Annotated in this window: 56 protein-coding genes and 1 pseudogene (1 of these 57 only partly in view); 36 read left to right on the plus strand and 21 right to left on the minus strand. The window is 63.5% G+C overall.

Annotated features, from left to right (window positions below; translation table 11 throughout):
- The 3 genes and pseudogenes from CP49_RS46965 to CP49_RS05890 all read left to right on the plus strand — a co-directional run.
- Positions 1–151, plus strand: a pseudogene (locus CP49_RS46965) (DNA repair protein RecO); the annotation flags it as partial.
- Positions 152–348: 197 nt separating this feature from the next.
- Positions 349–2604, plus strand: a complete 2256-nt coding sequence (gene parC, locus CP49_RS05885; RefSeq protein ID WP_057849362.1) for a DNA topoisomerase IV subunit A — start codon at positions 349–351, stop codon at positions 2602–2604.
- 276 nt (positions 2605–2880) lie between these two features.
- Positions 2881–3828, plus strand: coding sequence for a cation diffusion facilitator family transporter (locus CP49_RS05890; protein ID WP_057849363.1), 948 nt, complete (start codon positions 2881–2883; stop codon positions 3826–3828).
- Between the two features lie 45 nt (positions 3829–3873).
- On the opposite strand, the gene chrA is transcribed toward CP49_RS05890, so the two are convergent.
- Positions 3874–5265 carry a chromate efflux transporter gene (gene chrA / locus CP49_RS05895; RefSeq protein WP_057849487.1) on the minus strand — a complete coding sequence of 464 codons (1392 nt, stop codon included), beginning with the start codon at positions 5263–5265 and terminating at the stop codon, positions 3874–3876.
- Positions 5266–5276: 11 nt separating this feature from the next.
- On the minus strand, positions 5277–6095 hold the full coding sequence (locus CP49_RS05900) for a chromate resistance protein ChrB domain-containing protein (RefSeq protein ID WP_057849364.1): 819 nt from the start codon (positions 6093–6095) through the stop codon (positions 5277–5279).
- Positions 6096–6441: 346 nt separating this feature from the next.
- Between CP49_RS05900 and CP49_RS05905 the strand changes: the two genes are divergently transcribed.
- Entirely contained in the window at positions 6442–7671 is a 1230-nt protein-coding gene (locus CP49_RS05905) for an MFS transporter (protein WP_057849365.1), read from the plus strand.
- 55 nt (positions 7672–7726) lie between these two features.
- Here CP49_RS05905 and CP49_RS05910 read toward each other — a convergent pair whose 3' ends face one another.
- A complete protein-coding gene (locus CP49_RS05910; protein ID WP_057849366.1) occupies positions 7727–7981 on the minus strand; it encodes a hypothetical protein in 255 nt (84 codons plus the stop codon).
- 212 nt (positions 7982–8193) lie between these two features.
- Complete coding sequence (locus CP49_RS05915) at positions 8194–8925, minus strand: sulfite exporter TauE/SafE family protein (protein ID WP_057849367.1); 732 nt, start codon at positions 8923–8925, stop codon at positions 8194–8196.
- Between the two features lie 264 nt (positions 8926–9189).
- Here CP49_RS05915 and CP49_RS05920 point away from each other — a divergent pair, with 264 nt between their 5' ends.
- Positions 9190–10068 carry a DMT family transporter gene (locus CP49_RS05920; protein ID WP_057849368.1) on the plus strand — a complete coding sequence of 293 codons (879 nt, stop codon included), beginning with the start codon at positions 9190–9192 and terminating at the stop codon, positions 10066–10068.
- Between the two features lie 11 nt (positions 10069–10079).
- Here CP49_RS05920 and CP49_RS05925 read toward each other — a convergent pair whose 3' ends face one another.
- Genes CP49_RS05925 through CP49_RS05945 form a run of 5 tightly spaced genes read right to left on the minus strand, consistent with a single transcriptional unit; the run spans position 10080 to position 14600 of the window.
- Positions 10080–10484 carry a RidA family protein gene (locus CP49_RS05925; protein WP_057849369.1) on the minus strand — a complete coding sequence of 135 codons (405 nt, stop codon included), beginning with the start codon at positions 10482–10484 and terminating at the stop codon, positions 10080–10082.
- Positions 10477–11655, minus strand: a complete 1179-nt coding sequence (locus CP49_RS05930) for an MFS transporter (protein ID WP_057849370.1) — start codon at positions 11653–11655, stop codon at positions 10477–10479. Before CP49_RS05930 ends, CP49_RS05925 begins: the two co-directional genes overlap by 8 nt.
- Complete coding sequence (locus CP49_RS05935) at positions 11652–12815, minus strand: MFS transporter (protein ID WP_197423026.1); 1164 nt, start codon at positions 12813–12815, stop codon at positions 11652–11654. Before CP49_RS05935 ends, CP49_RS05930 begins: the two co-directional genes overlap by 4 nt.
- A gap of 38 nt (positions 12816–12853) precedes the next feature.
- Entirely contained in the window at positions 12854–14227 is a 1374-nt protein-coding gene (locus CP49_RS05940; protein WP_057849372.1) for an NAD(P)-binding domain-containing protein, read from the minus strand.
- Between the two features lie 55 nt (positions 14228–14282).
- Positions 14283–14600, minus strand: a complete 318-nt coding sequence (locus CP49_RS05945) for an ArsR/SmtB family transcription factor (protein ID WP_057849373.1) — start codon at positions 14598–14600, stop codon at positions 14283–14285.
- Positions 14601–14722: 122 nt separating this feature from the next.
- Between CP49_RS05945 and CP49_RS05950 the strand changes: the two genes are divergently transcribed.
- Genes CP49_RS05950 through CP49_RS05970 form a run of 5 tightly spaced genes read left to right on the plus strand, consistent with a single transcriptional unit; the run spans position 14723 to position 18013 of the window.
- A complete protein-coding gene (locus CP49_RS05950) occupies positions 14723–15085 on the plus strand; it encodes an ArsR/SmtB family transcription factor (RefSeq protein ID WP_057849374.1) in 363 nt (120 codons plus the stop codon).
- Positions 15078–15617, plus strand: a complete 540-nt coding sequence (locus CP49_RS05955) for an arsenate reductase ArsC (protein ID WP_057849375.1) — start codon at positions 15078–15080, stop codon at positions 15615–15617. The genes CP49_RS05950 and CP49_RS05955 overlap by 8 nt, the downstream gene beginning before the upstream one ends.
- Positions 15604–16302 carry an aquaporin gene (locus CP49_RS05960; RefSeq protein WP_156438090.1) on the plus strand — a complete coding sequence of 233 codons (699 nt, stop codon included), beginning with the start codon at positions 15604–15606 and terminating at the stop codon, positions 16300–16302. The genes CP49_RS05955 and CP49_RS05960 overlap by 14 nt, the downstream gene beginning before the upstream one ends.
- Positions 16299–16706 (plus strand): arsenate reductase (glutaredoxin), encoded by a 408-nt coding sequence (gene arsC, locus CP49_RS05965; RefSeq protein WP_057849377.1) that lies wholly within the window; start codon positions 16299–16301, stop codon positions 16704–16706. The genes CP49_RS05960 and arsC overlap by 4 nt, the downstream gene beginning before the upstream one ends.
- 47 nt (positions 16707–16753) lie before the next feature.
- On the plus strand, positions 16754–18013 hold the full coding sequence (locus CP49_RS05970) for an adenylate/guanylate cyclase domain-containing protein (RefSeq protein WP_057849378.1): 1260 nt from the start codon (positions 16754–16756) through the stop codon (positions 18011–18013).
- Between the two features lie 147 nt (positions 18014–18160).
- Here CP49_RS05970 and CP49_RS05975 read toward each other — a convergent pair whose 3' ends face one another.
- From CP49_RS05975 to CP49_RS06000, 6 genes are all read right to left on the minus strand, one after another.
- Positions 18161–18616, minus strand: coding sequence for a VOC family protein (locus tag CP49_RS05975; protein ID WP_057849488.1), 456 nt, complete (start codon positions 18614–18616; stop codon positions 18161–18163).
- A 373-nt stretch (positions 18617–18989) separates the two neighbouring features.
- Entirely contained in the window at positions 18990–20234 is a 1245-nt protein-coding gene (locus CP49_RS05980) for an MFS transporter (RefSeq protein WP_057849379.1), read from the minus strand.
- A 309-nt stretch (positions 20235–20543) separates the two neighbouring features.
- The gene (locus CP49_RS05985; protein ID WP_057849380.1) at positions 20544–22562 is read right to left on the minus strand and encodes a peroxidase family protein; all 2019 of its coding nucleotides are present in this window, start codon (positions 22560–22562) and stop codon (positions 20544–20546) included.
- Between the two features lie 398 nt (positions 22563–22960).
- Entirely contained in the window at positions 22961–24724 is a 1764-nt protein-coding gene (locus CP49_RS05990) for a flotillin family protein (protein ID WP_057849381.1), read from the minus strand.
- A gap of 3 nt (positions 24725–24727) precedes the next feature.
- A complete protein-coding gene (locus CP49_RS05995) occupies positions 24728–25387 on the minus strand; it encodes an OB-fold-containig protein (RefSeq protein ID WP_057849382.1) in 660 nt (219 codons plus the stop codon).
- Complete coding sequence (locus CP49_RS06000; protein WP_057849383.1) at positions 25384–26514, minus strand: PspA/IM30 family protein; 1131 nt, start codon at positions 26512–26514, stop codon at positions 25384–25386. The genes CP49_RS05995 and CP49_RS06000 overlap by 4 nt, the downstream gene beginning before the upstream one ends.
- A gap of 121 nt (positions 26515–26635) precedes the next feature.
- Between CP49_RS06000 and CP49_RS06005 the strand changes: the two genes are divergently transcribed.
- Entirely contained in the window at positions 26636–28030 is a 1395-nt protein-coding gene (locus CP49_RS06005; RefSeq protein ID WP_057849384.1) for an Nramp family divalent metal transporter, read from the plus strand.
- A gap of 9 nt (positions 28031–28039) precedes the next feature.
- Here the strand turns inward: CP49_RS06005 and CP49_RS06010 are convergent, their stop codons facing one another.
- The 3 genes from CP49_RS06010 to hemB all read right to left on the minus strand — a co-directional run bounded on the left by CP49_RS06010 (position 28040) and on the right by hemB (position 30875).
- Entirely contained in the window at positions 28040–28816 is a 777-nt protein-coding gene (locus CP49_RS06010; RefSeq protein WP_057849385.1) for an arginyltransferase, read from the minus strand.
- A 179-nt stretch (positions 28817–28995) separates the two neighbouring features.
- Entirely contained in the window at positions 28996–29565 is a 570-nt protein-coding gene (locus CP49_RS06015) for an RDD family protein (RefSeq protein ID WP_057849386.1), read from the minus strand.
- A gap of 248 nt (positions 29566–29813) precedes the next feature.
- Positions 29814–30875, minus strand: coding sequence for a porphobilinogen synthase (gene hemB / locus CP49_RS06020; RefSeq protein WP_057849387.1), 1062 nt, complete (start codon positions 30873–30875; stop codon positions 29814–29816).
- 184 nt (positions 30876–31059) lie between these two features.
- Here hemB and CP49_RS06025 point away from each other — a divergent pair, with 184 nt between their 5' ends.
- From CP49_RS06025 to CP49_RS06075, 11 genes are all read left to right on the plus strand, one after another.
- The gene (locus tag CP49_RS06025) at positions 31060–31542 is read left to right on the plus strand and encodes a DUF6163 family protein (RefSeq protein ID WP_057849388.1); all 483 of its coding nucleotides are present in this window, start codon (positions 31060–31062) and stop codon (positions 31540–31542) included.
- Positions 31543–32088: 546 nt separating this feature from the next.
- Positions 32089–32604 (plus strand): transcriptional regulator LdtR, encoded by a 516-nt coding sequence (gene ldtR, locus CP49_RS06030; protein WP_057849389.1) that lies wholly within the window; start codon positions 32089–32091, stop codon positions 32602–32604.
- Between the two features lie 312 nt (positions 32605–32916).
- Entirely contained in the window at positions 32917–33810 is an 894-nt protein-coding gene (locus tag CP49_RS06035; protein ID WP_245310526.1) for a carbohydrate ABC transporter permease, read from the plus strand.
- Between the two features lie 4 nt (positions 33811–33814).
- Positions 33815–34651: a carbohydrate ABC transporter permease gene (locus tag CP49_RS06040; RefSeq protein WP_057849391.1), complete on the plus strand. Its 837-nt coding sequence runs from the start codon at positions 33815–33817 to the stop codon at positions 34649–34651.
- A 50-nt stretch (positions 34652–34701) separates the two neighbouring features.
- Entirely contained in the window at positions 34702–35988 is a 1287-nt protein-coding gene (locus CP49_RS06045) for an extracellular solute-binding protein (protein ID WP_057849392.1), read from the plus strand.
- An 81-nt stretch (positions 35989–36069) separates the two neighbouring features.
- On the plus strand, positions 36070–37167 hold the full coding sequence (locus tag CP49_RS06050) for an ABC transporter ATP-binding protein (RefSeq protein ID WP_057849393.1): 1098 nt from the start codon (positions 36070–36072) through the stop codon (positions 37165–37167).
- 119 nt (positions 37168–37286) lie between these two features.
- On the plus strand, positions 37287–37511 hold the full coding sequence (locus CP49_RS06055) for a hypothetical protein (RefSeq protein WP_057849394.1): 225 nt from the start codon (positions 37287–37289) through the stop codon (positions 37509–37511).
- 36 nt (positions 37512–37547) lie between these two features.
- Positions 37548–37769, plus strand: a complete 222-nt coding sequence (locus CP49_RS06060) for a hypothetical protein (RefSeq protein ID WP_057849395.1) — start codon at positions 37548–37550, stop codon at positions 37767–37769.
- Positions 37770–37889: 120 nt separating this feature from the next.
- The gene (locus CP49_RS06065; protein ID WP_057849396.1) at positions 37890–38246 is read left to right on the plus strand and encodes a DUF6152 family protein; all 357 of its coding nucleotides are present in this window, start codon (positions 37890–37892) and stop codon (positions 38244–38246) included.
- Positions 38247–38253: 7 nt separating this feature from the next.
- The gene (locus tag CP49_RS06070; RefSeq protein WP_057849397.1) at positions 38254–38742 is read left to right on the plus strand and encodes a hypothetical protein; all 489 of its coding nucleotides are present in this window, start codon (positions 38254–38256) and stop codon (positions 38740–38742) included.
- A gap of 11 nt (positions 38743–38753) precedes the next feature.
- On the plus strand, positions 38754–39323 hold the full coding sequence (locus tag CP49_RS06075) for a histidine phosphatase family protein (RefSeq protein ID WP_057849489.1): 570 nt from the start codon (positions 38754–38756) through the stop codon (positions 39321–39323).
- Between the two features lie 20 nt (positions 39324–39343).
- Here the strand turns inward: CP49_RS06075 and CP49_RS06080 are convergent, their stop codons facing one another.
- A complete protein-coding gene (locus CP49_RS06080) occupies positions 39344–39595 on the minus strand; it encodes a hypothetical protein (protein ID WP_057849398.1) in 252 nt (83 codons plus the stop codon).
- Between the two features lie 1102 nt (positions 39596–40697).
- Here CP49_RS06080 and CP49_RS06085 point away from each other — a divergent pair.
- The 10 genes from CP49_RS06085 to CP49_RS06130 all read left to right on the plus strand — a co-directional run bounded on the left by CP49_RS06085 (position 40698) and on the right by CP49_RS06130 (position 50258).
- On the plus strand, positions 40698–41333 hold the full coding sequence (locus tag CP49_RS06085) for a glutathione S-transferase family protein (protein ID WP_057849399.1): 636 nt from the start codon (positions 40698–40700) through the stop codon (positions 41331–41333).
- Positions 41334–41656: 323 nt separating this feature from the next.
- Positions 41657–42967, plus strand: coding sequence for a serine hydroxymethyltransferase (gene glyA, locus CP49_RS06090; protein ID WP_057849400.1), 1311 nt, complete (start codon positions 41657–41659; stop codon positions 42965–42967).
- Positions 42968–42979: 12 nt separating this feature from the next.
- Positions 42980–43462, plus strand: coding sequence for a transcriptional regulator NrdR (gene nrdR, locus CP49_RS06095; RefSeq protein ID WP_057849401.1), 483 nt, complete (start codon positions 42980–42982; stop codon positions 43460–43462).
- Complete coding sequence (gene ribD, locus CP49_RS06100; protein ID WP_057849402.1) at positions 43459–44610, plus strand: bifunctional diaminohydroxyphosphoribosylaminopyrimidine deaminase/5-amino-6-(5-phosphoribosylamino)uracil reductase RibD; 1152 nt, start codon at positions 43459–43461, stop codon at positions 44608–44610. The genes nrdR and ribD overlap by 4 nt, the downstream gene beginning before the upstream one ends.
- Positions 44610–45218: a riboflavin synthase gene (locus CP49_RS06105; RefSeq protein ID WP_057849403.1), complete on the plus strand. Its 609-nt coding sequence runs from the start codon at positions 44610–44612 to the stop codon at positions 45216–45218. The genes ribD and CP49_RS06105 overlap by 1 nt, the downstream gene beginning before the upstream one ends.
- A 187-nt stretch (positions 45219–45405) precedes the next feature.
- Positions 45406–45897 carry a 6,7-dimethyl-8-ribityllumazine synthase gene (gene ribH / locus CP49_RS06110; RefSeq protein WP_057849404.1) on the plus strand — a complete coding sequence of 164 codons (492 nt, stop codon included), beginning with the start codon at positions 45406–45408 and terminating at the stop codon, positions 45895–45897.
- A gap of 3 nt (positions 45898–45900) precedes the next feature.
- Positions 45901–46395: a transcription antitermination factor NusB gene (gene nusB / locus CP49_RS06115; RefSeq protein ID WP_057849405.1), complete on the plus strand. Its 495-nt coding sequence runs from the start codon at positions 45901–45903 to the stop codon at positions 46393–46395.
- Entirely contained in the window at positions 46388–47383 is a 996-nt protein-coding gene (gene thiL / locus CP49_RS06120) for a thiamine-phosphate kinase (protein WP_057849406.1), read from the plus strand. Before nusB ends, thiL begins: the two co-directional genes overlap by 8 nt.
- A gap of 207 nt (positions 47384–47590) precedes the next feature.
- Positions 47591–47800, plus strand: coding sequence for a cold-shock protein (locus CP49_RS06125; protein WP_028345703.1), 210 nt, complete (start codon positions 47591–47593; stop codon positions 47798–47800).
- Positions 47801–48137: 337 nt separating this feature from the next.
- The gene (locus CP49_RS06130) at positions 48138–50258 is read left to right on the plus strand and encodes a sodium-translocating pyrophosphatase (protein WP_057849407.1); all 2121 of its coding nucleotides are present in this window, start codon (positions 48138–48140) and stop codon (positions 50256–50258) included.
- Between the two features lie 171 nt (positions 50259–50429).
- Here the strand turns inward: CP49_RS06130 and CP49_RS06135 are convergent, their stop codons facing one another.
- Together CP49_RS06135 and CP49_RS06140 are read right to left on the minus strand one after the other, a co-directional pair.
- Positions 50430–51434 carry a Bug family tripartite tricarboxylate transporter substrate binding protein gene (locus CP49_RS06135; protein ID WP_057849490.1) on the minus strand — a complete coding sequence of 335 codons (1005 nt, stop codon included), beginning with the start codon at positions 51432–51434 and terminating at the stop codon, positions 50430–50432.
- A 125-nt stretch (positions 51435–51559) separates the two neighbouring features.
- Positions 51560–51991 carry an outer membrane protein assembly factor BamE gene (locus CP49_RS06140; protein WP_245310533.1) on the minus strand — a complete coding sequence of 144 codons (432 nt, stop codon included), beginning with the start codon at positions 51989–51991 and terminating at the stop codon, positions 51560–51562.
- A gap of 161 nt (positions 51992–52152) precedes the next feature.
- Here CP49_RS06140 and CP49_RS06145 point away from each other — a divergent pair, with 161 nt between their 5' ends.
- From CP49_RS06145 to CP49_RS06160, 4 genes are all read left to right on the plus strand, one after another.
- Positions 52153–52701: a ubiquinol-cytochrome C chaperone family protein gene (locus tag CP49_RS06145; RefSeq protein ID WP_057849409.1), complete on the plus strand. Its 549-nt coding sequence runs from the start codon at positions 52153–52155 to the stop codon at positions 52699–52701.
- Positions 52698–53285, plus strand: coding sequence for a YceD family protein (locus tag CP49_RS06150; protein WP_057849410.1), 588 nt, complete (start codon positions 52698–52700; stop codon positions 53283–53285). Before CP49_RS06145 ends, CP49_RS06150 begins: the two co-directional genes overlap by 4 nt.
- Positions 53286–53586: 301 nt before the next feature.
- Entirely contained in the window at positions 53587–54639 is a 1053-nt protein-coding gene (gene plsX, locus CP49_RS06155; protein WP_057849411.1) for a phosphate acyltransferase PlsX, read from the plus strand.
- Positions 54636–55581 carry the 5' portion of a beta-ketoacyl-ACP synthase III gene (locus CP49_RS06160; RefSeq protein ID WP_057849412.1) on the plus strand. It continues 32 nt past the right edge of the window, so only the first 946 of its 978 coding nucleotides appear in the window; it begins with the start codon at positions 54636–54638; its stop codon lies off the right edge, out of view. Before plsX ends, CP49_RS06160 begins: the two co-directional genes overlap by 4 nt.

The following is a 55581-nucleotide window of genomic DNA, read 5'->3' on the forward strand; positions in this document are numbered from 1 at the left end:
GGACCAGGACCTGCAGGACGGCTTTCGCCTGACCGGGCTATTCCTGCTCCGCCACGTGCTGGAGCCGCGGGGGCAGGGCCATTCGGACGCCAGGGACGGCTTCATCAATGCGGTGACGAGGCACCGGGCGCGAATCAGTTCAGCGGTTTGAGCCCGCTCTCACCCGTCGTCCCTGCGGAAAGCAGGGACCCATACGCCGCGGCAGTCGTTTGGCACGGTGGCCCCAGCCATTTTTTGCCACAAACTCTTGTGGTTATGGGTTCCTGCGGTTCGCAGGGACGACGGTGGGTGCCATCGTCGCCCCATTCGGATCTTGCCCGATTCACCGCAAAAGTTTAACGCCTCCCCATGGGAAAACGACAGCTACCGCCGGAAGAACCGGCCGAAATCCACGAGGTGATGCTGCGCGATGCGCTGGAAGAGCGCTATCTCGCCTACGCGCTCTCGACCATCATGCACCGCGCTTTGCCGGACGCCCGCGACGGGCTGAAGCCGGTGCACCGGCGCATTCTCTACGGCATGCGCCTGCTCAGGCTCGATCCGGGCACGCCGTTCAAGAAATCGGCAAAAATCGTCGGCGACGTGATGGGCTCGTTCCATCCCCACGGCGACCAGGCGATTTACGACGCCATGGTGCGTCTGGCGCAGGATTTCGCCTCGCGCTACCCGCTGGTCGACGGCCAGGGCAATTTCGGCAATATCGACGGCGATAACCCGGCTGCCTACCGCTACACCGAAGCCCGCATGACCGAGGTCGCGCGGCTGCTGCTGGAAGGCATCGACGAGGACGGCGTCGAGTTCCGCCCGAACTACGACGGACAGAGCAAGGAGCCGGTGGTTCTGCCCGGCGGCTTCCCGAACCTGCTTGCCAATGGCGCGCAAGGCATCGCGGTCGGCATGGCCACCTCGATCCCGCCGCACAATGTTGCCGAGCTCTGCGACGCCGCGCTGCATTTGATCGACAAGCCCGAAGCCAAGTCGAAGTCGCTGTTGAAATGGGTCAAGGGCCCGGATTTCCCGACCGGCGGCATCATCGTCGATTCCAAGGAAAGCATCGCCGAAGCCTACATGACCGGGCGCGGCTCGTTCCGCACCCGCGCCAAGTGGGTTCAGGAAGAGGGCGCCCGCGGCACGTGGGTCGTCGTCATCACCGAGATTCCGTGGCTGGTGCAGAAGTCCCGGCTGGTCGAGAAGATCGCCGAGCTGCTCAACGAGAAGAAGCTGCCGCTGGTCGGCGACGTCAGGGACGAGTCGGCGGAAGACGTTCGTCTCGTGATCGAGCCGAAATCCCGCGCGGTCGATCCCGCGCTGATGATGGAATCGCTGTTCCGGCTCACCGAGCTCGAGAGCAAGATTTCGCTGAACCTCAACGTGCTGATCAAGGGCAAGATCCCCAAGGTGGTGGGGCTTGCGGAATGTTTGCGCGAATGGCTCGACCATTTGCGCGACGTGCTGGTGCGCCGCTCCAATTACCGCAAGACCCAGATCGAGAACCGGCTCGAAGTGCTCGGCGGTTACCTGATCGCCTATTTGAACATCGACAGGGTGATCAAGATCATCCGCACCGAGGACGAGCCGAAGCCGGCGCTGATCAAGGCGTTCAAGCTGACGGAGGTCCAGGCCGATGCCATCCTCAACATGCGCCTGCGCTCCTTGCGCAAGCTTGAGGAATTCGAAATCCGCACCGAGGACAAGAACCTTCGGGGCGAATTGAAGGGCATCAAGTCGCTGCTCGGCTCGGAAGCCGAGCAATGGTCCAAGGTCGGCGAGCAGGTCCGCAAGGTTCGCGACATTTTTGGGCCGAAGACGCCGCTCGGCAAGCGTCGCACGATGTTTGCCGACGCGCCCGAGCACGATCTCGCTGCGATCGAGGAAGCCTTTGTCGAGCGTGAGCCGTGCACGGTGGTGATCTCCGAGAAGGGTTGGGTGCGTACGCTGAAGGGCCATGTCGAGGATATCTCGGGGCTCGCCTTCAAGACCGACGACAAGCTCGACCACGCCTTCTTCGCCGAGACCACCTCAAAACTGCTGCTGTTCGCCACCAACGGAAAGTTCTACTCGCTCGACGTCGCAAAGCTGCCGGGCGGGCGCGGTCATGGCGAGCCGATCCGCATGTTCATCGACATGGAGCAGGACGCGGCGATCGTGTCGCTGTTCGTCAACAAGGGTGAGCGAAAGTTCCTGATCGCGAGCAGCGAAGGACAGGGCTTCGTGGTCAAGGAAGAGGATTGCGTCAGCAATACCCGCAAGGGCAAGCAGGTGCTCAACGTCACCATGCCGAACGAGGCCTGCGCAATCGCGACCGTACAAGGTGATACCGTTGCCGCGATCGGCACCAACCACAAGATGGTGCTGTTCCCACTCGACCAAGTGCCTGAGATGGCCCGTGGCCGCGGCGTGCGCTTGCAGAAATATTCCAGTGCCAAGCTATCTGACGTCTCCGTGTTCGAGTTCAAGGCGGGGCTGACCTGGAAGGATTCCGCCGGCCGCGAGCAAAGCATGAGCGCCAAGGAATTGTCCGACTGGCGCGGCAACCGCGCCGACGCCGGCCGCCTCGCGCACGGCCTGCCGAAGTCGAACAAGTTTTTGCGCGGGGTGGAGTAGGACGAGAATGTAGGGTGGGCAAAGGCGCCCATCGATTCTGCTAGACCTCATCCTGAGGAGCCGCGCAGCGGCGTCTCAAAGGATGAATGGCACCAGCGGGGCCTCGTGGTTCGAGACGGCGCGGAGCCTGTCATCGGGCCGCGCTGCGCGCGGACCCGTTGGCGCCTCCTCACCATGAGGGTTTAATAGTTGCTACGATTCCCGACTGTAATAGTATTCGAAATTTCCCGCGCTATATAAATCGCCGTCGAACCATCGAGACGACGGTTGCCAGGAATGGCGCACGATCACGCTCACCACGATCATTCCCACGCGCATGATCATTCCCATGGTCACGCCGGCCACAGCCACGCGCCCGATAATTTCGGCTGGGCGTTCGCCATAGGCGCGGCGCTCAACACGGCCTTCGTCATTGCCGAGTTGATCTTCGGCTACGCCGCCAATTCGCTCGCCCTGATTTCCGACGCTGTCCACAATCTCTCCGACGTGATCGCGCTGCTGTTGGCGTGGGGTGCGGCGTGGCTGGCGCAGAAGGGGCCGACGCAGCGGCATACTTACGGCTATCGCCGCGCCTCGATCCTAGCGGCGCTGTTCAATGCCGGCCTGCTGCTGGTGGCGGTCGGCGGCATTGTCGTCGAGGCGGTCGACCGCCTTTACAGCCCCGCGCCGGTTGCGGGCTGGACGGTCGTGATGGTTGCAGCGCTGGGCGTCGCCATCAACGGCTTCACCGCGCTGTTGTTCATGCGCGGCCGCCACGGCGACCTCAATATTCGCGGCGCCTATCTGCACATGGCGGCGGATGCAGGCGTTTCGCTCGGCGTGGTGGTTGCGGCGCTCATCATCATGCTGACGGGATGGCTGTGGCTCGATCCCGCGATCAGCCTCGTCATTGCGGCCGTGGTGTTCTGGAGCGGATGGGGGCTGGCGCGCGACAGTGTCAATCTCGCGCTCGACGGCGTGCCGCGCGGCATCGAGCTTGCGAAAGTGCGGGACTACCTTGCCGGGCTGGAAGGTGTCTCGGAGGTGCACGATTTGCACATCTGGGCCATGAGCACCAACGAGACCGCGCTGACCGCGCATCTGGTGCGGCCCGGCGGCACCGACGATGCCTTTCTGCACGGCGTCTGTGAGGAACTCTCGCGCCGTTTCAACATCCACCATTCCACGTTGCAGATTGAGGTCGATGCCGCCGTCTGCAAGCTTGCACCGGCCGAGCGGGTGTAGGGATGTAGGATGGGTATCGCTTCGCTCCACCCATCCTACAAGGACTCAAGCCCAACCCATAAACCGCAGCGCGACGCCCGCCGCGCACGATCCCGCCAGTACCCAGAGCATCCCGATGTTGAGGCGGAAGATCGCCGTTGCCGCGGCAGCCGCCAGCACGAATGCTGCGATATCGAGGCTTCCCCACACCGGCATGTCGAACGACAGCCCGAATGAGCGAACCGGAATGGTTTGCCGGAACAGCGTGTGCAATCCGAACCAGATCGAGAGGTTCAGGATCACGCCGACCACGGCTGCGGTGATCGCGGACAGCGCGCCAGCAAGCCCCTTGTTGCCGCGCAGCGTCTCGATGTAGGGCGCGCCGAGGAAGATCCAGAGGAAGCAGGGGATGAACGTGACCCAGGTCGCCAGCAATCCGCCAAGCGTCGCCGCGACCATTGGTGACAGCGCGCCGGGATCGCGATAGGCGGCCATGAAGCCGACGAACTGTAGCACCATGATCAGCGGGCCCGGCGTGGTCTCGGCCATGCCGAGGCCGTCGAGCATCTCGCGCGGCTCCAGCCAGTGATAATGCTCGACTGCCTGCTGCGCGACATAGGCCAGCACCGCATAGGCGCCGCCGAACGTCACCATCGCCATCTTGGAAAAGAACAGCGCGATCTGGCTGAACACATTGGCTTGCCCGAGCCCGATCAGGAGCGCCGCGACCGGCACCGCCCAGAGCAGCAACCACACCGAGCTGACGCGCAGTGCACGGCCAACGCTCGGGCGAACGTGATCGGGCAATTCCTCGCCTAGCTGGCTGTCGACGGCTGCCGTCTTCTTGCCGCCGCCGCCGTGCTCTACGGCGGCGAATTCCGGCCGTCCGCTGCGCGCACCGAAATAGCCGATCAGACCGGCCGCAATGATAATGATCGGGAAGGGGACGTTGAAAAAGAAGATGGCGACGAAGGCGATGGCGGCAAGCGCGATCATCACCCGGTTGCGCAGCGCGCGCTTGCCGACGCGGACCACGGCGTGGACCACGATCGCGAGCACCGCGGCCTTCAGCCCGAAGAACACCGCCTCGACGAAGCCGACATTGCCGTAGGCCGCGTAGATGTAGCTCAAGGCCATGATGGCGATGATGCCGGGCAGGATGAACAGGCCGCCCGCCATGATGCCGCCGGCGGTCCGGTGCAACAGCCACCCGATATAGGTCGCGAGCTGCTGCGCCTCCGGGCCCGGCAGCAGCATGCAATAGTTCAGCGCATGCAAAAACCGGCTTTCTGAGATCCAATTCTTTTCCTCGACCAGGATGCGGTGCATGACCGCGATCTGCCCGGCCGGGCCGCCGAAGCTGAGCACGGCGACCCGCAGCCAGACCCGGAAGGCTTCGCCGAAGCTGATGCCGTGACCGAGGTCACGGCTTGCGCCGGCCTCGGTCGTCTTGCCCATGGTGGCATCCATTACGGCTTCGCCTTGTTGGTGGGCCAATTATGCGTCTCGCCTGTTGCATCGCGACACCAGCGGTAGAACGCGTCGTACAGCGTCATGCCGGCCTCCAACTGCTCGAGATCATCGTCGAACATGCGCGACAGGCCGAGGGAAGCGGCGAGCAGTCCAGGCGCTTCCGGCGACAAATCAAGCCGTCCGGTGTCGGCGCCGCGCACCATCGCTGCCAGCCGCAGCAGGGCTGGCGTCGCCAGACCGAATTCCTCGATCATGACGTCGAAGGTGCAGAGTTCGCCGCGATGACTCCAGAACACGTTCTCGACATCGAAGGGCGCGGCGTTGAAGCGTTCGCCGACCGCGAGCACTTCCGCGGGCGTGACGAACAGGAACACCGCATTCGGATCGACAAAGCGGCGGATCAGCCAGGGGCAGGCGATGCGGTCGATCTTTGGCCGCGCCCGCGTCACCCACACCGTGCGGTCCTGCGCGTCGCGCGCCGGGACTTTCGACGCCGGCACTAGCGGCAGTTTTGCCGCCTTCCAGCCTTCAAAACCGCCCTCCAGCGCTTCGGCCGAGACGTGGAGATGCCGCAGCCAGGCGGCGGTGCCCTGTGCCAGTTTCTGGCCGCGCAGGCAGACGACGATGGCCGGGCGGCCGGAAAACTCGTCGCCCCAATCGGCGGCTTCCTCGTGGTTGCGCCTGATAGCACCGGGTATCAGCCGCGGGTCGGCGGCGAAATCCTCATCGGTGCGAACGTCAATCAGGGCAGGCGTATTCGCCGTGCCGATCAGTTTGGAAAGCTTGTCTGGAGATATCGTGGTGTAGGATGACATGGCGGCGCCCTCGTAAAAAACGGGACGCGATACTTGGGCATGTCGCCTCGTGGGGAGATCGCAAAATCCCCATGCGCCGAATTAACCGCGCCGCTGCCCGGCTGTCAATCGGTTCTCGGCGAGTCTGTAGGATGGGTGGAGCGAAGCGATACCCATCATTTCGTCCATAGGAACCCATCGATGGGTATCGCTGCGCTCCACCCATCCTACGCAAGAACGCTTGCGAAATAGCCAGTTCGGACCTAGCTTGTCCCCATCGGGGACGAAGCAGGCTCCCCGTCAGACGGTCCGCCGTCCAAGCTCTGCGCACCTCTCGACGTGTCGAGGATGGCGCATGGACGCTGGGATGACCGATATCGCGACAGAACCAAAACCCTCCACCGCAAACGCGCTGATCAGGTTGCTCTATGTCGCGCGGGGCCTGCGCGGCTTCGGCGACGGTTTTGCCGTCATCATCCTGCCGGCCTATATGACCGCGCTGGGTTACGACGCGGTCGCGGTCGGCATCGTCGCGACCGCGTCGCTGCTCGGCACGGCGCTGCTGACACTGATCACGGGCCGGATAGCGCCGCGCCATGACCTGCGCGCGCTGCTGATCGCAGGCGCAAGCCTGATGGCAGCCAGCGGCATCGCCTTTCCCGCCGTCGAGCATTTTGTGCTGATCGCGCTGGTCGCGTTCATCGGCACGATCAACGCTTCCGGCGGCGATCTCGGCGTGCTGGTGCCGCTCGAGCATACGGTGCTGGCGCACAGCGCTGCCGACGAGCGCCGCACGCAGGTGTTCGCGCGCTACAGCCTGATCGGCGCGCTCTGCACCGCGGCGGGTTCGCTCGCGGCCTCGCTGCCCGATCTCCTTGTTGCGGGCGGCAGCACGCAACTCGCGGCGTTCCGTCTGATGTTCTATGCCTATGCTGCGCTCGGCATCGCCTGTGCGGCGCTCTATCGCTATGTGCCGCACAGCCGCGGCGACGAGAAGGCGCCGCAGACGCCGCTCGGACCCTCGCGCGGCACCGTCTACAAGCTCGCCGCGCTGTTCAGCATCGATGCCTTCGCGGGCGGCTTCGTCGCGCAGTCCCTGCTGGTGCTCTGGCTGTTCGAACGCTTCGATCTCTCGCTGTCCGCAGCCGGGCTGTTTTTCTTCTGGTCGAACACGCTGAGCGCCTTCTCCTATCCGGTCGCAGCCTGGATCGCGAAGCGCATCGGCCTCGTGAACACCATGGTGTTCACGCATATTCCCTCCAGCATCTTTCTGATCCTGGCGGCGTTCTCGCCGAACCTGTATCTGGCGCTGGGGCTGTTGTTGCTGCGTTCGGCGCTGTCGCAGATGGACGTGCCGACCCGCACCTCCTACGTCATGGCGGTGGTGACGCCGGCCGAACGGCCCGCGGCCGCGAGCGTCACCGCCGTGCCGCGCAGTCTTGCATCCGCCATCAGCCCGGCGATCTCGGGCGCGCTATTGATGACATCGTTTACGGGGCTGCCGCTGGTGGTCTGCGGCACGCTCAAGATCGCCTACGACCTCGCGCTCTTGTTCTCATTCCGCCATATCAAGCCGCCGGAGGAGCAGGGGCGCTAGAGCGCTCTAAGCGAAGGGGAATAGGTTCGCGTTAACACCAAGGCGGCTCGCGCGGTTACCAAGGCGATCGCCGTCCGTCGGGGAGGGGGTCCATTACCCGTCGCTCATCGCGAACATGCGACCATTGCGCCAGCTTGATCTCCGGAGTGTCGGGCGCGCTGGACCCTTCCGAGTGAAAGGCGAGTTTCTGGTTTGCCTGCACCTGGTATTTGGCGGCCTGCGCCAGCCAGTACCATTTCTTGTCCGGTTCGCTCAGCGCGCGCTGACGGCACTCGGCTTCCAATTCACGTAAGCGGATCGCTTCATTCATAGCCAATTCCAGAGCCTTGAGGCTCCAACCTGCCGGAGCCTCGAAACCGCCGAAACCCGGGGTTCCCACTCCTCATGGCAAAAACTTCTTGACGGCACGCTATGCCGGTTCGAGGCAATTGATTGAAATTTAGGAATGGATTGTCGCGATAATTGGCTGATTTGGCCGGTACCGCGTCAATCCGTTGCGATATTGCGCACGAATGCCCGCGCCTAGACGACCAGCAGGGCGCCCGACACCAGAAGAAGCACCAGCACGATCTTCCGGAACGTTGCCTCGTCGAGCCGCCCGAACAGTTTCAGCCCAAGCCACGTGCCGGCGAACAAGGCCGGCAATCCGATCAGGAACAGTTTGATCACCTCCGGTGTGACCGCGCCCCGGACGCCGATCCATAAGGCGCTCATGGCGAAGATGGCAACCGCCACCGGCTGAAACACCGTGCGCTGCACGTCCTTGGGCCAGCCGCGCAAGCCGCACCATATCGTCACCAGAATTCCGGCAAGCCCGGTAATGCCGCCGAGCACGCCGTTGAGGAAGCCGATAGCGGCATCGGCCGCGGCGCCGCCCGCTTTCACCGCGGGGATGGCCGGTCGTAGCAGCGCGTAGAGGCTGTAGAGCACCAGGAAGGCGCCGACGCCCATGCGGACATGGGCAGGGTTTGCCCAGGTCAGGATGCCGACTCCGACGGGAACGCCGAGCGCGGCCCCGGCCACGAATGGCCAGAGCCCTCGCCAGTCCAGCGCGGCGCGCAGCTTCCAGACCGAATAGCCCTGCACGAACAGCCCGAATGCAATGATCAGCGTCGCCGTTTGCAGCGGAGTAAGGAGGTAAAGCCAGATCGCTGATACGACGAGGCCGAAGGCGAAGCCGGAGAGGCCGGCGACCAGCGCGCCGGCAAAGGTTGCGAGAAAAAACAGCGTCAGTTCGAGTGTCGTGCCATCCATGTGCTCGCTCCAATCCAAAGCGAGCAGCGCTTGAATGGGATCGCCATTTCACGGGGAGGCCGCGATTTCCCCGAAAGAAGGCTACGCCCGCGGTGCCCGCTGAGCAAGAAGCAACGCGACGCTTGTTCGCGATGATCATGCTGCTGACACTTGCCGCCATTGCGCAGAAAGATTCGGAGGAAGAACATTTTTGACTCGCGCGCGATCGGCCGCGCTCATATCTCCAACGCGCATTGCAATTGATGGCGGGAAGGGTGGGCGGCGTTGGGCGAATGGGTTGGGGTAGCGATCGCACTTGTCTCGAGCAGCCTCGGCGGCAGCGCGGCAGCGATTACGCGTTATCTCGCGGGCAATGCCGATCCGATCACGCTTGCCATCCTGCGATGGGGCATCGGCTTCTGTTGTGTGCTGCCGGCGGCGCTCTTGTTGAAGGCGCGATGGCCGCGCCGCAGCGATTGGCCCGCTGTCGCTGCCCTCGGCTTCTGTTTCTTCGGCGTGTTTTTCGTCCTCTACAATATCGCGATGACGTTCACGACCGCCGCGCGCGCCTCGCTCGCGCTGGCGACGCTGCCGCTGCACACCATGGTGGTCGGCGCAATACTCGGCATCGAGCCGCTGACGAAGCGGAAATCGATCGGCGTCTGTATTGCGGTGCTCGGCGTCATCGCTGCGCTCGCTACCGGATTGTCAGCCGCCCCGCCGGGCGCGTGGCGCGGCGAACTGATCATGACCGCCGCTGTGCTCTGCATGGCGTTCTACAACGTCTGGTCCCGCCCGTTTATCCAGCGCTCCAGCGCGCTCGGTTTCCTCACCGTCGGCATGGGGACGGGTGCCGCGGCGCTGATCCTGGTCGGATCGCTGACCGGCAGTGTCGCGGCCTTGAGCCAGTTGGGAACGCCGCAATGGATCGCGGGCGTTTATCTCGGCGTCGCCGGAGGTGCGCTCGCGTTCATCCTGTGGGTGCTGGCGCTCGAGCGGGCATCGCCGACGCGCGTCGCCAACACCATGACGGTCAATCCGGTTGCCGCGGGCCTGCTCGCCACGCAGCTCGTCGGCGAGCCGATCACGCCTAACCTGGTTATTGGGCTGGTCGCCGTATTTGCGGGCATCTGGATCGCAACGTCCGAGATCAAGAAGCCGTAGCTTCGCACGCCTCACGCCGCAGCAATCGCTTCGATCTCGATCAGGAAATCCGGACCGTACAGCTTCGATACCTCGACCAGCGTCACGGCGGGCGCCGCCGGCGGCGTCACCGAGGCGAAGAAGCGGTTTCGGGCTTCGCGGTAGGGTCCGAGATTATCCATGTCGGTGAGGAATACCGTGAGCTTGACGAGATTGGCCGGCGTGCACCGGCTGGCCTCCAGGGCAATCGTGAGGTTTCGAAACACCTGCTCCGCCTGGGCTGCAAAATCATTCCTGCCGATCACATTGCCATCGCGATCGAGCGCGGTCTGGCCGGCGATGAAAATGATGCGGCCCGCCTTCACCTCGACGATCTGCGAATAACCGGGCGGCGTTCCCAGGTCGGGCGGATTGATGCAGGTGATCATTTCAGACATCCTCCTCTTTCGTCACGCTTCGAGGTGGCGGTGCGCGTAGCAGCATCAGCGCCAGCAGCGCGGAGAGCGACAGCGCCGACGACACGATCAGGATTCGGCTGCCCATGATGTCGATCAAGAGGCTGAACGCCAGCGGCGCGCCGGCCTGCGCGATCCGCGCCGGGGCGCCGATGATCCCCAGGCGATAGGCATAGTTTTTCGGTCCGAAGATCGCGAGCGGCATCGTGCCGCGCGCAATCGTTAGGATACCGTTGCCGGTGCCGTGGAAGACGGCAAAGACGCTCGCCGCGCCGCCGCCCAATAATCCAATGATGGCCGCGCCGATCGGGTGGGTGAGGCAGGCGAGCCGCCCCGACACCAGCGGGTGATACCGCGACAGAAAGCTCGCCTCGAAGATACGTGCCGCCACCTGCGATGGGCCGATCAGCGCGCCGGCGGCGACCGCCTGCAGCGAGGTCGCGCCGGCGGATTCGAGAATGCGCGGCAGATGTGCGGCCATCGCGCCGGTGACGCTCCAGGCGGCGGCAAAGGCAAACGCCAGCAGGATCATGGTGCGGTCGAGCGGGATGTGCGGCTTGACCGCGGAAGCAATCGCAGCCTTTGCGCCCGCGACCTGTGGCAGCATCAGCCAGTTGATCGGCAGGCCGATCAGTATGTGTGCCGCCGCCCACGCAAAGCAGGTGTTGCGCCAGCCGATCGTCTCCAGCCCCCACGCGGTCAGCGGCCACCCCACGGTGGAGGCGAAGCCAGCGATCAGGGTGATGCCGGTGATCGAGCGCCGCGCCGCGTCGCCGTAGATGCGGCCGAGTGCGCCGAAGGCGGCGTCGTAGAGGCCCGCACCCATGCCGATGCCGAGCAGGAGCCAGGCTGTGAGCAGAACAGGTATCGAATAGGTGAAGCCGAGCAGCGCCAGTCCCGCGGCCAGCACCAGGTTGGAAAGCGACAGCACGGACCGGCCGCCGACCAGATCGATCTGCCGGCCGATGCGCGGCCCGAGCATGGCCGAGATGACAAGCGAGGCCGAGAAGGCGGCAAAGATCCAGTTCGGGGAAACGCCGAGATCGCGCGCGATCGGATCGGCGAGGATCGCGGGCAGGTAATAGCTCGAGGCCCAGGCCAGCGTCTGCGTCGTGCCGAGCGCGACAATGATGGAAAACTGGTTGCGGTTCACTGCGTCTCTCTTCTCGACCAATAGAGCGCCACCGGCCCAAGCAGGATGCCTGCCGCCAGTACCGAAAATGCCGCCATCCAGGCCGATGAGTTTTGCGGCCCACCCGCCGCGTCCAGCGCAACACCGACCGCCCAGGCGCCAAACGCGGAAAGGCTGAAGCCGACGGTGGAATGCATCGCCATGGTCGCGCCGCGATAGCTGGGATCGGCGGCCATCGACATGCCCGAGGTCAATGCGCCGGAATCGGCGGGCACCGTGATGGCGTAGACCAGAACAAGCGGCAGCAGCAGCCACGGCGATTTGTCGGCGAGCATGCCGATCAAAAGGGCCACCGTGGCGGAGGCGAGCATCACGGCTGATATGGCGCGGTGGCGACCGAACCTGAGCGCGAATTCATTGCCGAGGATGCTGGCGGGCATAGCGAGCACGGAGAATACCACGCTGACAACGATCGGCGTCAGGATTGAAGCGTCCGAGCTCCTTGCCGCCACGAACGTCCAGAATGCCACGATCCAGGTCCTGATCCCGTACAGTTCGAAGCAGTGCGCGCCGTAGCCGAGAACAAATCCCATGGCGTTGCGATTCTGGAGCACCGGCGCGAAATCCAGTAGACGGCCCGGCGCCGGCGCCGGCTTGACCGGCCGCAACAGCAAGCAGACGGCGAACATGATCAGCGGTCCGGCGGCGGTGACGAAAAATGCGCTGCGCCAGCCCCAGGCTTCCGCAACGAGTTGGGAAACCAGAAACGACAGGCCGACACCGAACGAGAAGCTCGACGTGTAGAGCGTGATCGCGCGCGATGAATCGCCCGGCGCGAGACGATCGGTCAGCGCCTTGAGGCCCGGCATATAAGCGCCGGCAAAGCCCATGCCGGCCATCGCGTTGAAGAGCGCACCCGACCACAGGCCGGTCGCAAACAGGCCGAACAGCAAGGTGCCGAGCGCGCTCAGCGCCGAGCCTGCGATCAGTATTCTGCGCGCGTCGATACGATCGGTCAGCGTTGCCAGTACCGGCACGGTCAGCATGTAGCCGGCGGCGCCCGAGCCCGCCAGCAGGCCCGCCTGCGCCCCGCTCAAATGCCATTCCGGAATCAGGAACGCCGCAAGAATGGAAGGCACGACGACGTGCGGAAGCAGGCTGCCAAGCTGCCCGACGCATATCGCGACGATGACGGAGCGTCCCTCCAGAAAAATTCCGGCTACTCCCTATTGGATGCGCAACCGCATCCCGTCTTGCCTTGCTGCTTTGCTTTCTCATCCGCGACGCAACAAGCGTCAACATCTGATAATGCAGGGCCGCCGCAGCAATTGCTGGCATCTGGCGCAAGCGAGCGGCTGCAGACGCCGGTCTCGGGCAACACCAGCTCGACCCGCTCCGCGGCCGCGCGGTCGCCGGCGATGTCGGCGGCGATCGAGCGCACCTGTTCGTATCCCGTGAGCATCAGGAAGGTCGGCGCGCGGCCGTAGGATTTCATGCCGGCGAAATAGAAGCCGGGTTCGTCCTGCGCCAGCTCGCGCGCGCCGTGCGGCCGCACCGTGCCGCAGCTATGTTCGTTGGGATCGATCAGCGGCGCCAGCGCGAGCGGACATTCGATCGCCGGATCGAGCTGGATGCGCAGCTCGCGCACGAAGTCGAGTTCCGGTCGGAAGCCGGTCGCCACGATCAGTTCATCGACCACGGCCTGGCGCGCGCTGCAGGCGGAGACAGCGCCGACGATGAGGCGAGGGCCGTCGGCGATGACATGCGAAACGCGAAATCCGCTCTCCAGCTTGATCCGGCCCGCCGTCACCAATGCCGCGAAAGCCGCACCCAGTTCGCCGCGGGCCACCAGCTTGTCGTTCGCACCACCGCCGAAAGCCTTGGCAGGATCGCTGCCGCGCAGCAGCCAGACCGGCCGCGTCCCCGGCGCCTGTTCGGCCAGTTTTGCCAGATCGGTCAGCGTGCCGATTGCGGAATGCCCGGATCCCAGCACTGCGACGATCTTGCCGGCATAGCGCGCGCGGTCGCTGCCGAGCACGTCCGGCATGCCATAGGCGATCCGGTCCGCGGCATTTTTCTCGCCGATGGCGGGAAGACCATTGGCGCCCGCCGGGTTCGGCGAATGCCAGGTACCGGAGGCATCGATAACCGCATCGGCCTTGAGGAGTTTCGGGCCTTGCCCGTTCTGGTACCGGATTTCAAACGGGGCGGCCTCGCGGCCCCTGGTCTTGAGCTTGTCGAAGCCTGCACGGCTGATCCCGGTGACGCGGCTCGAGGTGCGGATGTGAGGCTCGAGCGCGGCGTGGGCCGCAAGCGGTTCGAGATAGCGCTCGACCATTTCGGCGCCGGTTGGGTACTGACCGGGCTCGGGAGAATTCCATCCCGATGTCGCCAGCAGCCGCGTCGCGGCCTTGTCCATGTTGTACTCCCAGGGCGAGAATAGCTGGACGTGGCTCCATTGCCGCATGGCGTGGCCGACATTGTCGCCGGCTTCCAGCACGATCGGCTCGAGGCCGCGCTCCAGCACATGGGCGGCGGCGGCAAGGCCGACCGGCCCGCCTCCGATAATCGCGACGGTCTTGCCTCCGGTCATGACGTTCTCCCATGAAACTAGAAATATCGAAATAGAAATCAAAAAGCGCGGCGCTCTAGGCCGCGGTCTTGGTATCAGTGGGTTCGGCGCTCTCGGTGCAGCACTCCGCGACCAGAAAGCCCACAAGCTCCCGCATCACTTCGTAATTGGCGTGGCAGATCAGCGTGGTCGCATCGCGCACCTGGGTCACAAGGCCCACCACCACCAGCGCCTTGATGTGGTGGGAGAGGGTGGAGGGCGCGATTTTCAGCTTCTCCTGCAGGCGGCCGACCGCAAGGCCAGCGCCTCCTGCGCGGATCAGCGCGCGATAGATTTTTAGCCGGGTCGGATTGCCCAGCGCTTCGAGATGGGCGGCCGCGTCATCGAGTTTCATAGGCCATCGTCTCACTCGAATCCGAATCCGTCAACGGTATTTCTAGAATGATCGAAACAGACCGGGGTTGCATCCTTGCCGCCGGAGTTGACATGGAACGATATATCGATAAGTCTGGATATATGGAATCAGAACAGGCCATTCTCGCGCTGGCCGCGCTCGCCCAATCCACCCGCCTCGAGGTGTTTCGGCTGCTGGCGAAGCACGAACCCGAAGGGCTTGCCGCCGGCGATATCGCCAAAAAACTGGCGGTGCCGCAAAACACCATGTCTTCGCATCTGGGGATCCTGTCCCGCGCGGGACTGGTGACGGCGCGGCGCTTTAGCCGTTCGATCGTCTATCGCGCCGATCTTAGGGCTTTTCAGGCCGTGGTCTTGTTCATGCTGCGCGATTGCTGCGACGGGCGGCCCGAGATCTGCGGGCCGCTGATCGAAGACCTCACGCCTTGTTGTCCACCGAAGACAAGGAGGAAAGCTCATGCCTGAACGCATCTACAACGTGCTCTTCCTGTGCACCGGAAACACCGCGCGATCGATCCTGGCGGAATCGATCCTGCGCAAGGAGGGACGCCGCAACTTCCGCGCCTTTTCCGCGGGCAGCCAGCCAAAAGGGACGGTCAATCCATTTGCAATCAAGGTGCTCAACCGCCTCGATTATCCGACGGACGGACTGCGCTCGAAGAGCTGGGAAGAGTTCGCGCGCAGCGATGCGCCCGTGATGGATTTCGTCTTTACGGTTTGCGACAACGCGGCCGGCGAGTCCTGTCCGATATGGCCGGGACAGCCGATGACGGCGCATTGGGGCATTGAGGACCCTGCCGCAGTCGAGGGCACCGACATCGAGAAGGAAGCGGCGTTCGTCGAGGCGTTCCGTTATCTCAAGAATCGAATTGCCGCCTTCACCAGCCTGCCGCTGGAAAGCATCGACCAGCTATCGCTTGGGACCAAGCTGCGCGACATTGGCCGCGGCGACGGCGCAACCTCAGGCCAGGGAGGGCTAGCTGGTGAACGAATTTGATCTGCCACGCCGGCTCGCCGCTGAAGCCCTCGGGACCGCGCTGCTGGTTGCGACCGTGGTCGGCTCCGGCATCATGGCCGAGAGCCTAACCAAGGACGTCGCGCTGGCGCTGCTCGGCAATACGCTGCCGACCGGCGCGATCCTGGTGGTTCTCATCACCATTCTCGGGCCCGTTTCGGGAGCGCATTTCAATCCGGCGGTATCGCTGGTGTTTGCATTGAAGCGCGAGCTGACGCCGCGCGACACGCTTGCTTACATCCTTGCGCAAATCGCCGGCGGCATTGCCGGGACCATGATCGCGCACGCGATGTTCGCGCTGCCCTTGATCGATGCCTCGCTGAAAATGCGAACCGGCGGGGCGCAATGGTTCGCGGAGGGCGTCGCCGCCTTCGGCCTGGTCGCCACCATATTGGGTGGCATCAGGTTCAACCGCGCCGCCGTGCCGTGGCTGGTGGGCCTCTACATCACCGCGGCCTACTGGTTCACGGCGTCCACCTCGTTCGCCAATCCGGCGGTAGCGATCGCCCGCTCGATGACCAATACGTTTTCCGGCATCCGGCCCGCCGACCTTCCCGGTTTCATCATTGCCGAAACAAGCGGGGCGCTCGTCGCGTTGCTATTCATGGGCTGGCTGCTCAGCGGAAAAAGCTGGGCAAGCGCAGCAATGAAGGAGGCGCGGCCATGACCGTCACGATCTATCACAATCCCGCCTGCGGCACCTCGCGCAACACGCTGGCGATGATCCGGCAGAGCGGCGAAGAGCCCGAGGTGATCGAGTATCTGAAGAGCCCGCCGAGCCGCGCACGGCTGGTCGACCTAATCAAGGCGTCGGGCCTCTCGCCGCGCGAACTCCTCCGCGAGAAGGGCACGCCCTATGCCGAGCTTGGCCTCGCCGATCCGAAGTGGAGCGATGACGAGCTGATCGACTTCATGATCGCGCATCCGATCCTGATCAACCGGCCGATCGTGGTGACGCCGAAGGGCGTCCGGCTGTGCCGTCCCTCGGAGTTGGTGCTCGACCTGCTCGATAACCCCGTGCAGTCCTTCGTGAAAGAAGACGGCGAGGCAGTGACGCGCGCCAAGGGTTGAAGCGCACGAGCCTTCCACCCGTCACCATTGCGCGGCATAATAGCCGCATGGAACTCACACCCCGTCTGCGCCTGACGAACTGGCTGGTCAGCCAGGGCCTCACAGGCCTGCCCCAAAACGACCTCGTCCGCGGCTTCTGCGAGCGCTGCCGCGCCGAAGGACTCCATGTGTCGCGCGGGATGGTCTTCATCGATACACTGCACCCGATTTTCGAGGGCCGCGGCTTTCGCTGGAACGACGCCGAAACCAACGAAAGCGACGTGTTCGAATATGGCTCAACCAGTGAGGGCGAAGCTGCGGAGGCCTGGCGCAGCTCGATCTTCTATCACATGCTCGAAAACGGCTTTTCGGAGCTGCCGGTCGACCTCGCTGACGGCGGGGTCCAAAGGTTCAAGTTCGTGAACGAACTCGCCGAGAAGGGTCACAAGCATCTCGTGGCCTATGTGCATCAGTTCGGCGAGGCCGGCACCATGGGGCAGATGGACTGCGTCTATTCCTATTGGGTGACAAGGCGCGACGAGGGCTTTGGGGCGCAAGGGTTAGCTGCGCTACGCGATCTCGTGCCGGTGCTGGGGCTGGCGATCAAGTCCGCAGCGCAAGCCGACATCACCAAGACGCTGGGGCGCGTCTATCTCGGACGTGACACCGCCGAACAGGTGCTGCGCGGACGGATCACGCGCGGCGTCACCGAGCGCATCAACACGGTGCTGTGGTTCTCCGACCTGCGTGGCTCGACCGCGATCAGCGAGAGCATAGACCCCGGCGAGATCATTCCGTTCCTCAACGATTATGCGCATGCCTCGATCGACGCCATTCACGAAGCCGGCGGCGAGGTGCTGAAACTGATCGGCGACGGCGTGCTGGCGATGTTCACCCATGACAACATGGCGAAGGCAATGCGCGCCGCGCTGCGGGCCGAGCATCGCTTCCGCCGCAACGTGAAGACGCTCAACGCCCGCCGCAACGAAGAGAACCGGCCGGTGACGACGGCCCATGTCGGGCTGCATGTCGGCGAGGTCTTCTACGGCAATATCGGCAGCGACGACCGCCTCGACTTCACCGTGGTGGGCCCGGCCGTCAACGAGGTCAGCCGCATTGCCTCGATGTGCCGCTCTGTCGACCGGGAACTCTTGATGTCGTCGGCGTTCCGCGCAGGCCTCGATGCCGCCGGGCGAAACTATCTGGTGTCCACCGGCCGCTATGCGCTGCGCGGCATCGGTCGCGCGCAGGATCTCTATACGCTCGATCCGGATATTGCCGCCGATGAGGTCGTCGGCGGGAAGTACGAGCGGTATTTGGCTGGCTAGGCCTGTTTTGGCTTCGTCATTGCGAGCCAACTGGTCGCGCGAATGCGCACCCGACGACAGGCTTCCGCGAAGCGATCCATCATGCAGCGGAAAGAAAGTACCCGCCCAACGTCAATGATGGGTGGGAGGAAGACCCTTGTCTAACCGTTACCGATTACTACCGAGTGGTTCTGCCAGTCCGATGAGAAGTCCTTCGGGGCCGCGGATGTAGCAGAGCCGATACGAGGCCTCGTACTGAACCACTTCGCCGACGAGCTGCGCACCGTGCTTGCGGAGTCTGGTGAGTGTTTCGTCGATGTCGCTCACTGTGAACATAGCACGTAGGTAGCCGAGGGCGTTCACCGGGGCGTTCCGGTGATCGGCGACTACAGACGGGGTGAGAAAACGCGAGAGCTCGAGGCGGCTGTGGCCGTCGGGAGTAACCATCATGGCGATCTCGACGCGCTGATTACCCAGTCCAGTGATGCGTCCGGCCCATTCTCCTTCAACCATGGCTCGCCCCTCAAGCGTCAGGCCAAGCTCGGTGAAAAAAGAGATGGCATCATCGAGAGATTCCACCACGATGCCGACATTGTCCATTCGTAGCAATTTACTTTTAGTCATGATTTCGGTCGTGTCCCTGGTGATGGTGTAGCTGAGCGGTAGCGGAGCCGCTCGCGACGCGCGCCCTCTATCGCCCAACAGGCTTTGCGGCCGACGCGAAGGTCCCTCCAGGTGCCGTCGTGCTCAACACGCGTCTCCACGGGTCGAGGATATGGCTCGGCTTGATAGGTGGCAACGCCCGCAATCCACCCCTCGCGGAACTTCACTAGGTCCCTCCACGCTGATCTATCTGAAGGTCTGCTTTCCGGCGACAGGCCAAGGTCCGGAATTGGGCACTGGCCGGACATCTTGAGCGTAACGGACGATGTTCGTTTACACGGGTAATGCGGACATCGCCAAGTCTATGGGCGTTTCCGAATTATGAGTGCACGCCCTAACACCCCGCCGGCTCTCCCACCATGTCCGGCTGTCGCGCCAGGGAGACCGCCGGCGACAGCAGGATCACCAGCGCCTGCGCAGCGAAAATCGCGGCTGCCAGATAAAGGCAAGCTTCCGCGCCGTAGAGACCGCCGACGATGGCGCCGAGCGCGGAGCCGAGCGGACGGGCGCCGTAGCTCATGATGTTGATGGCGGAGACGCGCCCGAGCAACGACGGCGGCGTCACCGATTGCCGCAAGGTCGTGGTCGAAATCACCCAAAGAATCGGGCCGGCGCCGAGCAGGAAGAAGCTCAGGCCCGCCAGTAGCGGCGTCGGCACGATCGTGGTCAGCGCCATCACGGCCGCGGCGACGAATCCCGTCACCGGCCCGAGCCCGATCACCGTGCCGAAGGCGAGCCGTTTCATCACCCGCGTCGCTGCAAGCGCGCCGACCACCATGCCGACACCGTACATGCCAAGCGTTACGCCGACGCCGGTGGCTGACAGCCCGAGGTGACGCACGGCGTAGGGCACGAACACGGCAAGCAGCAGGAACGACGCCGTGTTGAAGATGAACTGTGTGATGAACACCGGCCGCAGCAGCGGGTGATGCAACACGAACGTGGCGCCTTCCTTGATCTCCTGCAGCGGATGGCGGCGCGGGGCAGGGGCGCGCGCCGGTTCATAGATGCCTGACAGCAGCACCACCGCGATCACGGACAACGCCGCGGCAAAGCCGAAGGCAGGCGCGGCGCCAACCCATCCGACCAGTACGCCGCCAAGCGCCGGACCGCTGGCGAATGCGATCGTGCGTGCGAGTTCAATCCGAGCGTTCGCCGCCGGCAATTGTTCCGATGTCACCAGCGACGGCACCAGCGCGGGTGCGGCGACGCTGTAGGCGACGGTGCCGCATACCGCAACGAAGCCGAGCAGCGAAAGCAGCGGCAAGGTCATCAGCCCGAGCCAGATCAGCAACAGAATTCCGGCGAGCGCCACGGCGCGCAGCGCCTCCGAGCCCGCCATCACCCAGCGCCGCGAAACGCGATCGGCGAGGAGACCCGCGGGGATCGCGAACAGAATGAAGGGCAGCGTCAGCGCCGTCTGCAATAGGCCGGTCTGGCCTTCGCCGACACCGAGCAACAGCACCGCGACGATGGGGGCTGCGGCCAGCGCAATCTGCTCGGCCGATTGGGCCGCGAGGTTGGACCAGGCCAGGCGGTTGAAGGTCACGGGCAGGCGCGGCGTGTCGGCGGCGGACATGGCAAAATTCCCTTGGATTCGATTTGTCCGCATTGTCCGGCCTGAGGACGATCCAACCCACCCGTTTCCCGACAAGGCCTTCTACAAACAAAAAACCTCCACACGCGAACGTGTGGAGGCGTACCGGTTTGCGTGAGGGGCCGCCGTCATTCCGGGGCGATGCGAAGCATCGAACTATGGTGCGCAATTGCGCACCTGAGAATCTCGAGATTCCGGGTTCGCTTCGCGCCCCGGAATGACGATGGCGGGTTGATGCCCGGCAAACAGAGGATAGCGCCAAATCCGCAGCGGTCGTTTCGTGAATTCGCATCAAACGTCGAACAGGAAATCGTGCTTTGTGAGTTCATGGGGCCGAACGCCAGTCAGTTCGATCCGGTCGTCACCGACCTGGATCACCGTGTTCCCATGGTCGCCCCGGATCTTCACATCGCAAAAGTCCAGACGGCCGGCATTCTCAAACACCAGCATGTCGACGCCTGGATCGAAATCGGTGATCTCAGCTCTGGTGGATCCGAAATCAAACACGAAGCGGTCCGCGCCGTCATTTCCCGTCATCGTCTGCTTGCCGGTTCCGGCGAACAGATAATCGCCCTGCGGACCGCCGATCAACGTGTCGTTGCCATTGGAGCCGATGACGATCTGACGGGCTTCTGGATCTTCGGACTCTACGCCGCCGGCAAGGCCGGTGTGCCGCGTATAGGTGACGAAGACATCATCCTGGATGTGCTTGGTGTCGGTATTGCGCAGAATGATATCTGCCAGCGTCGTGCCTTTGATCTCGGACAACGTCTTGGAATCGAACCCCTGGTTCTCGAACCAGAACCGGTCGCCATCGCGCAACGCCTCGAACTGTCTCGCAATGATGGCCTGGAAGGTTTCGCCGACAAGCGCGCCAGGGACATGATTTTCCGACAAGCCGCCGGTCCACAGGCCGACATTATTTACATTGCCGTAAGCTGCTTTCAGTCCGGCCAGCGTCTCCGGGTCGCTCGTGATCTGGCTGAAATCCGTGTAGGGGTCGAGGCCGAGCGCTTCACGGGTCTGGTTGAGTGTGCCGAGGCCGAGGTCGCGCGCTCGCTGGATATTGATCGCGGCGAGATCCATAGACACTGGCGGATCGAAGAGAAAATTGCGCAGGTCGTCGACGATGCGCGCATCGAGCGCCTGTGACGGATCGGCGGCCAGGTGACGCAATTGTCCGTCGGCGCCGCCATTATCGATGAAGTTTGCCGCCGGCTGGAAGAAGACATCCTTGAGGTCTTCCTCGGAGCCGGCGATGACTTCGCCGTTTTCCGCAAGACCTTCGGTTTCGCCCGACACGATCGAGTGTCCGAAGCGGAACGCCGCGGCGACGAATTCCAGCGACAGGTGGGGATCTACATTGGGATCATAGCCGTCATAGGGCGAGAGCGCATTCTTGCCCACGAGGTTTGGCAGGAACTCCGAATAGGTGATGTTGGCGATTTCCGCCGTCACGATGGCGCGGGCGTGATTGTAGAGCTGGTCGCCGCTCCAGTTCGGATGCTCGAGGTGCAGTTTGTCGACCCAATAGTTGTGTTCGCGCACGAACAGCGTGTGCAAGGCGGTGAGCGCCGGATTCTCTGCGGCGCGGACGTCGCCGGCCACGACCATGCCGTCGACGATCGGCAGGTTGTCGCCCTGCGACGTCAGCATGTGGCCGTCGGCCGTGCGCAGGCTGGCGGCGGTCGCGGCGCTGGACCCATAGACCATCGAGGCGTCCAGCCAGGCGGTATTGGAATTGACCGCCATGGCTGGATTGGATGTGCCCGCACCGGTCGTGGGATCGATAATTGCGCGAGTGATCGGAATGACGGTGCCGTCGGGAAGCACGGGATCATCAGCAGGAACCACGACGCTGATATCGCTGACCCCATCCGTCCGGGTCAGCGTCATGTCGTGATCGATGAACTGGCCCCAGGCGTACATGAACGCGGACACGCCTTCAGGATTCGCCACATCAGGGTCGCCGGCGCCGACCACAAGATTGCTGATGGTGCGCGGATTGTTGCCGCCGAGCGGGACGGAGATGCCGTCGGCAAAATGCGCCTCGCCGATACGTCCGAATTCGGTGCCGGCAGCGTTGAGGGTGGAATCGGATTGATTGTTCTGCGAACCGTCGAAGCTGCGGTATTCGATTTTTACAGGCGGCGGATCCGGTTGGCACGGCGAACCATGAGGGCCATGAGACTCATTCGGGCCGTGAGAGCCATGCGATCGGTGCGGCAAAAAAGAATGGCCAGAAAAATCGCCGAAACGAAAATCGTGGTCTCCGTCCTGGTTTGCCCAGGTTCGCTTGAACTGACGCATTTGACCGCCTCCCTCAGTTGCAATTGCGAATTATTTGCAAGTAATGTCACTAATGAGAGGCATTTGCAACAAGGAAGCGCACGACGGCCAATTCCTCTCGTCATTCCGGGGCGCGCGAAGCGCGAGCCCGGAATCCATTCCACCAGAGAGTTCGCTGTCCGATGGATTCTCAGATGTGCAAGTGCACATCATAGCTCGCGCCAAAGAGGCGCGCCCCGGAATGACGGAGGGAGCAACGGTCATTCGGCTTCTTGCCCAGCCACGACGGCCAAGCCAGGCAGCAAACCCGCGTGTTGCCCTACAAGGCGCAAGCGCGAGAGAGATTTGAAGAAAAAGGCCCGCCGCGACAGCGGCAGGCCTCATTGGATTCCGACTTGGCCGGCGTTTCGTCCGCTTGATTACGATTTGGGGCCGAGCGTTGCCTTGCCCGCGCCTGAAATCGTCGTCGGCGGCGCTACGTCGTCGTCATCGATCTCAAGCGCAGCAGGCAGTTCGGCAGGGATTGCCGGTTGTTGCGCGGCCAGCGCGTTGGTCAGGCTGGTCAGTGCGTCCGGCCCTGCGGCGAAGCCGCCTTCGGCGAGGATTTTGTCGATGATCGGCTTGAAGGCCGAGACCGACAATAGCTGCGCCGCAAGGCCGTCGCCGAGGCCAAGGCCGTTACCGTGGCCATTCATGGCGCCATTGCCGCCGCGGCCGAGCATGCCGCCGGTGTCGAAGATCCGGATGTCCGAAATCTTCTCGATCGGCTTGACCGCTTCGGCCAGCGCGTTGGGAATGATGTTGATGCGCGCCAGCGTGAGATCGTAGTCGACCATTGCCGAGGAGAGCTTGTTGCGGGCTTCCGCCTTCAGCGCCGCCACCTCGGCCTCGGCCTGGCCGAGCGATTTGACGCCGGTCGCGCGGGTGATCGCCGCATCGGCGTCGGCCTTGGCCAGCATGGTGATGGCTTCCGCCTTGTTGGTCGCGGCCTGGTTCTCGGCTTCCGCCATCACGGTGATCGGCATCGCCTCGGTTTCGGCGGCCTTTCGCGCCGCGATCACGTTGATGATCTTGTCGCGTTCGGCGATTTCGACGGCTTTGGCGGTGGTGACCTTTTCTTCGGCTGCGATGGCAAGCGCTCGCGCGGTCTCGGCGACGGTCTGCGCCTCCGATTGCTCCTTGCTCTTGGTGGCGACCGCGATCGCGCTTTCCTGTGCGACGATCTGCAGGTCGCGCTCCATCTCCGTGTTACGGCGTTTCACCGCGAGATCGGCCTCGATCTTCCTGGTGTCGCGCAACTGGTTGGCTTCGGTCTGCTTGTTGGCGACCGCCAGTTCCTGCTGAATGCGGTATTCCGCTTCGTTCTGCAGCGCGGTCTGTTCGACCTGTGCGGTCTGCGCGCGCATGGCGGCGGTCTTGTTGGCGATGTCGCGCTGCTGCGCCAGCTCCGCCTCGCGCTTGGTGGCCTCGATCGTCAGCGTGGTCTGCCGGGCGACGAGGTCCTGCTGCGCGATGTTCACTTCGGTGGTGCGGACGATCTGGTTGCGCTCCTGTTCGCGTTCCCTGGTGATCTTGGTCAGGGTCGTCAGACCGTGGGCGTCGAAGAAATTGCTCGGATTGAAATGCTTGATGTCGCTCTGGTCGAGCCGCGTCAGCGACACCGATTCGAGTTCGAGGCCGTTGTTCTGGATGTCGGCGCCGACCGCTTCCTGCACTGATTTCACGAAGGTCGCGCGCTGCTCCTGCAGCTCCTCGAGGTTCATGGTGGCAGCGACCGAACGAAGGCCGTCGACGAATTTGGCCTCGATCAGCTCGCGCAATTCGCCGGCATTGTTGGTGCGGCTGCCGAGCGTCTGCGCGGCGAGCGCGATCGAAGAGGTATCGGGTTTGACGCGGAGATAGAATTCGGCGCCGATGTCGACGCGCATGCGATCCTTGGTGATCAGCGAATCCGGGCCGCCGCGGGCGACCTCGAGCCGCAGCGTCTTCAGGTTGACTGCAGCCGTCGAGTGAAAGACAGGAAGGACGATCGAGCCGCCGTCGAGGACGACTTTCTGGCCGCCGAGGCCGGTGCGGACATAGGCTTCGTCACGCGTAGAGCGGCGGTAGAGTTTTGCAAGCAGGAGACCGATAACAAGAACGACAATGACGCCAATAACGACGGGTATTGCAAGTTCCCACATGTTTTAAGCCCTGTCTGAACGTTGTTGCGCAATGAGGTCGGTTGGTGCGGAAATGGCGATAAAGCTCTTGGCGTCACGGTCGACCAGCAACACGCTGGCGCCGACCGGAAGCGGGGTGGATTCGGGACTGGCGCGTGCCACCAGAGAGTGCCAGTTGCCGAAGACATCCTTGAGACGGACGCGGCCGGGCAGTCCCTGGTCGAGCGGCCCGATCGAAACTTCGGCGACATGACCGATGAAATCGGCCTCCTCAACCGCATAGGTCTCGTCGCGCGGAATGATGCGGGCGATGCCGCGGCTGGTGACCCGGATGACGGGAATACTGCAGGCTGCGGCCGCGAGCGCGGCAATCGATGCCGGGATCGAAATCCCCACACCGTGCGCGAGGCCCTGCAGGAAGAATCCCGCGATCGAGAACACGCCGAGCGCGAGGATGATCAGGATCAACAGCGGCAGACGTCCCGCGTTGATCCAGAGGAACAGGCCGCCGAGGCCGTTGCCGCTGTCGGCGTCCACGGTGACTTCCTTGCCGACGAGTTCACTGATCGAGAAGCCGACCAGCGTCGCCAGCAATTCGATTCCGCCGAGCGCCAGCATGATCGCTGCAGCCACGGCGAAGGGCCGCAGGTCCGGCGCCAGCAGGATGTCGGTCAGGGCACTCATTGCTGCGACTTGATCCTTTCAAGGCGGGCCGCGATTTCCTTTTCGCGGTGCAGGCGATCGAGTTCGTCGAGCTCCTTGTCGCCGGGCACGCCGGAGGCGGGCACTCCCGTGACGCGGGCGATCGCGGCCATGGCGCGATCGGGGCTTACTGTTTTAGTCGCACCAGCCGCGCGTCCGGTTTCCTGTGGCGAATGCTTTTCGAGGCTCGCTTCGAGATCGGCGAGGCGGGTTTCGGCTTCACGCCGCGCGCCAAGCATCGCCTGTAAGGCCTTGGTCTGCTCGTCGATTTCGAGCTCGATGAAATCCATCGCGCGTTCGAGTGCAGTGCCTTGCGATTCCAAATCAATTTGCCGTGCAACGCCGGCGCGCGCGAGATCCTCGCGGCTTTCTGCAACCGCAAGGCGAATCTTGTCTGTCAGCCCGGCAATTTCGGCGTCGAGTTCTTCGCGCCGGCGCTTGAGGCGGAACTCCTCGGCGCGCGACTTGCCGAGCGCATGGCGCGCTTCATCGGCGCCGGCGTCGATCTCGCGGATCGCCTGCTTGACCAGCGCGACCTTGTTGCTGTTCTCGGCAGTGTCGATGGTCTCGCTGGCGATGGCGGCAAGAAGTCTGCCCATACGCGCAAGGATGCCTTCATGAACCATGGTCTTCTCCTCCGGTGCTGTGGATTTCGATTTAACGGCGATGTGGATTTCGTAGGCGCGGCCGTCCGACACCAAATGAGCCGGGAAGGGACTTTCCCAGCCGGCAAGATAGCCGGGGACCTCGAACGGAACCAAGACACGTCCGTGGACAGTGCTAATGGTCAGTGAAGTTGGTCCCTTGATCGCAAACAACTTGTCGTCGAGTGGAATTTTGCGCACCGGCGAGCCCGCCGTGTAGCCGGCGCGGTCGCGCAGGCCGAGCGTCACCAGGCGGGCCGGCAGTCCGGTCTCGGTGCGGATCCGCTCATAGGCCTGGGCGTGAAGCGCAACGAGGTTGGCGCCAACCGGCGCGACCTCGGCGAGGATGGCCATCATCCGCTCGTAGTCGGCAAAGGTCGCTTCGATAGCGGCAATGCCGGCCTCGTCAGGGGCGAGGGCGTATCGCAGGGTCGCTGTGGGTGTCTCGACTGGCGTCTTGATCATGCTCGTAGCGTAAAGCACTTCCTCAGTGCTTTACAAGATAATTGACGATATCGTTTCCGTGATCACCAGATGCAGTTGCAAATGAGTTGCAATAAGGATTGATTTCGGCCATTCTGCCGCCATGGATGCCCGAACGCCCGCACTGGGCCCCGAGACCGCGGCCGAGAGCTTGCCCATGACTGATGCGACCGTCGCCGGTTGGCGCGCCGACGCCGCCGCTGGCGTCCAGCGGAGCCTGCCCGAGGTCAATTCGACCATTTCGGTCCCCTTCGGCGGGCATTGGTCGCGCCGGCTGCTGGCCTTCCTTGGCCCCGGCTATCTGGTTTCGGTCGGTTACATGGACCCCGGCAACTGGGCCACCGACCTCGCGGGCGGGTCGAAGTTCGGCTACACGCTGCTCGCGGTCATCCTGCTCTCGAACCTGATGGCGATCCTGTTGCAGGCGCTGGCCGCGCGGCTCGGCATCGTCACCGACCGCGACCTCGCGCAAGCTTGCCGCGCAAGCTTCTCGCGGCCCGTCAACTTCCTGCTCTGGGTGGTCTGCGAAGCGGCAATCATCGCCTGCGATCTCGCCGAGGTCATCGGTACTGCAATCGCCCTGAACCTGCTGTTCGGCATTCCCCTGATCTGGGGCGCGCTGATCACCGCGCTCGACGCCTTTCTGCTGCTCCTCCTGATGAACAAGGGTTTTCGCTTCCTCGAAGCCTTCGTCATCTCGCTTTTGATCGTGATCGCGATCTGCTTTTCGATTCAGATCGTAGCTGCTGCGCCGCCGATAGCTGCCGTTCTGACGGGGTTTGTGCCTTCGCCCGCGATCGTCACCAATCCGGAGATGCTCTATATCGCCATCGGAATCATCGGCGCCACGGTGATGCCGCATAATCTCTATCTGCACTCCTCGATCGTGCAGACCCGCGCCTATGAACGGAACGACAAGGGCCGCCGCGAGGCGATCAAATGGGCGACGACGGACTCGACCATCGCGCTGATGCTGGCGCTATTCATCAACGCCGCGATCCTGATCGTCGCCGCCGCCACTTTCCATGCGACCGGCCGCACCGAGGTCGCCGAGATAGGCCAGGCGTATGAGCTGCTGTCGCCGCTATTGGGTCTCGGCATCGCCTCGACGCTGTTTGCGGTCGCGCTGCTCGCCTCCGGCCTGAATTCGACGGTGACGGCGACGCTGGCCGGCCAGATCGTGATGGAAGGTTTTCTGCACCTACGCCTGCCGAGCTGGGCGCGGCGGCTGCTGACGCGCGGCATCGCCATCGTCCCGGTCGTGATCGTCACCGCGCTCTATGGCGAGCGCGGCACCGGCCAGCTTTTGGTTTTCAGCCAGGTCGTGCTGTCGATGCAATTGCCGTTCGCGGTGATCCCGCTGGTGAAGTTCGTGTCCGATCGGCGCAAGATGGGCAAGTTTGCCATTCCCCGGAGCGTGGCGGTGGTGGCGTGGATCGTGGCCGGCGTGATCGTCGCGCTGAACGTGAAGCTGTTGTTCGAGACGTTCTTCGGGTGAGGCGGGAGCCTAATCCTGCGGCTCGGTCAGCATTTCGCCTGACGCATCCACGCGCAGCCATCCTGACGGTGCCAGCCGCTGCTGCGGCAGAAAGCGGCCCTTGTAGTCCATCTTCTTAGAGCCTTCGATCCAGTAGCCGAGATAGACGTAAGGCAGGCCGAGCCGGCGGGCGCGGGTGATGTGATCGAGGATCATGAAGGTGCCGAGCGAGCGGCTCTGCTGCGACGGCTCGAAGAACGAGTACACCATCGACAGCCCGTCGCTGAGCACGTCGGTGAGCGCCACCGCGATCAGCTCCTCGCCGCGCCCGGTGATGCCGGTGTCGACGCCGCGCTTGCGGTATTCGATGATGCGGGTTTCGACATGACTGTCTTCCACCATCATCGCGTAGTCGAGCACGGTCATGTCGGCCATGCCGCCATGGCGGTGGCGCTTGTCGAGATAGGCGCGGAACACCGAATACTGTTCCGAGGTCGGCACCGCGCTGCGCTGTTCGCCGACGATGTCGGCGTTACGCGCCAGGACCTTCTTGAAGTTGCGCGAGGGGCGGAATTCGTTGGCGATGACACGCACGGAAACACAGGCGCGGCACTGGTCGCAGGCCGGGCGGTAGGCGATCGACTGGCTGCGGCGGAAGCCGCCATGGGTCAGGAGGTCGTTGAGGTCGCCGGCCTTGTCGCCGACCAGATGCGTGAACACCTTGCGCTCGTGTCGGCCCGGCAGATAGGGGCAGGGCGAGGGCGCCGTCAGGTAGAACTGCGGGGTGTCACGCGAGTGTTGGGTCACGTCGGATCGTCAGGCCTCCGAAACAAATCAACCATAGCGCTTTCGCGCGAAGTAGACACCGGTCGCGTTAAGAAAACGCGTCAAAACGAAAAAGTGCCGGCCCGTCCCTGGTTCATCCGGGCCGGACCGGCTCTAACATCGCGCCCCGAGGGCTGACGGTCAATTAGTTTGCTGCTCGCTCAGTAGCTGCTGCGTGCCGACGGTGCTACCTGGGTACGAACCGAGCTGTTGATGACCACGGTTCCCAGGATGATGTCGTGCAGCAGCCGGCGGCGCCCGTTAAACAGCCCGACCAGCAGCACCAGCGGCGTCAGGAACGAGATCGAGAGCCAGTACAGCACGGCATGGCAGGCGCCGAGCACGAAATAGCCCGGTGCGCCGTACCAGGTGCGCACTTCCAGATCCATCGCGCGCATGCCCAGGGTGGCCGAATGCGGCCCGCCGATCGAGGCGCCGTAATAGACGATGGCCCAGACGATGGTGGCCGGCCACGCCAGCCAGAACAGCATCCAGCCGAGACCCAGCGTGATGATGCCGAACAGGCCGATGAAGATGTAACCGAGGATCACGGGCACCGACAGCACGACGAGGTCGATCAGGAACGCAAGCACCCGCCGCGTCAGCACGCCGCGAAACAGTTCCGGCTGCAGGTCAGGGTCGAACGCATGCGGCGGCACCCCGCCGTCGTTCCGCCAGGCGCCGCCAGCATTCGAAGCGCCGCCGGTATTGCCAGAGCCGCTATAAGACATGGTCCGTCCTCCAGGCCGAATTTCCCGAACGAAACATGGGAACCGGCCGCGCGCTCGCCAAGGGCCTGCGACGATTAACACGGTGCAATATTCGGGGTGGGCGGGGGCACAATGTTTGCGTCGTCCCTGCGAACGCAGGGACCCATACCGCGTGATCTCTCATGTGCACACGAACGGTAGACGGCTCGTTACCCAATCAGCGCCGCGGCGTATGGGTCCCTGCGTTCGCAGGGACGACGGCAGATGCTTTAGCGCTCCGCCTTCAACTTCTCCGCCGCCTTCGGCGCAAAGTACGTCAAGATCCCGTCCGCGCCGGCGCGCTTGAAGCCGAGCAGGCTTTCCATCATCGCGCGGTCACCGTCGATCCAGCCGTTGTTGGCGGCGGCTGCGATCATCGCGTATTCGCCGGACACCTGGTAAACGAACGTCGGCATCGCAAACGTATCCTTCACGCGCCGCACCACGTCGAGATAGGGCATGCCGGGTTTCACCATCACCATGTCGGCGCCTTCGGCGATGTCGAGTTCGACCTCGCGTAGCGCCTCGTCGGAATTGGCGCTGTCCATCTGGTAGGTGCGCTTGTCGCCGGTCAGCGTCTTGGCCGAGCCGATGGCGTCGCGGAACGGGCCGTAGAAGGCGCTGGCGTATTTCGCCGCGTAGGACATGATCTGCACGTCGAGGAAACCGGCCTCGTCCAGCGCCTCGCGGATCGCGCCGACGCGGCCGTCCATCATGTCGGACGGCGCGATGACGTCGCAGCCGGCCTCGGCCTGCACCAGCGCCTGTTTCACCAGCACCGCCACCGTCTCGTCGTTGAGGATCCTGCCGTCCTCGATCAGCCCGTCATGGCCGTGGCTGGTGAAGGGATCGAGCGCGACGTCGCAGAGCACGCCGAGATCGGGGAATTCCTTCTTGATCGCGCGCACCGACTGGCAGACCAGATTATTCGGGTTGAGCGCTTCGGAACCGATCTCGTCGCGCAAGGACGGCTCGGTATAGGGGAACAGCGCGATGCAGGGGATGCTCAGCTTTGCCGCGCGCTCGGCGTCGCGCACCGCCTGATCGACGGTGAGGCGGTCGACGCCGGGCATCGAGGTGACAGGCGTGCGTGTATTGTGGCCATCGACCACGAACATCGGCCAGATCAGGTCATCGGTGGTGAGCACGTTTTCGCGCACCAGCCGCCGCGCCCATTCCGCCTTGCGGTTGCGCCGGGGGCGGATTGCGAGGTCAAGCGGGGTGGAGGCGAGGGCGGCCTGCCGCCGCGGCGCGTCGCGCATTTCGATCGGACGCCCGAATTTGATCGCCATGTGATGGGTACTCCTGGAGGCGCGGTCAGTTTTGATTTGTTCCAGTTCTAGCACCTTGAAGGTGTCCCGTCACCGCGCCTTGATCCATCTCATCGGCAATTGATTTTACCTTCGCGGCGGGCCAAGACATGGGCCATGAGGACATTCCAGCCCGCGTTGAGCCCCGATTCCGAGGTCAGCTTCCATGTCTGATACTTCGGCGCGCGATCAGGGGCGGGACAAGGGCAGGGACAATGCGATGTCGATGGCGGCGATGTCGTCGATGTCGTCGGAGCGGATCGAGCCCGACGAGAACGTCTGGACGCGGCGGCTGGTGCTGTTCCTGCGCATGATGGCGGTCATCTCGATACTGAAAGGCCTGTACCACTGGGCGCAGGTGACGGGCTTCATCGGCGGCGAGGAAGAGGCCTTCGAGAACCAGTCGATGGCCTGGCAGACCGCGACCGTCTATTTCGCCGTCATCGAACTCGTCGCCGCCGTCGGGCTCTGGCTCGCGACGCCCTGGGGCGCGGTCGTGTGGCTCACTACCGTGGTGTCGATGGCGGTGATCGAACTGATGTTTCCGGGGATCTATGGCGGCAGCCTGACGGTGGTGGCGCTGGAGGCCGTGATGCTCGGCGCTTATCTCGCACTCGCCTGGATGGCCGCGCGCGAGCGCCCGCCGTAGCTGCTCTTTGAATGCCCGGATGCTGCGGTGCCATGGTTCGAGACGCGCGGCGTTGCCGCGCTCCTCATCATGAGGACCATGGTAGACCTCATCCTGAGGAGCGGCCACTTGGCCGCGTCTCGAAGGATGAGAGCCACCGCCGCAGCAACGTGTCAGTTTCCTGCCATAATCCAGCCGCGTGCAGAAACCACGACGCGACCCCATACAATTTTCAAAAAATTTTTCCGGTAACGCTTCAGTCACCGTTAAGGGGCGTAAAGGGTTCCACCACACCTGTTACGCGAGCGTTTCGATTTCAGACGTACCTGTTTCCGAATGCGACAGCGCATGCAGACGAAGCGTGAACATCGCGCCTTCACCGTCAATGAAGCGTTGCGAAAACCCCTGTTTCCAAGGGCTTAATCGACGATTCACTGTCTTAAATTCATGATCTCTTTATTCTCTTATTTAAGCGGATCTTCAAACCGCCCCCTTAAGTTGAAGCTATCAGGCGGGACAAAAGTTTCGTCGAAATAAGTCGATAAAAACGACTACAGGGGAAGTGTCATGATCAAAGCCGTTGCAACGGCGGTGGAAACCGCTGAACGCTCTGCCGGTCAAACTCCGGTGCAGCCGCTCTATCTGGAAGCGTTGACTTTGGTGGAGCGGTTGCATCGCCGGCTGCTCGACGTCATCAAGGACGAATTCGATCGCCGCGGCCGCGCCGACATCAATTCGGTGCAGGCATTGCTGCTCTACAACATCGGCGACAAGGAGCTGACCGCGGGCGAGCTGCGCACGCGCGGTTACTATCTCGGCTCCAACGTCTCCTATAACCTGAAGAAGCTCGTCGAGCTCGGCTTCCTCGATCATCAGCGCTCGCGCGTTGATCGTCGCTCGGTCCGCATTCGCCTCACCCCGCAGGGCCAGGAAATCCGCAAGATCGTCGATGCGCTCTACCAGAAGCACGTCAAGACCGTGGAGCAGGTCGGCGGCATCTCGAACGAAGAGTTCGCGACGCTGAACAAGTCGCTGCACCGGCTCGAGCGGTTCTGGACCGACCAGATCCTCTATCGGCTCTGAGAATTTCGTTCTGCTTGACGGCCAAGCCGGCCATCTGAGAAGACCGGCAAGCCAACAGCGGACAATGAACTGGCAAGGCAGTAAGCCCTGCTGAAAGCGCATCGGCTCCGGTTCTCCGGGTCCGGTGCGTTTTGCTTTTTGGAGAACCTTAAGTTGACATCTCGCATGAGCATCCGGCGGCGACTTGCTGGTTCCACAATCCGGATTGACGAGCCTTCGACGCCACGCCCATACTCCCGGAAAATACCGGCTTCACGCACGTAGCGGCCGCAAGAGTCGTGACGGCTTGATGCCCAGGTGGGGAAAACCGGCTTGTCGGCATCGCGGCGTCCCATGTTCGGCGAGCAACAGCGGTTCGTGCTGCTTCTGATCGCGCCGGCTGCGCTGCTGCTGCTGTTGTTTCAGGTCGTGCCGATCGTCATCGGCGCCAACGCCAGCTTTCGCGACTGGGCGCTCTATAATCCCAGGAAGACCTGGATCGGCTTCGACCACTATGTTGCGGTGATATCGGATCCGGCTTTCCTTTACGTGGTGCTGCCGAACACCTTCCTGTTCATGGTGCTCAGCGTCGCCGGCGCGCTGGTGGTGGGCCTTGCGCTGGCGCTGCTGCTTAACCGGCCGTTCCGTGGCCAGAAGCTGGTGCAGACGATCCTTTTGGTGCCGCTGATGGTGGCACCTGTGATCGCCGCGATCATGATCCGCTGGATCTTCAACGACCAGTTCGGCATCGTCAACGTGGTGCTGGAGGCGATCGGCCTCGACGGGCAGCCCTGGCTGGTGCAGCGCTGGAGCGCGTTCGGCATCATCCTTCTGACCGACATCTGGCTGTGGACGCCGTGGTTCACGCTGCTGCTGCTCGCGGGCCTGCAGAGCCTGCCGAAGGAGCCGTTCGAGGCTGCCGCCATCGACGGCACCACCACCTGGCGCGTGTTCCGTTTCCTGACGCTGCCGATGCTGCGCCCGGTGATCGTGGTCTGCGTCGTGATCCGCGCCATCGATGCCTTCCGCACCTTCGATATCGTCTGGACGCTGACCGGCGGCGGGCCGGGACGCTCGACGGAATTGTTCAGCCTCTATGCCTATGTCCACGCCTTCCTCAACCTCGATCTCGGCCGCGGTTCGGCGGCGGCCATCATCGGCGGGCTCATCATCCTCGTGATCGGCGTGGTGCTCTATCGCCTCGTCGACCGCATCGCAAAGGCATGACCCGATGGCCATGGTGCACCGCTCCGAATTTCTGCCGTGGCTGCCGCCGATGGGCCGCAAGACGCTGTTCGCGCTGGCGCTCGCCTTCATCTGCTTCGCGTTTGCCTTTCCGGTGCTGTGGCTGATCCTGACCTCGCTGCGGCCGGAATCCGGCGTCTACTACGTCCATCGCGGCACCGAGTTCACGCTCGGCAATTTCGCCGAGGTGCTACGCGAGGAACGGATCGTCGAAGCCTTCGTCAATAGCGCGCTGATCGCAACGCTGGCGACCGTGTTCTCGCTCCTGGTGACGGTATCGAGCGGCTACATGCTGTCGCGCTTCACCGGGCCCGCCTCGCGGCTCTGGTTCGGGACTATCTATGTGTTCCGCTGCGTGCCCTACATCTCCTGGGTATTGCCACTGTATTTCGTGACCCAGAGCTGGGGCATCTACGACACTTATACCGGGCTGCTGCTGCCGCACGTGGCGGTGCACATCTGCTTCTTCTCGTGGTTGATGAAGGGCTTTTTTGACGGCATCGATCCGTCGATGGAATATGCCGCCATGATCGACGGCTGCACCCGGTGGGGTGCGTTCATCCGCGTCGCGGTGCCGTCGGCGCTGCCGGCGATTTCTGCGCTCGCCGTGCTGTGCTGGCTGTTCACCTGGAACGAATTTTTGTTCGCGCTGATCCTGACCGGCAACCGCGTGCCGATGATCACGGTGGTGATGGCGCAGTTCGTCACCGAGATGGGACTGCGCTGGAATCTGATGGCGGCGACCGCGGTCATGGCGCTGGTGCCGGCCTTCCTGATCGCATTGTTCGGCCAGAAATACGTCATCCGGGGCTTGAGGATTTAGGCAAGGAAAGACCGAGGTTCGACACAACGACAAAAACAGGAGGAGAGGCGATGCAGGGACTGGCGAGATGGTTCATGGCGGCGACTGCGGCCTTGGTGGCTGCCACCGGTAGTGCCGCCGCACAGGTGAAGGAGCTGCGGATCGGTTACCAGCCGAGCCCGATCCAGGATGCCTCGATTGCGATGTTCGAGGCCTGGGGCGCCAGGAACGGCGTCAAGATCGTCAAGGTGCCGAACTCCTACGGCGTCTATGTCGAGAAAATGACGGCCTCGCTGACCTCGAACGCCGACCAGTACGACGTCATCTGGCACAATGACGACTGGGGCCAGACCTGGGCGCATCTGCTGGAACCGATGGACGACGTCGAGGCCAACAAGTTTGCCGACAAATGGAGCATGGCCCCCGTCGTGTTCGCCAACGCGCAGGGGCAGAACACCGTCGTGCCGATGGGCCAGACCTTCAGCGTGTTCTTCTACCGCTCCGATCTGGTCAAGCCGGAGGAGGTGCCGAAGACGCTGGCAGAGCTCGTCACGGCAAGCAAGAAGCTGCAGGCGGACGGCAAGGTCAAGTTCGGCTATGTCGCCGGCATGGCGATGAATCACACCTGGTTCAGCTGGCTCTGGTCGATGTGGGGCAACAATTGCGACGTGCTGCTGCCGGCCTACGAGCGGGACAACAAGAAGCTTGCGGAAGCCGGCTGGAAGTCGGGCCTGACCGAACCCTGCATGCAGCAGACCGTCGAATATTGGTGGGATGCGATCAACACCCACAAGATCGCGCCGCGCGGCATGCCGGCCTATGACCGCAACGAGGCCAACGCGATCTTCATGTCAGGCGACGCCGCCTTCACCGTCGCAGACACGCTATGGTGGGGCACTTTCAACGATCCCGCCAAGTCGAAGATCGCAGGCAAGATCGCCGCCGCGCGCTTCCCGCTCGGCCCCAATCGCACCAGGCCGTTCGCCTGGGACGATATCTGGGGCTGGGCGATCCCGAAGTCGATCGCGCCCGAGCGCAAGAAGCTCGCCAAGCAGATGCTGGAAGCCATGATGCTCGACGAGGAAGGGCAGATGAAGCTCTGGAAGGCGACCGGCGCGCCGCCGCCCAACACCTCGTTCTGGCCGAAGATCGCCGAGCAGGACCAGTTCATGAAGCTCTTGAAGGAGTCGGTGCTGGATTCCCCGGACAAGGTGCGCGGCGCCTATTACTTCCCGCAATGGCCCGCCGTGCACAAGGCGTTCAACGACGCGGTCACCAGGGCCGTCACCGGCAGGCGCGAGGACATCGCAAGAGCGCTGGCCGAGGGCGCGCCGCTGGTCAGCAAGGCCGCGCAATAGTCCAACCACCAGGGCCCCGCCGCGCACGACGCGGCGGGGTCGTCTTTGAACGAACATCCGATGCAGTGAGACGGCGAGGCAATGGCAGCAATTTCACTCAGCAAGCTCAACAAGCATTATGGCTCGCTGTTTCACGCCGTGAAGGACGTCGATCTCGAGATTGCCGACAAGGAGTTCGTGGCGCTGGTCGGCCCATCCGGCTGCGGCAAGTCCACGACGCTGCGCATGATCGCAGGGCTGGAAGACATCACCAGCGGCGATATCCGGATCGGCGGCAAGGTGGTCAACCATCTGCCGCCGCGCGACCGCGACGTCGCCATGGTGTTCCAGAACTACGCGCTTTACCAGCATATGAGCGTTTACGACAATCTGGCCTTCGGCCTGCGCAACAAAAAGACGGCGGAGGCCGAGATCAAGGTGGCGATCGAGCGCGCCGCCGGCATGCTCGGGCTGCACGAATTGCTGCAGCGCAAGCCAAAGCAATTGTCCGGCGGCCAGCAGCAGCGCGTCGCGCTCGGCCGCTGCATCGTGCGCAACCCGCAGGTATTCCTATTCGATGAGCCGCTGTCGAATCTCGATGCCAAGCTGCGCGCGCAGATGCGCATCGAGATCAAGCGTCTGCACGCGGAGATTCCGACCACGTCGGTGTTCGTGACCCACGACCAGGTCGAGGCCATGACGCTGGGTGACCGCGTCGTCATCATGCGCGACGGCAGGGTTCAGCAGATCGGCACGCCGCTGCAGGTCTACGGCAAGCCGGCCAACAAGTTCGTTGCGGGTTTCATCGGCGCGCCCGCGATGAACTTTATCGACGTCACTGTGCGCAGCGAGACAGCCGCAACGTCGGTAGAGGGAGAGGCCCTCAGGTTGACGGTGGGCGCCTCGCAGGCGCGTGCGCTCGCGGCCCATAACGGCCGGCGCGTGATCCTGGGCGTGCGGCCGGAGCACCTCGTGCTCGGCGACGGCGCCCCCGGCCTGGGTTTCGACGCCCGCGTCGAGGTCGTAGAACAGCTCGGCTCCGAGATCTTGCTGGAGACGAGGGTGGGCGGCGCCAGCGTCACCGCCGCCCGCGTGCCGGCGGAAACAGTCATCGCGCGCGACGATCAGGTCCGCCTTTGGGCGCAGGCTGGCCGTCTGCATTTCTTCGATCCCGAGACCGAGCTGCCGATTTCGGGGTGAATCAGGGCGAAACGCCCGCTTTTGCTGCCAAAACGACGAGTTTCCCAAACCGGGTTTCCAGGCCGTGGAACCATCTCGGCGCTTGCGCATTGTCGGGCCTGTCACGGAACAGGTGAGGCATGCTGGTCGAGCGTGGAATTCAGGTCATGAACTTCGAGGTGGTGGGCGACGCCTACGCCATCGCGTCGAACTACCTGCGCAGGACCGGCGCCATTGCCGATTCCGTCATTACCGACGAGCGGTTGTTCGAAATCATCGTAAAGCTGTTCCAGCGCGGTGAATTCAACAGGATCCGGCTCGCCAACAAGGCGATCGCCGAATTCGAAGCGCGCGTACTGGCCTGACCGCATCACCCGCATCACGCAATTCAGGAGAAGTCCATGGAAGCCGCGATCGACCGCATCATGCAGACCTATGACCTGCTTCTGAACCGCACCGCCGCAGCCAGCGACGAGGCGCGCGCGAAGGTGACCGAATACGTCGCCACGCTGGTGGAAGCGGGCGAGACGGATCCGCACCGGCTCACCGTGTGCGGCTTGACTTATTTGCGCCAGCTCGACGGCAGCAACGATCCGGTGAAGGGGGGATATACGGGGCTGTAAGGAAAGGCCGTTGCGGCGCGGCCTGGCCGGCGCATGTGCGGAAGCGGCGCTCCTGCGGGGAGACTTGCTGCCTCGCGCGCGCCGCCCTAGATATCCTGATCCGATCGGCGGAGGCTTGCCATGACCTCAATAACCCGTCGTGTGTTCCTGTCGCTTGCGGCTGCCCTCGCGCCGGCGTCCGCCATCGCCCATCACGGGTGGGGCGGATACGACACGTCGAAGTCGTTCACGGTCACCGGCAAGATCCTGAAATCGACCTTCGAGAACCCGCATTGCGAGATCGAGATGGAGGCCGACGGCAAGCGCTGGCACTTCATCCTCGCACCGCCGTCGCGCATGCAGGCGCGGGGTGCTACCGCTGACTTGATCGCGCCCGGCAAGACCTGCACCGTGTTCGGCTATCCCCATACCAGCAAGCCGGACGAGGCGCGGATCGAATATATCGTGCTAGGCGGCAAGCGCATCGAGTTGCGGTAGGCCGCGGGTGGAACACGAGCCAGCCGCATCGATATTCCTGTCCCTGCAGGAAAGCGCGCTGGGCCATGTGATGCGCTCTTCACCGGCGCTTTATCCGGCGGTCGAGATTTTGCACATCATCGGCTTCGTCGTGCTGGTGGGGTCGATCCTGGCGCTCGATTTGAGGATGCTGGGGCTCGGGCGTGCGATTGCGATCCAGCCGATGGCGCAATTACTGCTGCCGTTGTCGCGCGCAGGCTTTCTGCTCGCGATCAGCATGGGATTTTTGCTGTTTTCCGCCGATGCATCACATGTCGTGAAAAATCCGGCGTTCCAGAGCAAGCTGCTGCTGATTGCGGCGGCGCTGGTCAACGTCGTGATCGCGCATTCAGGCCCATGGCGTCATGTTAAAAGCTGGCATGACGAAGCGTCCGGCGGAGCCAAAGCCACCGCGCTGATCTCGCTTGTGCTGTGGCTCGGCGCCATCTGCGCCGGCCGCCTGATCGCGTATTTCTGATGGAGGCCGCCATGCGCCGCATGCGCCTCGCCATCCTCACAGTCCTTCTCGGCTTCTGCAGCACGGCAGAGGTCGGCGGCGCCGACGACGCGGCCAATGCCTGGAGGGCGCTGCGGGCAGGCGGCCATGTCGCTCTGATGCGCCATGCCGATGCGCCGGGGGGCGTCGGCGATCCGCCCGGCTTCCGCGTCGAAGACTGCGCCACCCAGCGCAACCTCAGCGCCAAGGGAAGGGCGGACGCAGAAAAAATCGGAGCGCGGCTGAAGCGGGAAGGGATTGCGTTCGAAAAAATCCTGAGTTCGCCGTGGTGCCGATGCATCGACACGGCAAAATTGCTGAACCTCGGGACGGTCGAAACCGAGGCGACATTTGGCAATGTCGTGGTGCTGCGCGATCAAAGAGAGACGCTGACCGCCGGCGCCCGCGCACTCATCGCCAAATGGGCGGCACGCGGAAATCTCCTCATCGTGACGCACGGCGCGAACATTGCGGCGCTAACCGGCATCTCGCCGGCCAGCGGCGAGATCGTCGTGGCTAGAAGCGGGAGCGGCGAAGCCGTCGGCCGTCTGATGCTCGAATGAGCGTAGCTGGCCTCCAGTCGCTATCGCGCATCCGCCCTCGCGTCCTTGTTGCGATACCGGTTCCAGTTGGCAATCACGGCCTCGTATCGAACCGGCTTGGTCAAGGTTTGCGTACGCGCGGCTTCGGCTTGCGTGCTCTCGGTCATGGAATCTGGAAAAACCACAAAATATCCCAGCAACCCGACGACCATCGTTCCGTAGATGAGAAAGGCCGTTATCAGCCAGCGCCGCGGATTAGCCTGACGTTTTTTGTCTGAGAGAGATTTAGCCATGTGCGAAATCCATCTGTCAGCCCCGGGGGTTTATGGACCCACCCGAAGCATTGCGCTGTGAACTCGATCACGTTGGGCATATTTCAACGACGCCGTGCTGCGCGGCCAGGACAGGCATGCGGAGCGTGCGGCCAATTGCGCTTCGCCGAACAGACAAACGATTGGTCGTCGTAGTCATCCGTCGCAAGTTTGTTCACCCCAGCCCATGACGTACGTCAGCGGAGTAGCGGCATGGTTCAACGTTGGATCGATTAAATGAAGGGCAGGACGGGTGTCGGAAAATTGCCGGGCCAACTAACGAAAGCGAACACGTTTGATGGCGGTAAGCATGCAACACTACGCGGTAGTCGGGACACACTTGGCCGCACTCCGCGGACTGCGAGTGTCGCCTGTCCAAAAGAAGCTGGTTGATTGGGCAAAGGATCGAATTGCCTGACGGGCAAATCAGCTAGATGTTGTGTCCAGTCGCTCTCGCAAAATATTCTGCTTTCGTTCTCACCCAAATCAGCCGCATAACTCCGCCTGTCTCACGGCAGATGAGGGGCGCTCGCGATCGTCACGAACGTGCGGTGAGATGCGATGGACGCTGATGGCGCGATAGACGTACGCGCCGGAAGCGTACGGCGAAGTCGTGTGGTCCGGACGCCGCGGTGCTGGCGTTAAGTTGCGCGGAGGTTTCTGCGTGACGACGGTGGCAAGAAAGCCGTTCACCGGGGAGAGCACGAAGTAAGCCGTAAAGCCATTGCGCAGGGAAGGCCGGAATGCTCCCGCTGCCCTGTATGCTCGTGTGCAGTTTTGTTTGCGCAAATCGCACGCGAGACCGCGGGTGCAGCAAGCACCCGGTCTTCCCTGCGCCCTCTGATTGGAGGGCGGGAGTTATCAAGCAAACCTCGGGCGCAACGCGCCGCGAGATCGCGAAGTCACATCTGCGTAGGATGGGTAGAGCGCAGCGAAACCCATCACCGCATGCGCAGTATCAGTGGCATTGATGGGTATCGCTTCGCTCCACCCATCCTACAGTCTGGTGGATTGCTCCGCTTCTCCCGCAATGACACTCTCAAGCCAACCGCGCCCACCGAACAACAACACCGAGGAAACCCCCATGCTCACGCTTCATCACCTCAACGATTCCCGCTCGCAGCGAATTCTGTGGCTGCTGGAGGAGCTGGGCACGCCCTATGAGATGAAGCGGTATCGGCGCAATGCCGAGACGCGGCTCGCGCCGCCCGAGTTGAAAGAGGTTCACCCGCTGGGCAAGTCGCCAGTCATCACCGACGGCGGCACGACGATCGCGGAGTCAGGCGCCATCGTCGACTACATCATCCGCCGCTACGGCCAAGGCAAAGATAAACCCGCGATGATGCCGGCGCAGGGAAGCGCTGATTACGAGGCCTACAACGAGTGGCTGCACTATTCCGAAGGCTCGGCGATGCTGCCGCTGATGCTCAATCTCTACGTCTCCCGCCTGAAGGAGGCGGGTGCGCCGCTGCATCCGCGCATCGACAGCGAACTCGCCAACCATCTCGGCTATGTCGATGCCGCGTTGAAGGGGCGGGAGTTCTTTGTCGGGGCGTCGCTGACCGGCGCCGACATCCAGATGAGCTTTGTGGGCGAGATGGCAAAAGTGTTCGACAAGCTCGGGCCATATCGGAACCTGGCCGCTTGGCTGGAGCGCATGCACGCCCGCCCGGCGTTCCAGCGGAGCATCGAAAAGGGCGGGGCCTACCGGTTTGCGTAACTCTACGTCGTTCCGGCCAAGCGAAGCGCGAGCCGGAACCCATACGCCGCGGCCGTCGGAAGGGGCTCCTTGGCAGACGCCTTCCTCTCCCAACGAGCTCTGGTGGTTATGGGCCCGGCTCAAGGCCGGGGCGACGGCAAGGGGCAGGGGCCAGCCCCAGCCCCCTTCCTCCCCACCATATCTTGCATAAATATCAGCCTTGTACCGCAAGTGCTTGGCCAATTCCGGCCGATGTGGTATCTCGCAGGCGCTTCTTTCGACCGCCACACCAGACCCGCCCGCTTCGCCCCTAAGGGCCTGCGGCGGTGGAGATATTTCGCCCCATGACCTCCTCGTCCTCGAGCCCCAAGACCGCTTCCGCGCCCGACTCGTTCTTTACGGCCACGCTTGCCGAGGCCGACCCGGAAATCGCCGCCGCGATCAAGGGCGAACTCGGCCGTCAGCGGCATGAGATCGAGCTGATTGCGTCCGAAAACATCGTCAGCCGGGCCGTGCTGGAAGCGCAGGGCTCGGTGATGACCAACAAATACGCCGAGGGCTATCCGGGCGCGCGTTACTATGGCGGCTGCGAATGGGTCGACGTCGCCGAGACGCTGGCGATCGAGCGCGCCAAAAAACTGTTCGGCGCGCAGTTTGCCAACGTGCAGCCGAACTCCGGCAGCCAGATGAACCAGGCGGCGTTTCTGGCACTGCTGCAGCCCGGCGACACTTTTATGGGCCTCGACCTCGCCGCCGGCGGCCATCTCACCCACGGCTCGCCGGTCAACATGTCCGGCAAGTGGTTCAAGGCCGCGCACTACACGGTGCGGCGTGAGGACCAGATCATCGACATGGACGAGGTGGCGAAGCAGGCCGAGCAGGTCCGCCCCAAATTGATCATCGCCGGCGGATCGGCCTATTCGCGCTCATGGGATTTCAAGCGCTTCCGCGAAATCGCCGACTCTGTCGGCGCCTATCTCCTCGTCGACATGGCGCATTTCGCCGGCCTCGTCGCCGGCGGCGTGCATGCCTCGCCGGTGCCGCATGCGCACGTCACCACCACCACCACGCACAAATCGCTGCGCGGCCCGCGCGGCGGCCTGATCCTGTGCAACGACGAGGCGATCGCCAAGAAGTTGAATTCGGCGATCTTCCCGGGCCTGCAGGGCGGTCCGCTGATGCATGTGATCGCTGCCAAAGCCGTCGCGTTTGCCGAGGCGTTGCGGCCCGACTTCAAGGTCTATGCGAAGAACGTCGTCGAAAACGCCAAGGCGCTGGCGGAAACGCTGCGCGGCCACGGCCTCGACATCGTCTCCGGCGGCACCGACAACCATTTGATGCTGGTCGACCTGCGGCCGAAGGGTCTGAAGGGCAACGTGTCCGAGAAGGCGCTGGTGCGTGCCGGCATCACCTGCAACAAGAACGGAATTCCGTTCGATCCCGAAAAGCCGTTCGTCACCTCCGGCTTGCGTCTCGGTACGCCGGCAGCGACGACACGCGGGTTCGGCGTTGCCGAATTCAAGCAGGTCGGCGGCATGATCGCCGAAGTGCTCAATGCGCTGGCGCAGTCGGAGGACGGCAAGGCGCCGCTGGTCGAAGCCGCGATCAAGGAACGCGTCAAGGCGCTCACCGATCGGTTCCCGATCTATCAGTAAAGGCCTCGTTGGATGCGCTGTCCTAGCTGCAACAGTCTCGATACGCAGGTGAAGGACTCGCGTCCGACCGAGGATTCGGCCGTGATCCGGCGGCGGCGGGTGTGCATCGCCTGCAATTTCCGCTTCACCACCTTCGAGCGGGTGCAACTTCGCGAACTGACCGTGATCAAGCGCAACGGCCGCCGGGTGCCGTTCGACCGCGACAAGCTAGTCCGCTCGCTGCAGATCAGTCTGCGCAAGCGGCCGGTCGACCCTGAGCGGGTCGAGAAGATGGTTTCCGCGATCGTGCGCGAACTCGAAAGCGGCGGCGAGGCGGAGGTCTCCTCGGAGGCGATCGGCGAGATCGTGATGGAGCATCTGCGCCAACTCGACGACGTCGCCTATGTCCGCTTTGCGTCGGTCTATCGCAATTTCCGCGAGGCCAAGGACTTTGAGGCGGTGCTCGGCGAACTCTCCGCGGAAGACGCCGCACGGGTCGCCACGTTACGCAAATGATCTTCCGCATTCTGGAAGAGCAGTACGGGCAGAAGTCCAAAGAGGCCAAAGCGGCGGACCAGCGCTTCATGCAGCTCGCGCTCGCGCTTGGCCGGCGTGGGCTGGGGCGCACCTGGCCGAACCCGGCCGTCGGCGCGGTCGTGGTGAAGGATGGCGTCATCGTCGGCCGCGGCTGGACGCAAGCAGGCGGCCGGCCCCATGCCGAGCCGGAGGCACTCAAACGGGCTGGCGAGGCGGCGCGCGGCGCTACGCTCTATGTGACGCTGGAGCCCTGTTCGCATTTCGGCAAATCGCCGCCCTGCGTCGATGCCGTGATCGCCTCCGGCATCGCGCGCGTGGTGTCGGCGATCGAAGATCCCAATCCTGAAGTGGCCGGGCAGGGGCATGCCAAACTTCGCTCGGCCGGGATCACGGTCGATGTTGGCCTCGGCGCTGCGGAAGCCGCGCGCGACCACGCCGGACATTTCCGCCGCGTTCGCGACAAGCGCCCGCATGTGATCCTGAAGCTCGCGGTGTCCGCCGACGACCAGATCGGCGCCGCCGGTCACAAGCCGGTCGAGATCACGGGCGAGGCGGCGAAGACACGCGTGCACCTGTTGCGCGCGCAATGCGACGCCATCCTGGTCGGCATCGGCACCGTGCTGGCGGACAATCCACTGCTGACCTGCCGCCTGCCCGGGATGGAGGCGCGGTCGCCGGTGCGGGTGGTGCTGGATCGCGCGCTTCGCATTCCCGGCACCAGCAAGCTGGTCCATTCCGCGCGCCAGACGCCGCTCTGGGTCATGACGTCGGACTTCGCCGAAGCCCCCGCGGCCATGAAACTCGGCGCAGCCGGCGCGCAGGTGATGCGCGTTGCGCCTACCGCCAAGCCGCCGGGTCTCGATTTGGCGGCCGTGCTGCACGCGCTGTCCGACAAGGGCATTACAAGGCTGATGGTGGAAGGCGGCTCACGGGTCGCCTCGTCCTTCGTCGCTAGCCGTCTCGTCGACGAAATCTGGCTGCTGCGTGGGCACGAGGCCATTGGGGCCGACGGCATTCCCGCGCTGGACGCATTGCCGCTCTCGTCAATCACCGGCTCGTCCGCGTTCAAGACCCGTGCTAGCGAAACGCTCGGCAAAGATATCCTCACTGTTTACGAGCGCGTGTAATGTTCACCGGAATTGTTACCGACATCGGCGAGATCGTGGGCCTCACGCCAACCGCGCAGGGGCAGTTGCATCGCATGCGGATCGCCTGCCGCTACGACCAGACGACCATCGCGGACGGCGCCTCGATCGCCTGCAACGGCGTCTGCCTGACGGTGGTCGCCTCCGGGGTGGCAGGCGGCAAAACCTGGTTCGACGTCGATGCCGCCGCCGAGACGCTCGGCATGACCACGGCCAAAGGTTGGATCAAGGGCACCAAACTCAATCTCGAGCGTGCGCTGAAGATCGGCGACGAACTCGGCGGCCATATTGTCGCGGGGCATGCCGATGGCATTGCGACTATCGTCAAGCGCGATGATCTGCCCGATATGGCGCGCTTCGAACTCCGTACCACGCGGGGGCTGGCGCGTTTCATCGCCGCCAAGGGCTCGGTGACGCTGGATGGCGTATCGCTGACCGTGAATACGGTCGAGGATGTCGTATTTTCGGTGCTGATCATCCCGCATACGCTCAGCGTCACCACGCTCAGCGGCTGGCGCGCAGGCAGCGAGGTCAATATCGAGGTCGACCTGATGGCCCGCTATGCGGCGCGGCTGTCGGAAATGAAGTGACGGTGCAGCCGTCATTCCGGGGCGATGCGTTAGCATCGAACCCGGAATCTCGAGATTCCGGGTCTGGTCCTTCGGACCATCCCGGAATGACGATGTCTCTAGTATTCGTGCTTGAGTATTCGTGCTTGGCTAAGCCACCCGCGGCGACTACATAACGCGCCGGTACCAGAGTGAAACGGATTGAAGAATGGCAGACGCACGGCGCGCACCGCTGAAGGACCAGACCGACGTCACAGGCGCGCGCGCGCTGATCGTCGAGGCGCGGTTCTATGACGATATTCAGGACGCGCTGTTGGAAGGCGCCGTCGCCGAACTGAAAGCTGCCGGCGTGACGCACGACGTCATCACGGTGCCCGGCGCGCTGGAAATTCCGGCCGCAATCGCGATTGCGCTCGATGCTGCCGAAAAGAACGGCAAGCCTTATGATGCGGCAATCGCGCTTGGCTGCGTGGTGCGTGGTGACACCATCCATTTCGAGATCGTCTCGATCGAATCCTCGCGCGCGCTGATGGATCTGGCGGTCGCGCGAAAGGTTCCGCTCGGTAACGGCATCATCACCGTCAACACCGATGCGCAGGCCTGGGCGCGGGCGCGCGCCAGCGAGTTGAACAAGGGCGGCGATGCCGCGCGCGCGGCGCTGGCGATGCTGCGGATCAAGCGGCGGCTGACAAAGGCTTAGGCGATGGCAGACAGCAAGAAGCCAGCGAAAGCTCCCGACAAGAAAGCAAACCGCCGTGGCGCGGCGCGGCTTGCCGCCGTGCAGGCGCTCTACCAGATGGACATCGCCGGCGCCGGCATCAACGACATCTTCGCCGAGTTCGAAAGCCACTGGCTCGGCAACGAGGTCGAAGGCGACAAATATCTGCCTGCGGAAGCCGCCTTCTTCCGCGATGTGGTGTCGGGCGTGGTCCGCGACCAGGCAAGACTCGATCCTCTGATCGACGATGCGCTGTCGAAGGGCTGGCCGCTAAAGCGGATCGACGCGATTTTGCGCGCGGTGCTGCGGGCCGGTTCCTACGAGCTGGAGCACCGCAAGGACGTGCCTGGCCGCGTAGTCGTATCCGAATATGTCGATGTCGCGCACGCCTTCGTGGAGAAGGACGAGACCGGCATGGTCAACGCCGTGCTCGATCAGATCGCGCGTCAGTTCCGCGCCGACGAGTTCGCGCGTGGCTAGCGGCAAACCAGCGTCCGGCGAGGACGCGCTGATCGCACGCTATTTTCGGCCGCTTGCGACCGAGCCGGGCGCCTTCGGCCTCGACGACGACGCCGCGGCCCTAAAGCCAAACGGCGACGATGTCGTCGTGACGACGGATGCTATTGTCGAAGGCGTGCATTTTCTGCCCGACGATCCGCCCGATACGGTCGCGCGCAAGGCGCTGCGGGCGAATCTTTCCGATCTCGCGGCGAAGGGCGCTACGCCCGCCGGCTTCGTGCTGACGCTGGCCTTGCGCAGCGCCGACGATGCCTGGTTGAGGCCGTTCGCGGCGGCGCTCGGCGAGGACGCCACGCAGTTTAATTGTCCGCTGCTGGGCGGAGACACCGTCTCCACGCCGGGCCCGCTGATGGTCTCGGTCACCGCGTTCGGCCGTGTGCCGCCGGGCAAGATGGTTCATCGCAGCGGGGCCAAGCCCGGCGAGCGCGTGATGGTGACGGGCACGATCGGCGATGCCGCGCTGGGGCTTGCGATCCTCAAAGGCGGTAAAGTCCACGCCGCCGCAGCCGATATCGCTGCGCGCGACGCGCTGATCGGGCGCTATCGCGTTCCGCAGCCACGCGTGGCCATGGCTGAGATCGTTCGCGGCGGTGCCAGTGCGGCGATGGATGTATCTGATGGCCTTGCCGGCGATCTCGCCAAGCTGTGCGGCGTGTCCGGCGTATCCGCGGTGATCGATCTGGAGTCGATCCCGCTGTCCGGTGCGGCGCGGGATCTGGTGTCGCGCGGCGTTGTCGGACTGGAAACACTGATCGCCGGCGGCGATGATTACGAAATCCTGTGCACGCTACCGCAGGATCGCGCCGAGGCGTTCGCGCAGGCTGCGCGGCACGCCGGCATCGCCGTGAGTTCCATCGGAACGGTGGTCGCGGGAAGCGCGGTTCCGAAATTCATCGATGGGCAGGGTAGAGAAATCGCGCTGGAACGGCTGTCTTACAGCCATTTTTGAAAGGCGACGCCGTTAACGCCATTGGTTTTATTTCCCGTCAGCCATTGCTATTTCGCGGAAAACCTATAGGTGTATTGCCATTCGATTACCGTCGTGCCTTTTCGAACGCGCCCTAAGGGGCTTCTTCCAGAGACATCGTCGATATTGGATTTGAATCCGTGCGATCGCCGCGCGGAATGAAAGCCTATGTGCTTTGGAGAAGAGAAAATGGCTACAGGAACAGTGAAGTGGTTCAACGGTCAAAAGGGTTTCGGTTTCATTGAGCCGAGCGATGGCAGCAAGGACGTGTTCGTGCACATCTCGGCCGTCGAGCGTGCGGGCCTCGGCGGATTGGCCGAAGGTCAGAAGGTTCAGTTCGAACTCAAGACCGACAAGATGCGGGGCAAGGTGAGCGCGGAAAACCTGTCGCTCGTCTAAGGCCTCGAAACGGTCGTTTCACGGATGTACTGGAATGGCTAGTGAGCCCGCTCGATCCGGATAGGATTGGGCGGGCCCTTGTATTTTGGGCCCGACCTCAACCTCAAGGCAAGCGCCTGCCGCCGCGCGGGCGACAACTTCGCAGGCCCGGTTACCGGTGAATCCTTTCAAAAATCGACGGATTCTGGCCTCCGCGGCGTTGCGCCGAGGAGACGATTTTGGCATGGTCCCGCCGATTTGAGGTCACCCTTTTGGGCAGGGAAGGCCTCCATAATATGCGCCGGCCGCGCTCGCGGGATGGCGTGGGGCGGGAAAACCAGCATCTGAGGCAACTTCTATGACAGCATTATGGGTGATTGTGCTCTGCGGAGCGCTTTCGATCGTTTACGCCATCTGGGCGACGTCCTCCGTTCTGAAATCGGATGCCGGCAACCCGCGCATGCAGGAAATCGCGGCAGCGGTGGCCGAGGGCGCGCAGGCTTATCTGCGCCGCCAGTACATGACGATCGGCATGGTCGGCGTGGTGATCTTCGCCCTTCTGGCCTACTTCCTCGGCATGCTGGTTGCGTTCGGCTTCCTGATCGGCGCCGTGCTGTCGGGTGCGGCCGGCTTCATCGGCATGAACGTCTCGGTCCGCGCCAACGTGCGCACCGCGCAGGCAGCGACCACATCGCTGGCGGGCGGTCTGGAGCTCGCCTTCAAGGCGGGTGCGATCACCGGGCTTCTCGTCGCCGGTCTCGCGCTGCTCGGCGTCACCATTTATTTCGCCGTACTCACCCAGGGCATGGGGCTGAAGGCCAACGACCGTGTCGTCGTCGACGCGCTGGTCGCGCTCGGCTTCGGCGCCTCGCTGATCTCGATCTTCGCCCGTCTCGGCGGCGGCATCTTCACCAAGGGGGCTGACGTCGGCGGCGACCTCGTCGGCAAGGTCGAAGCCGGCATTCCCGAGGACGATCCGCGCAATCCGGCGACCATCGCCGACAACGTCGGCGACAACGTCGGTGACTGCGCCGGCATGGCGGCCGACCTGTTCGAGACCTATGCGGTGACCGCGGTCGCCACCATGGTGCTGGCCGCGATCTTCTTCGCGACCTCGCCGCTCCTGGTGCCGATGATGACCCTGCCGCTCGCCATCGGCGGCGTCTGTATCATCACCTCGATCATCGGCACCTTCTTCGTCAAGCTCGGCGCCAGCCAGTCGATCATGGGCGCGCTGTACAAGGGCCTGATCGCCACCGGCGTGCTGTCGCTGCTCGGCGTTGCGGCCGTCATCCACTGGCTGATCGGTTTCGGCGCGCTGGCGGGCGTGAAGTACACCGGCATGGCGCTGTTCCAATGCGGCGTCGTCGGCCTTGCCGTCACCGGCCTGATCATCTGGATCACCGAATACTACACCGGCACCGACTATCGCCCGGTGAAGTCGATCGCGTCGTCGTCGGTCACCGGCCACGGCACCAACGTGATCCAGGGCCTGGCGATCTCGATGGAATCGACCGCGATGCCCGCGATCGTCATCATCGCCGGCATCCTCATCACCTACAGCCTTGCCGGCCTGTTCGGCATCGCGATCGCGACCACGACGATGCTGGCGCTGGCCGGCATGATCGTGGCGCTGGACGCCTTCGGTCCGGTCACGGACAACGCCGGCGGCATTGCCGAAATGGCCGGCCTGCCGAAGGAGGTGCGCAAGTCGACGGATGCGCTCGACGCGGTTGGCAACACCACCAAGGCGGTCACCAAGGGCTACGCGATCGGCTCCGCCGGTCTCGGCGCGCTGGTGCTGTTTGCGGCCTACAATGAAGATCTCAAGTTCTTCATCGCCAACTCTGCCAAGCATCCGTACTTCCAGGGCGTGCTGCCCGACTTCTCGCTCAACAACCCCTACGTCGTGGTCGGCCTGCTGTTCGGCGGCCTGCTGCCGTATCTGTTTGGCGCGATGGGCATGACGGCGGTCGGCCGCGCGGCCGGTGCGATCGTCGAGGAAGTGCGGCGTCAGTTCCGCGAGAAGCCCGGCATCATGCAGGGCACCGACAAGCCGGACTATGGCAAGGCGGTCGACCTGCTGACCAAGGCGGCGATCAAGGAAATGATCATTCCGTCGCTGTTGCCGGTGCTGTCGCCGATCTTCGTCTACTTCGTGATCTACGCGATCGCGGGCGGCGGCGCTGCCGGCAAGTCGGCGGCGTTCTCCGCCGTCGGCGCCATGCTGCTCGGCGTGATCGTGACCGGCCTGTTCGTCGCGATCTCGATGACCTCGGGTGGCGGCGCCTGGGACAACGCCAAGAAGTACATCGAGGACGGCCACTTCGGCGGCAAGGGCTCCGACGCCCACAAGGCAGCGGTGACCGGCGATACTGTCGGCGATCCCTACAAGGATACGGCGGGTCCCGCCGTCAACCCGATGATCAAGATCACCAACATCGTGGCACTGTTGCTGCTGGCGATCCTGGCGCACTGAGCGGCGTAAAGTCGATCAAAACGAAAACCCCGCGGTGCGAGCCGCGGGGTTTTTATTTTGGAAGTACCGAAATTCTACCACGTCATTGCGAGGAGCGTATGCGACGAAGCAATCCACATCTAGTATGCGGCGATATGGATTGCTTCGCTTCGCTCGCAATGACGAGGACAGTCAATTCACATCCATCTGCAGGCCTTCGCGCTTGATGATTTCGCCGAACTTCGTCGTCTCGGCCTGCACGAAGTCGGAGAATTGCTGCGGCGTGCCCCAGTCTGCGGTAGCGCCCATGTTGGCGATGGTCTTCTTGAAGTCCTCACGCCCGAGCAGCGCCTTGATCTCCTTGTTGAGCGCCTCGACGGCGGGAGCAGGCGTTGCCTTGGGCAGGAAGACACCGAACCAGGACGAGACGTCGAACTTCGAAAGTTCAGGAGCGCTCTCCCGCATGGTCGGAACATTCGGAGCTAGCGCGCTGCGCTCGGGCGTGGTGACGGCGAGCGCAGTAAGCTTGCCTTCCTGGGTCTGCGGCAGCGTCGGGTACAGGTTGTCGAACAGGATCTGGATGTCCCCGGCGAGCGCCGCCTGCAGCGCCGGACCGGCGCCGCGGAACGGCACATGAACCATCTTCAGGCCGGTGAGCTGCAGGAACCAGGCGCCGGTGAGGTGAGGGCTCTGCCCGACGCCGGAGGAGGCGTAGGTCAGCTTGTCCGGATTGGCCTTGATGTAGGCGATCAGTTCGCCAATCGTCTTGATGCCGGTCGACGGATGCGCCGACACGATGTTTGGAATCCGGATCATGTTGCTGACCGGCTGCAACTGATCGGCCTTGTAGGTCATGTTGCGGAAGATGCTGTAGGCGATCGCGTTCGGACCGGGATTGCCGACGAGGATGACATGGCCGTCCGCCTTGCCTCGCACGACTTCGGCGGTGCCGATGGTGCCGCCGCCGCCGGAACGGTTTTCCACGACCGCCGACTGGCCCCAGGCCGTCTGCAGATGCGCGGCCAGCAGGCGTCCCATCACGTCGGTGCTGCCGCCGGCCGCCGCCGGCACGATAAGACGAACGGTCTCGGTGGGGCGCCAGTCGGAGCCGAAGCTTGCGCGCGGCAAAATCGCCGCCGCCGAAACGGCTGCAGCTCCGGTCAAAATGCGGCGTCGAGAAATAGCTTTAATCGTCACAAATTCACTCCCTGCTTGATTCTTGTTGGCAGGGACCGTAGGCAGCGCGCGCGCAGAGAGCAAGCGGGCGACTTGGCGCAGGATTTCCGCGTCGCGGAACAGCGTGAACCAGAACTGACCGAGCTCTAGTTAAAGCTGAGCAGCTTGAACAGCGGCGTCAGGTAGCTGAGCTCCTGGCCGGACGTGGGCGTAGTGCGGCTGATGAAATCGAAGATCTTGCCGTCCTGCAATCCGTAATTGGCGAGCCGCTGCACCTGGCGATTCTTGTCGAAGTAAATCGCGATCACGCGCTGGTCGACGACCTGCTGATTCATGAATGCGACTTTGCGCTCGGAGCGCTGCGAAATGTAATAGAACACCTCGCCGTTCAAGGTCGCGACTGTCGACGGCGTTCCCATCACGATCAGCACCTGATCCTGGCTGGCGCCGATCGGAATCTGCTCAAGCGCGTTGGGCGGCAGGATATATCCCTTTTGGAACTGCTCGCCGGTGCACCCCGCAAGTGTCGCACAGACCAGTGCCACGGCCGCCGCAGCGCGGAAGCCGCGCCAGCGCATGGTCAGGCGGCGAGGCGAGGGCACGCAGGTGCTCAGGTGGCTCATCTCGATCATTTCAGGAATTAGCCCGTCCTCTTGCATCGCGCGGTGCGTTGACGTACCGGGCAGCACGCTAGATTGCAACACGCGTGGCCCGGGAGGGCTCGCTTGCGGAACCCACAATGCTTTGGCCATTCAATCACTTCAGGAAACCCCGGACGCGGTTGCGCGGCACCATCGAGGCCATCTATGGCATGATCGTGACGCAGGCGCGAGAACCGTTGTTTTATAGGGACTTTGGGGTTCCGGACACGGTTAACGGCCGTTTTGACCTGCTTCTGCTGCATTTGTGGCTGGTCTTGCGCCGCCTGACATCGGTGCAGGGCGGCAAAGCCCTCTCACAGGGGCTGTTCGACCATTTTTGCAACGATATGGACGATAATCTGCGCGAAATGGCGGTTAGTGATCTCAAGGTGCCGAAGCGCATGCAGGCCTTCGGCGAAGCCTTCTATGGCCGGACGGCGGCCTATGACTTTGCGCTGACGGAGGGCCGTGAGGCACTGGCGCAGGCGATATGCAAGAATATCCTGAACGGCGAGAACATCGAAAAGGCCCGCCTGCTTGCGGCATATGCCGAGGCGGCGATGGCCGCTCTCGACCGCCTCGACGAGGCGACGCTGGTGAGCGGTTCGGCCAGGTTTCCCTTGCCGGAGAATGGCGCACAGCAATGAGCAAGAACGACGCAACAGAGAAGCTCGACCCGTGGCGCGTCCCCGTTGCGGTCGCGCAAATCTCCGAAACGGGCCTGCATCGCGACATCGAGGCCGATCAGGCCATCCGCAATGTGGTGGCCGAGACGGGCGGCTTGCGCGAGGTGTTGTCGGTGCAGGCATCCCTGGATGTGACGCCAGAGAGCGGTGGCCGCTTCCACGTGATGGGGCACGTGCGGGCGCGGATCGGACAGACCTGCGTGGTGACACTGGAGGAGATCGAGAACGACATCGAAGAGCCGATCGATCTGATCTTCGCGCCACCCGAGCAGATCCCGCAGATGGCCGCACTGGTCGATGAGGCCGGGGAGAGCGACGAGGAAACACCCGATCCGCCCGAGCCGATCGAGAACGGCATGATTGATCTCGGCAGGGTCGCCACCGACGCACTGTATCTCGCGGTCGATCCATATCCGCGCAAACCCGGCGCTGTATTTGAACCGATGGTTGAGGCCGCCGATCCCGAAGATCACCCGTTCGCGGCGCTAAGGGCGTTGAAGGCAGCACCGAAAAAATCGGGCACCAGGAAGCCCAAGGGCAAGTAGCCGGCTGCTAAAGTGGTCGGCGAAGCTGCCATCGGCTCGAGGTAGTTGTTATGTCCGATCCAGAAAATCTCGTAAGATATTGAATTGTATAGCAATACTTGTTACTCTTGATTTCGGGCCACACAACTTCCCTTTCGCCAAAAGACCGCGGTCAAGAGGTTGTGTCGGGACGGGGACACGCTATTGTCGCGGCCCGGCGGACGCGCGGTGTTGCGTTTCGCCGAGCACCGTGTAGCGGTGCCATTCCAGTGCGCGGCCGGGCTCTACGAGGGCCGCAAAAGATCAGGTTTCCGGGACGTTCATGCCGCAAAAGGTTCGAATCGCGCTTGACGCCATGGGTGGCGATGTCGGCGCATCGGTCGTCATTCCCGGCGCCGCAATCTCTTTGAAACGGCATCCAGACAGCGAGTTTCTGCTGTATGGCGACAGCAAGCTGATCGACGAGCAGCTCGCCAAATATCCAGCGCTGAAGGCGGCCTCGCAGGTCGTCCATACCGACGTGACCGTCAGCATGCACGACAAGCCGAGCCAGGCGCTGCGCCGCGGTCGCAAGAGCTCGTCGATGTGGCTTGCGATCGATGCCGTGAAAAGGGGCGATGCCCACGTGGCGGTTTCCGCGGGCAACACCGGCGCGCTGATGGCCATGGCGCGCTTCCACCTGCACACCATGGCCGGAATCGATCGCCCGGCGATTGCGGGCGTGTGGCCGACCGCGCGAGGCGATTCCGTCGTGCTCGACCTCGGCGCCACGATCGGCGGCGACGCGCGCCATCTCGTGGCGCTGGCGGTGATGGGCAGTGCGATGGCGAGCGTGCTGCTCAACCGGGAACGGCCCACTGTCGGCCTCCTCAACATCGGGGTCGAGGAAATCAAGGGCCATGAGGAGATCCGCGAGGCCGCCGAGCTGCTCCGCGCGAGCCAGCTCAATTATATCGGCTTTGTCGAAGGCGACGGGATCGGCGCGGGCGCGGCTGACGTGATCGTGTCGGAAGGTTTCAGCGGCAACATCGCGTTGAAGGCCGCGGAGGGAACCGCACGCCAAATGGCAGATTTTCTGCGCAATGCCATGGCTTCAAGCTGGTTTTCCCGGATCGGTTATCTGTTCGCCCGCAGCGCCTTCAAGGCGCTCCGAGACAAGCTCGACCCGAACAAATCCAATGGTGGTGTGCTGCTCGGCCTGAAAGGCGTCGTTGTAAAAAGCCATGGCGGAATCAGCGCCGAAGGCTTTGCCTATGCGGTCGATGTTGGCTATGAGATGGTCCGCTGCGATCTCCTCACCAAGATCAATCATATGCTTAATCGCGACGGCAGTGCGCTGGCTCAAGCGCAGACCGCGCAGGAGGCTGTCTCGTGACTGCGAAACGTTCGGTCGTGCTGGGCTGCGGCTCTTATCTGCCGCAGAAGGTGCTGACCAATGCCGAACTGGCTGCGCGAATCGATACTTCGGACGAGTGGATCGTGCAGCGCACCGGCATCCGGCAGCGCCACATCGCGGCCGAGGGCGAGTTCACGTCGCACCTAGCAATCAACGCTGCGCGCGCAGCGCTGGAGCACGCCGGCCTCGACGCCCAGGCGATCGATCTGATCGTGCTGGCGACTTCGACGCCGGACCATACTTTTCCAGCAACCGCGGTCGCCGTGCAGAACGAGCTCGGCATCCATCATGGCGCGGCCTTCGATCTGCAGGCGGTGTGTTCCGGCTTCGTGTTCGCGCTCGCCACCGCCGACAATTTCCTGCGCTCTGGCGCCTACAAGCGCGCGCTGGTGATCGGCGCCGAGACGTTCTCACGCATTCTCGACTGGAACGACCGCGGCACCTGTGTGCTGTTCGGCGATGGTGCCGGCGCGGTGGTGCTCGAGGCGCAGGATCAGCCGGGCTTGCCTTCCGATCGCGGCGTGCTGACGACGCATCTGCGCTCGGATGGACGGCACAAGGCGAAGCTCTATGTCGATGGCGGCCCGTCGACGACCCGGACCGTCGGCCATCTTCGGATGGAAGGCCGCGAAGTGTTCAAGCATGCCGTCGGCATGATCACCGACGTGATTGTTGATGCGTTCGATGCGACCGGCGCGACGGCTGATTCCATCGACTGGTTCATCCCGCATCAGGCCAACAAGCGAATCATCGATGCTTCAGCGCACAAGCTTCATATTGCGCCGCAGAAGGTGGTACTGACCGTCGATCTGCACGGCAACACGTCGGCGGCTTCGATTCCGCTGGCGCTGGCCGTCGCTGTCAAGGATGGACGCGTGAAGAAGGGCGATCTGGTGCTGTTTGAGGCCATGGGCGGCGGCT

The organism is Bradyrhizobium valentinum (genome assembly GCF_001440405.1).
Classification (GTDB): domain Bacteria; phylum Pseudomonadota; class Alphaproteobacteria; order Rhizobiales; family Xanthobacteraceae; genus Bradyrhizobium; species Bradyrhizobium valentinum.

What these genes read in the sequence shown, in the direction of transcription:
- parC (WP_057849362.1), top strand. Translation starts at nt 349, where the DNA reads ATGGGAAAACGACAGCTACCGCCGGAAGAACCGGCCGAAATCCACGAG.
- CP49_RS05890 (WP_057849363.1), top strand. Translation starts at nt 2,881, where the DNA reads ATGGCGCACGATCACGCTCACCACGATCATTCCCACGCGCATGATCAT.
- chrA (WP_057849487.1), bottom strand. Translation starts at nt 5,265, where the DNA reads ATGGGCAAGACGACCGAGGCCGGCGCAAGCCGTGACCTCGGTCACGGC.
- CP49_RS05900 (WP_057849364.1), bottom strand. Translation starts at nt 6,095, where the DNA reads ATGTCATCCTACACCACGATATCTCCAGACAAGCTTTCCAAACTGATC.
- CP49_RS05905 (WP_057849365.1), top strand. Translation starts at nt 6,442, where the DNA reads ATGACCGATATCGCGACAGAACCAAAACCCTCCACCGCAAACGCGCTG.
- CP49_RS05910 (WP_057849366.1), bottom strand. Translation starts at nt 7,981, where the DNA reads ATGAATGAAGCGATCCGCTTACGTGAATTGGAAGCCGAGTGCCGTCAG.
- CP49_RS05915 (WP_057849367.1), bottom strand. Translation starts at nt 8,925, where the DNA reads ATGGATGGCACGACACTCGAACTGACGCTGTTTTTTCTCGCAACCTTT.
- CP49_RS05925 (WP_057849369.1), bottom strand. Translation starts at nt 10,484, where the DNA reads ATGTCTGAAATGATCACCTGCATCAATCCGCCCGACCTGGGAACGCCG.
- CP49_RS05940 (WP_057849372.1), bottom strand. Translation starts at nt 14,227, where the DNA reads ATGACCGGAGGCAAGACCGTCGCGATTATCGGAGGCGGGCCGGTCGGC.
- CP49_RS05945 (WP_057849373.1), bottom strand. Translation starts at nt 14,600, where the DNA reads ATGAAACTCGATGACGCGGCCGCCCATCTCGAAGCGCTGGGCAATCCG.
- CP49_RS05950 (WP_057849374.1), top strand. Translation starts at nt 14,723, where the DNA reads ATGGAATCAGAACAGGCCATTCTCGCGCTGGCCGCGCTCGCCCAATCC.
- CP49_RS05955 (WP_057849375.1), top strand. Translation starts at nt 15,078, where the DNA reads ATGCCTGAACGCATCTACAACGTGCTCTTCCTGTGCACCGGAAACACC.
- arsC (WP_057849377.1), top strand. Translation starts at nt 16,299, where the DNA reads ATGACCGTCACGATCTATCACAATCCCGCCTGCGGCACCTCGCGCAAC.
- CP49_RS05970 (WP_057849378.1), top strand. Translation starts at nt 16,754, where the DNA reads ATGGAACTCACACCCCGTCTGCGCCTGACGAACTGGCTGGTCAGCCAG.
- CP49_RS05975 (WP_057849488.1), bottom strand. Translation starts at nt 18,616, where the DNA reads ATGACTAAAAGTAAATTGCTACGAATGGACAATGTCGGCATCGTGGTG.
- CP49_RS05980 (WP_057849379.1), bottom strand. Translation starts at nt 20,234, where the DNA reads ATGTCCGCCGCCGACACGCCGCGCCTGCCCGTGACCTTCAACCGCCTG.
- CP49_RS05985 (WP_057849380.1), bottom strand. Translation starts at nt 22,562, where the DNA reads ATGCGTCAGTTCAAGCGAACCTGGGCAAACCAGGACGGAGACCACGAT.
- CP49_RS05990 (WP_057849381.1), bottom strand. Translation starts at nt 24,724, where the DNA reads ATGTGGGAACTTGCAATACCCGTCGTTATTGGCGTCATTGTCGTTCTT.
- CP49_RS05995 (WP_057849382.1), bottom strand. Translation starts at nt 25,387, where the DNA reads ATGAGTGCCCTGACCGACATCCTGCTGGCGCCGGACCTGCGGCCCTTC.
- CP49_RS06000 (WP_057849383.1), bottom strand. Translation starts at nt 26,514, where the DNA reads ATGATCAAGACGCCAGTCGAGACACCCACAGCGACCCTGCGATACGCC.
- CP49_RS06005 (WP_057849384.1), top strand. Translation starts at nt 26,636, where the DNA reads ATGGATGCCCGAACGCCCGCACTGGGCCCCGAGACCGCGGCCGAGAGC.
- CP49_RS06015 (WP_057849386.1), bottom strand. Translation starts at nt 29,565, where the DNA reads ATGTCTTATAGCGGCTCTGGCAATACCGGCGGCGCTTCGAATGCTGGC.
- hemB (WP_057849387.1), bottom strand. Translation starts at nt 30,875, where the DNA reads ATGGCGATCAAATTCGGGCGTCCGATCGAAATGCGCGACGCGCCGCGG.
- CP49_RS06025 (WP_057849388.1), top strand. Translation starts at nt 31,060, where the DNA reads ATGTCTGATACTTCGGCGCGCGATCAGGGGCGGGACAAGGGCAGGGAC.
- ldtR (WP_057849389.1), top strand. Translation starts at nt 32,089, where the DNA reads ATGATCAAAGCCGTTGCAACGGCGGTGGAAACCGCTGAACGCTCTGCC.
- CP49_RS06040 (WP_057849391.1), top strand. Translation starts at nt 33,815, where the DNA reads ATGGCCATGGTGCACCGCTCCGAATTTCTGCCGTGGCTGCCGCCGATG.
- CP49_RS06045 (WP_057849392.1), top strand. Translation starts at nt 34,702, where the DNA reads ATGCAGGGACTGGCGAGATGGTTCATGGCGGCGACTGCGGCCTTGGTG.
- CP49_RS06050 (WP_057849393.1), top strand. Translation starts at nt 36,070, where the DNA reads ATGGCAGCAATTTCACTCAGCAAGCTCAACAAGCATTATGGCTCGCTG.
- CP49_RS06055 (WP_057849394.1), top strand. Translation starts at nt 37,287, where the DNA reads ATGCTGGTCGAGCGTGGAATTCAGGTCATGAACTTCGAGGTGGTGGGC.
- CP49_RS06060 (WP_057849395.1), top strand. Translation starts at nt 37,548, where the DNA reads ATGGAAGCCGCGATCGACCGCATCATGCAGACCTATGACCTGCTTCTG.
- CP49_RS06065 (WP_057849396.1), top strand. Translation starts at nt 37,890, where the DNA reads ATGACCTCAATAACCCGTCGTGTGTTCCTGTCGCTTGCGGCTGCCCTC.
- CP49_RS06075 (WP_057849489.1), top strand. Translation starts at nt 38,754, where the DNA reads ATGCGCCGCATGCGCCTCGCCATCCTCACAGTCCTTCTCGGCTTCTGC.
- CP49_RS06080 (WP_057849398.1), bottom strand. Translation starts at nt 39,595, where the DNA reads ATGGCTAAATCTCTCTCAGACAAAAAACGTCAGGCTAATCCGCGGCGC.
- CP49_RS06085 (WP_057849399.1), top strand. Translation starts at nt 40,698, where the DNA reads ATGCTCACGCTTCATCACCTCAACGATTCCCGCTCGCAGCGAATTCTG.
- glyA (WP_057849400.1), top strand. Translation starts at nt 41,657, where the DNA reads ATGACCTCCTCGTCCTCGAGCCCCAAGACCGCTTCCGCGCCCGACTCG.
- nrdR (WP_057849401.1), top strand. Translation starts at nt 42,980, where the DNA reads ATGCGCTGTCCTAGCTGCAACAGTCTCGATACGCAGGTGAAGGACTCG.
- ribD (WP_057849402.1), top strand. Translation starts at nt 43,459, where the DNA reads ATGATCTTCCGCATTCTGGAAGAGCAGTACGGGCAGAAGTCCAAAGAG.
- CP49_RS06105 (WP_057849403.1), top strand. Translation starts at nt 44,610, where the DNA reads ATGTTCACCGGAATTGTTACCGACATCGGCGAGATCGTGGGCCTCACG.
- ribH (WP_057849404.1), top strand. Translation starts at nt 45,406, where the DNA reads ATGGCAGACGCACGGCGCGCACCGCTGAAGGACCAGACCGACGTCACA.
- nusB (WP_057849405.1), top strand. Translation starts at nt 45,901, where the DNA reads ATGGCAGACAGCAAGAAGCCAGCGAAAGCTCCCGACAAGAAAGCAAAC.
- CP49_RS06125 (WP_028345703.1), top strand. Translation starts at nt 47,591, where the DNA reads ATGGCTACAGGAACAGTGAAGTGGTTCAACGGTCAAAAGGGTTTCGGT.
- CP49_RS06130 (WP_057849407.1), top strand. Translation starts at nt 48,138, where the DNA reads ATGACAGCATTATGGGTGATTGTGCTCTGCGGAGCGCTTTCGATCGTT.
- CP49_RS06140 (WP_245310533.1), bottom strand. Translation starts at nt 51,991, where the DNA reads ATGCGCTGGCGCGGCTTCCGCGCTGCGGCGGCCGTGGCACTGGTCTGT.
- CP49_RS06145 (WP_057849409.1), top strand. Translation starts at nt 52,153, where the DNA reads ATGCTTTGGCCATTCAATCACTTCAGGAAACCCCGGACGCGGTTGCGC.
- CP49_RS06150 (WP_057849410.1), top strand. Translation starts at nt 52,698, where the DNA reads ATGAGCAAGAACGACGCAACAGAGAAGCTCGACCCGTGGCGCGTCCCC.
- plsX (WP_057849411.1), top strand. Translation starts at nt 53,587, where the DNA reads ATGCCGCAAAAGGTTCGAATCGCGCTTGACGCCATGGGTGGCGATGTC.